The 57671-nt window shown below is 71.6% G+C and carries 42 protein-coding genes and 1 tRNA gene (2 of these 43 only partly in view); 14 read left to right on the top strand and 29 right to left on the bottom strand.

Annotated features, from left to right (window positions below):
* Together ACWY4P_RS33895 and ACWY4P_RS33900 are read right to left on the bottom strand one after the other, a co-directional pair.
* A protein-coding gene (locus ACWY4P_RS33895; RefSeq protein ID WP_456204353.1) for a hypothetical protein crosses the window boundary here: on the bottom strand, positions 1–157 show its 5' end (the start). 401 nt of this gene lie to the left of the window's left edge; 157 of the gene's 558 nt are visible here — the first part of the coding sequence; the start codon lies at positions 155–157; its stop codon lies off the left edge, out of view.
* A 36-nt stretch (positions 158–193) separates the two neighbouring features.
* Positions 194–2227, bottom strand: a complete 2034-nt coding sequence (locus tag ACWY4P_RS33900; protein ID WP_456204354.1) for a WD40 repeat domain-containing serine/threonine protein kinase — start codon at positions 2225–2227, stop codon at positions 194–196.
* Positions 2228–2532: 305 nt separating this feature from the next.
* On the opposite strand from ACWY4P_RS33900, the gene ACWY4P_RS33905 reads away from it, so the two are divergent.
* A complete protein-coding gene (locus ACWY4P_RS33905; RefSeq protein WP_456204355.1) occupies positions 2533–3279 on the top strand; it encodes an SAM-dependent methyltransferase in 747 nt (248 codons plus the stop codon).
* 48 nt (positions 3280–3327) lie between these two features.
* Here the strand turns inward: ACWY4P_RS33905 and metK are convergent, their stop codons facing one another.
* The 12 genes from metK to ACWY4P_RS33965 form a co-directional block, all read right to left on the bottom strand.
* Positions 3328–4539, bottom strand: a complete 1212-nt coding sequence (gene metK / locus ACWY4P_RS33910) for a methionine adenosyltransferase (RefSeq protein WP_456204356.1) — start codon at positions 4537–4539, stop codon at positions 3328–3330.
* A 106-nt stretch (positions 4540–4645) separates the two neighbouring features.
* Entirely contained in the window at positions 4646–5758 is a 1113-nt protein-coding gene (locus ACWY4P_RS33915) for a methyltransferase (RefSeq protein ID WP_456204357.1), read from the bottom strand.
* 100 nt (positions 5759–5858) lie between these two features.
* Positions 5859–6596 carry a 3-oxoacyl-[acyl-carrier-protein] reductase gene (gene fabG / locus ACWY4P_RS33920; RefSeq protein ID WP_456204358.1) on the bottom strand — a complete coding sequence of 246 codons (738 nt, stop codon included), beginning with the start codon at positions 6594–6596 and terminating at the stop codon, positions 5859–5861.
* An 86-nt stretch (positions 6597–6682) separates the two neighbouring features.
* The gene (locus ACWY4P_RS33925) at positions 6683–7837 is read right to left on the bottom strand and encodes a beta-ketoacyl synthase N-terminal-like domain-containing protein (protein WP_456204359.1); all 1155 of its coding nucleotides are present in this window, start codon (positions 7835–7837) and stop codon (positions 6683–6685) included.
* Positions 7834–9057 (bottom strand): beta-ketoacyl-[acyl-carrier-protein] synthase family protein, encoded by a 1224-nt coding sequence (locus tag ACWY4P_RS33930; RefSeq protein WP_456204360.1) that lies wholly within the window; start codon positions 9055–9057, stop codon positions 7834–7836. Before ACWY4P_RS33930 ends, ACWY4P_RS33925 begins: the two co-directional genes overlap by 4 nt.
* Complete coding sequence (locus tag ACWY4P_RS33935) at positions 9054–9311, bottom strand: acyl carrier protein (protein WP_456204361.1); 258 nt, start codon at positions 9309–9311, stop codon at positions 9054–9056. The genes ACWY4P_RS33930 and ACWY4P_RS33935 overlap by 4 nt, the downstream gene beginning before the upstream one ends.
* Before the next feature lie 118 nt (positions 9312–9429).
* On the bottom strand, positions 9430–9633 hold the full coding sequence (locus ACWY4P_RS33940; RefSeq protein WP_319700433.1) for an MbtH family protein: 204 nt from the start codon (positions 9631–9633) through the stop codon (positions 9430–9432).
* Positions 9634–9723: 90 nt separating this feature from the next.
* Positions 9724–16902 (bottom strand): amino acid adenylation domain-containing protein, encoded by a 7179-nt coding sequence (locus tag ACWY4P_RS33945; protein ID WP_456204362.1) that lies wholly within the window; start codon positions 16900–16902, stop codon positions 9724–9726.
* Positions 16899–24791, bottom strand: coding sequence for an amino acid adenylation domain-containing protein (locus ACWY4P_RS33950; protein WP_456204363.1), 7893 nt, complete (start codon positions 24789–24791; stop codon positions 16899–16901). The genes ACWY4P_RS33945 and ACWY4P_RS33950 overlap by 4 nt, the downstream gene beginning before the upstream one ends.
* Positions 24792–24793: 2 nt before the next feature.
* Positions 24794–25792, bottom strand: a complete 999-nt coding sequence (gene sbnA / locus ACWY4P_RS33955) for a 2,3-diaminopropionate biosynthesis protein SbnA (RefSeq protein WP_456204364.1) — start codon at positions 25790–25792, stop codon at positions 24794–24796.
* A 37-nt stretch (positions 25793–25829) separates the two neighbouring features.
* A complete protein-coding gene (locus tag ACWY4P_RS33960; protein ID WP_456204365.1) occupies positions 25830–26150 on the bottom strand; it encodes a hypothetical protein in 321 nt (106 codons plus the stop codon).
* A 178-nt stretch (positions 26151–26328) separates the two neighbouring features.
* A complete protein-coding gene (locus ACWY4P_RS33965; RefSeq protein ID WP_456204366.1) occupies positions 26329–26598 on the bottom strand; it encodes a hypothetical protein in 270 nt (89 codons plus the stop codon).
* 165 nt (positions 26599–26763) lie between these two features.
* On the opposite strand from ACWY4P_RS33965, the gene ACWY4P_RS33970 reads away from it, so the two are divergent.
* The gene (locus tag ACWY4P_RS33970; RefSeq protein WP_456204367.1) at positions 26764–27783 is read left to right on the top strand and encodes a LuxR C-terminal-related transcriptional regulator; all 1020 of its coding nucleotides are present in this window, start codon (positions 26764–26766) and stop codon (positions 27781–27783) included.
* A 20-nt stretch (positions 27784–27803) separates the two neighbouring features.
* Here the strand turns inward: ACWY4P_RS33970 and ACWY4P_RS33975 are convergent, their stop codons facing one another.
* A complete protein-coding gene (locus ACWY4P_RS33975) occupies positions 27804–28655 on the bottom strand; it encodes an ABC transporter permease (RefSeq protein ID WP_456204368.1) in 852 nt (283 codons plus the stop codon).
* On the bottom strand, positions 28652–29644 hold the full coding sequence (locus ACWY4P_RS33980; RefSeq protein ID WP_456204369.1) for an ATP-binding cassette domain-containing protein: 993 nt from the start codon (positions 29642–29644) through the stop codon (positions 28652–28654). Before ACWY4P_RS33980 ends, ACWY4P_RS33975 begins: the two co-directional genes overlap by 4 nt.
* A 268-nt stretch (positions 29645–29912) precedes the next feature.
* Between ACWY4P_RS33980 and ACWY4P_RS33985 the strand changes: the two genes are divergently transcribed.
* Both ACWY4P_RS33985 and sbnB read left to right on the top strand, forming a co-directional pair.
* Complete coding sequence (locus ACWY4P_RS33985) at positions 29913–32144, top strand: MMPL family transporter (protein ID WP_456204370.1); 2232 nt, start codon at positions 29913–29915, stop codon at positions 32142–32144.
* A 153-nt stretch (positions 32145–32297) separates the two neighbouring features.
* Positions 32298–33305 carry a 2,3-diaminopropionate biosynthesis protein SbnB gene (gene sbnB / locus ACWY4P_RS33990; protein ID WP_456204371.1) on the top strand — a complete coding sequence of 336 codons (1008 nt, stop codon included), beginning with the start codon at positions 32298–32300 and terminating at the stop codon, positions 33303–33305.
* Positions 33306–33345: 40 nt separating this feature from the next.
* Here the strand turns inward: sbnB and ACWY4P_RS33995 are convergent, their stop codons facing one another.
* Together ACWY4P_RS33995 and ACWY4P_RS34000 are read right to left on the bottom strand one after the other, a co-directional pair.
* Positions 33346–34041: a response regulator gene (locus ACWY4P_RS33995; RefSeq protein ID WP_456204372.1), complete on the bottom strand. Its 696-nt coding sequence runs from the start codon at positions 34039–34041 to the stop codon at positions 33346–33348.
* Positions 34038–35780, bottom strand: a complete 1743-nt coding sequence (locus tag ACWY4P_RS34000) for a sensor histidine kinase (protein ID WP_456213152.1) — start codon at positions 35778–35780, stop codon at positions 34038–34040. The genes ACWY4P_RS33995 and ACWY4P_RS34000 overlap by 4 nt, the downstream gene beginning before the upstream one ends.
* A gap of 226 nt (positions 35781–36006) precedes the next feature.
* On the opposite strand from ACWY4P_RS34000, the gene ACWY4P_RS34005 reads away from it, so the two are divergent.
* The 3 genes from ACWY4P_RS34005 to ACWY4P_RS34015 are packed head-to-tail and all read left to right on the top strand — an operon-like array spanning position 36007 to position 38761.
* Positions 36007–36819: an ABC transporter ATP-binding protein gene (locus ACWY4P_RS34005; RefSeq protein WP_456204373.1), complete on the top strand. Its 813-nt coding sequence runs from the start codon at positions 36007–36009 to the stop codon at positions 36817–36819.
* Positions 36812–37684, top strand: coding sequence for an ABC transporter permease (locus tag ACWY4P_RS34010; RefSeq protein ID WP_456204374.1), 873 nt, complete (start codon positions 36812–36814; stop codon positions 37682–37684). Before ACWY4P_RS34005 ends, ACWY4P_RS34010 begins: the two co-directional genes overlap by 8 nt.
* A gap of 48 nt (positions 37685–37732) precedes the next feature.
* Positions 37733–38761, top strand: a complete 1029-nt coding sequence (locus tag ACWY4P_RS34015) for an ABC transporter substrate-binding protein (protein ID WP_456204375.1) — start codon at positions 37733–37735, stop codon at positions 38759–38761.
* Between the two features lie 570 nt (positions 38762–39331).
* On the opposite strand, the gene ACWY4P_RS34020 is transcribed toward ACWY4P_RS34015, so the two are convergent.
* From ACWY4P_RS34020 to ehuB, 6 genes are all read right to left on the bottom strand, one after another.
* Positions 39332–39405, bottom strand: a tRNA-Lys gene (locus ACWY4P_RS34020).
* A 93-nt stretch (positions 39406–39498) separates the two neighbouring features.
* Positions 39499–40260 (bottom strand): IclR family transcriptional regulator domain-containing protein, encoded by a 762-nt coding sequence (locus ACWY4P_RS34025; RefSeq protein WP_456204376.1) that lies wholly within the window; start codon positions 40258–40260, stop codon positions 39499–39501.
* A gap of 275 nt (positions 40261–40535) precedes the next feature.
* Positions 40536–41306, bottom strand: coding sequence for an ectoine/hydroxyectoine ABC transporter ATP-binding protein EhuA (gene ehuA / locus ACWY4P_RS34030; RefSeq protein WP_456213153.1), 771 nt, complete (start codon positions 41304–41306; stop codon positions 40536–40538).
* A gap of 22 nt (positions 41307–41328) precedes the next feature.
* Positions 41329–41979: an ectoine/hydroxyectoine ABC transporter permease subunit EhuD gene (gene ehuD / locus ACWY4P_RS34035; protein WP_456204377.1), complete on the bottom strand. Its 651-nt coding sequence runs from the start codon at positions 41977–41979 to the stop codon at positions 41329–41331.
* Complete coding sequence (gene ehuC, locus ACWY4P_RS34040) at positions 41976–42728, bottom strand: ectoine/hydroxyectoine ABC transporter permease subunit EhuC (RefSeq protein WP_456204378.1); 753 nt, start codon at positions 42726–42728, stop codon at positions 41976–41978. The genes ehuD and ehuC overlap by 4 nt, the downstream gene beginning before the upstream one ends.
* The gene (gene ehuB, locus ACWY4P_RS34045) at positions 42725–43639 is read right to left on the bottom strand and encodes an ectoine/hydroxyectoine ABC transporter substrate-binding protein EhuB (protein ID WP_456204379.1); all 915 of its coding nucleotides are present in this window, start codon (positions 43637–43639) and stop codon (positions 42725–42727) included. The genes ehuC and ehuB overlap by 4 nt, the downstream gene beginning before the upstream one ends.
* Positions 43640–43756: 117 nt before the next feature.
* On the opposite strand from ehuB, the gene ACWY4P_RS34050 reads away from it, so the two are divergent.
* Entirely contained in the window at positions 43757–44257 is a 501-nt protein-coding gene (locus ACWY4P_RS34050; RefSeq protein ID WP_456204380.1) for a DUF3830 family protein, read from the top strand.
* A 100-nt stretch (positions 44258–44357) separates the two neighbouring features.
* On the opposite strand, the gene ACWY4P_RS34055 is transcribed toward ACWY4P_RS34050, so the two are convergent.
* On the bottom strand, positions 44358–45788 hold the full coding sequence (locus ACWY4P_RS34055; protein ID WP_456204381.1) for an amidase: 1431 nt from the start codon (positions 45786–45788) through the stop codon (positions 44358–44360).
* 13 nt (positions 45789–45801) lie between these two features.
* Positions 45802–46749: a D-2-hydroxyacid dehydrogenase gene (locus tag ACWY4P_RS34060; RefSeq protein ID WP_456204382.1), complete on the bottom strand. Its 948-nt coding sequence runs from the start codon at positions 46747–46749 to the stop codon at positions 45802–45804.
* Between the two features lie 211 nt (positions 46750–46960).
* Here ACWY4P_RS34060 and ACWY4P_RS34065 point away from each other — a divergent pair, with 211 nt between their 5' ends.
* The 3 genes from ACWY4P_RS34065 (at position 46961) to ACWY4P_RS34075 (ending at position 50256) form a co-directional block, all read left to right on the top strand.
* Entirely contained in the window at positions 46961–48022 is a 1062-nt protein-coding gene (locus tag ACWY4P_RS34065) for an aspartate racemase/maleate isomerase family protein (protein WP_456204383.1), read from the top strand.
* 84 nt (positions 48023–48106) lie between these two features.
* On the top strand, positions 48107–48865 hold the full coding sequence (locus tag ACWY4P_RS34070; RefSeq protein ID WP_456204384.1) for a maleate cis-trans isomerase family protein: 759 nt from the start codon (positions 48107–48109) through the stop codon (positions 48863–48865).
* Between the two features lie 341 nt (positions 48866–49206).
* Positions 49207–50256 carry an LLM class flavin-dependent oxidoreductase gene (locus tag ACWY4P_RS34075; protein WP_456213154.1) on the top strand — a complete coding sequence of 350 codons (1050 nt, stop codon included), beginning with the start codon at positions 49207–49209 and terminating at the stop codon, positions 50254–50256.
* A 30-nt stretch (positions 50257–50286) separates the two neighbouring features.
* Here ACWY4P_RS34075 and ACWY4P_RS34080 read toward each other — a convergent pair whose 3' ends face one another.
* Complete coding sequence (locus ACWY4P_RS34080) at positions 50287–52146, bottom strand: putative bifunctional diguanylate cyclase/phosphodiesterase (protein WP_456204385.1); 1860 nt, start codon at positions 52144–52146, stop codon at positions 50287–50289.
* Positions 52147–52458: 312 nt separating this feature from the next.
* Here ACWY4P_RS34080 and ACWY4P_RS34085 point away from each other — a divergent pair, with 312 nt between their 5' ends.
* A complete protein-coding gene (locus ACWY4P_RS34085; protein WP_456204386.1) occupies positions 52459–53751 on the top strand; it encodes a M6 family metalloprotease domain-containing protein in 1293 nt (430 codons plus the stop codon).
* Between the two features lie 12 nt (positions 53752–53763).
* Here the strand turns inward: ACWY4P_RS34085 and ACWY4P_RS34090 are convergent, their stop codons facing one another.
* Positions 53764–54489 (bottom strand): ABC transporter permease, encoded by a 726-nt coding sequence (locus ACWY4P_RS34090; protein ID WP_456204387.1) that lies wholly within the window; start codon positions 54487–54489, stop codon positions 53764–53766.
* Positions 54489–55505 carry an ATP-binding cassette domain-containing protein gene (locus ACWY4P_RS34095; RefSeq protein ID WP_456204388.1) on the bottom strand — a complete coding sequence of 339 codons (1017 nt, stop codon included), beginning with the start codon at positions 55503–55505 and terminating at the stop codon, positions 54489–54491. The genes ACWY4P_RS34090 and ACWY4P_RS34095 overlap by 1 nt, the downstream gene beginning before the upstream one ends.
* A 263-nt stretch (positions 55506–55768) precedes the next feature.
* Between ACWY4P_RS34095 and ACWY4P_RS34100 the strand changes: the two genes are divergently transcribed.
* Positions 55769–57412, top strand: coding sequence for an AMP-binding protein (locus tag ACWY4P_RS34100; protein ID WP_456204389.1), 1644 nt, complete (start codon positions 55769–55771; stop codon positions 57410–57412).
* Positions 57413–57585: 173 nt separating this feature from the next.
* Positions 57586–57671 carry the start of a 4'-phosphopantetheinyl transferase family protein gene (locus ACWY4P_RS34105; protein ID WP_456204390.1) on the top strand. It continues 619 nt past the right edge of the window, so the window shows 86 of its 705 coding nt (coding positions 1–86); the start codon lies at positions 57586–57588; its stop codon lies beyond the right edge, outside the window.

A 57671-nucleotide genomic window follows, 5' to 3' on the forward strand; every position in this document is an offset into this window, starting at 1 on the left:
TCACCGGCTCATCGCTGAGCTCTTCGTCCTCACCTTCGATACGGCCGAGCAAGGGAGCGATCAGGCCGTAAAGAGCGGTGACTCGCTCACGCGGGTCCAGGCTCTCGGCGAACTCGTCGAGAGCCGCCAACAGTTCGGGGTACTCCGTATCCGTCATACAGGCATGGCTAGCACACGGCGCGGACATCGCTGCTCAGGTGGTGGACTCCTGTGGCAGCTGCCACAGTGCCACCGTGTCGCCGTCGCTTGCGGTGGCCAGCGTGGTGCCGTCCGGGCTGAACACGACGTGCGTGACGTCGCCGTCGTGGTGGAGGGGGTCACCGATCTGCTGACCGGTCTTCGGGTTCCACAGCCGCACCGTGTCATCCGCGCTCGCGGTGGCCAGCGTTTTGCCGTCCGGACTGAAGGCCAGGCCGGAAACGGTCTCGCTGTCGGCGGTGAGGGGGTCACCGATCTGCTTTCTTGTCTTCACATTCCAGAGCCGCGCGGTGCCATCCGCGCTTGCGGTGGCCAGCGTGGTGCCGTCCCCGCTGAACTCCACGTCCCTGACGTCATCGTCGTGAGCTTGGAGGGGGTCACCGATCTGCTCACCGGTCTTCGGGTCCCACAGCCGCACGATGCCTTTGCCGTCCCCGCCGGCCAGCATGGTGCCGTCCGGACTGAACGCCAGGGACGAAACGTCGTCGCCTTCGCTGATGCCGTCGTTGTCGCCTTCGCTGACGACTCTGATCTGGTTTCCGGTCTTCGGATCCCACAGGCTCACCGTTTCAACGTCCTGGTTCGCGGTGGCCAGCATGGTGCTGTCCGGACTGAACGCCACCGCGATGACTTCGGGGTCGTTGCACTCGCTGATCAGCTCACCGGTCTTCGGGTTCCACAGCCGTACCGTGCCGTCGTATTGCAGTGTCGAGGCCGCCAGCATGGTGCCGTCGAGGCTGAACGCCACGTTGTACACGTTGCCGACCTGGCGGAGGGGTTTGCCGATGCGTTCGCCGGTCTCTGGGTCCCACCGGAGGATCGGAGCCATGTTGCCACCGGCGGCCAGCATGCTGCCGTCGGGGCTGAACTCCACCTCCAAGGCGCCGTCGGTGTGAAGAGTCCGGTCAGGGGATCGCGGGTCGGCGTCGTCGTCGCGTAGGACTGCGATGCCCAGGGCCAGGAGGGCAGTCGCGCAGAGTACGGAGGTTCCGACCAGGAACGTGCGGGTGCGCGTCCAGCGGGCGGGCAGTAGCCGGGTGCTGTTCCGCCGGGGCGCCTGGTCGCCGCCGCCGTCGGTTGGCGGAGGCAGTACGGCGGTCCGCTGGGGTTCCCGCTCCTCGGATTCCCCCGAACCCGAACCCCAACCCGAACCCGAACCCCAACCCGAACCCGAACCCCAACCCGAACCCGAACGTGTCGTGGAGTCGGCCGTGAGCCCGGCCAGGGTACGGGCCAGGGCGGTGGCGTCGGGCCGGTCGTCGGGGGCCTTGGCCAACATGTGCGCCACCAGATCGGCCAGTTCCTGGGGGATGTCCGGCCGTATCGTGCCCAGGCGGGGAGGGGAGTCCTCGACATGCTGGCGCATGAGGGCGTAGGGCGGCTGGTCGGCGGGGAACGGGGTATGTCCGGTGAGGAGTTCGAAGAGGACGGTGCCGAGGGCGTAGATGTCGGCGGGCGCTTCCACGGGCCGTCCCTCGCACTGCTCGGGCGACATGTAAGGCAGGGTGCCCAGGACCACGCCGTTGGTGGTCAGGGCGTCCGAGGCGTCGGTGCTGCGGGCGATACCGAAGTCGCAGATCTTGATCCTGTCGCCCGGTTGCACAAACAGGTTGGCCGGCTTCAGATCGCGGTGCACAACACCATCGCGGTGAGCCGTGGCGAGGGCGTCGGTGATCTGGAGGAAGAAGTCCAGCACACGCTCGACAGGCAGGCCATGGGGATGGTCGGCCATGACCCGGGCCAGGTCTTGGCCTTGGAGGAGTTCCATGACGATGTAGAGGTAACCGTCGTGGCGGCCGGCGTCGTGCACCACGGTGATCCCCGGATGCCGGAGCCTGGCAAGCATCGCCGCTTCCCTGTCGAAGCGCCGTACCGACATGGTGCCGGAGATGGCGGGCAGGACCTTGATCGCGACCTCGCGTTGCAGAACGGATGTGTCCTGGCCGTGCCAGACCTCTCCCATACCGCCGCGGCCGATCAGCCGCCGCAACTCGTACCGGTCAGCGAGCACCACTCCGGCCAGATCCATCCCGCCCGCACCCCGTATCTCCGCGTATGACCGCTGCTCAGTAGCCCGATGCCGCTCGGCAGTCTGCCAGTCGGCCACGGGTGACGCGACAAACTCAGTGAGCGGGCGGGCCCCGATTCGCCTCCCACCGCCGCGTAAGGAAAACCTGTGGACACGACGATCCGGTGCGTTCTAGCGTCCCTCGACGTCGGAAGTCCAACTGCCTGATGAGGTGCGTTTGATGACGGTCCAGGCCATCGCGGTCGGCCACGGTCGGCTGCCCTGCGACACCGCCCTTACCTCATCAGACATAAGGAAACCCACGAGTGGATATTCCACGTAGCATCGTCATCGGTGAAAGCAGCCACCGCATCCACAACCCGTTCACCAGCGAGAAGCTGGCCACCCTGGGGCAGGCGTTGCACCTGGCGCCGGGGACGCGGGCGCTCGATCTGGCCAGCGGATCGGGCGAGATGCTGTGCACCTGGGCACGTGACCACCGGATCACCGGGACCGGGGTGGACATCAGCACGGCGGGCATCGGCAAGGCGCGGGCCCGTGCCGCCGAGCTGGGCGTGGCCGAGCAGGTCGTGTTCGTCCACGGTGACGCGTCCGGGTATGTGGCCGAGGAGCCGGTGGACCTGGTCTCGTGCATCGGCGCCACCTGGATCGGCCATGGTGTGCCCGGCACGGTCGAACTGCTGCGGCGCAGCCTGCGGCCCGGCGGGATGATGCTGATCGGCGAGCCGTACTGGCGTATGGATCCCCCCGATCAGCAGACTGTCGAAGCCTGCCACGCTCGCAGCAAGGAAGAGTTCCTGCCGCTTGCCGGGCTGATCGAGCGGTTCGGCGCGCTCGGTTACGACGTGGTGGAGATGGTGCTCGCCGACCAGGACAGCTGGGACCGGTACCGGGCGGCGCAGTGGTTCAACATCCGCCGCTGGCTGGACGGCAACCCCGACGACGAACTGGCCGACGAGCTGCGGGCCGAGCTCGCCACCGCACCCGTCCGCTATGCCCGGTACGAGCGCGAGTACCTCGGCTGGGGCGTCTTCGCGCTCATGCGGCGTTGATGTCACGCCCAGGGCCCGGCAGCGTGTTGCCGGGCCCCGGGCGGTTCTTCACAGGCCCGCCGCGGCGCGCAGCTTCGCCGCCCGGTCGGTGCGCTCCCAGGTGAACTCGGGGCGGCCGAAGTGGCCGTAGGCGGCGGTCCTGACGTAGCCGGGGCGCAGCAGGTCCAGGTCGCGGATGATGGCCGCGGGCCTGAGGTCGAACACCTCGCTGATGGCGTCGGTGACCCGCCGCACGGCCACCCGGGCGGTGCCGAAGGTCTCGACGAACAGGCTGACCGGCTCGGCCTTGCCGATGGCGTACGCGACCTGTACCTCGCAGCGGTCCGCGAGCCCCGCGGCCACCACGTTCTTGGCGACCCAGCGCATGGCGTACGCGGCGCTGCGGTCGACCTTGGACGGGTCCTTGCCGGAGAACGCGCCGCCGCCGTGCCGGGCGACGCCCCCGTACGTGTCCACGATGATCTTGCGGCCGGTCAGTCCCGCGTCGCCCATCGGGCCGCCGATCTCGAACCGCCCGGTGGGGTTGACCAGCAGCCGTACCTCGTCGGTGGCCAGCCGGATGCCGTCGGCGCGCAGCGCCTCCAGCTCCGGCTCGACGACATGGGCGCGGATGTCGGGGGTGAGCAGCCCGGCGAGGTCCACATCGGCGGCGTGCTGGCTGGAGACCACCACGGTGTCGAGCCGCACCGGCTTGCTGCCCCGGTACTCGACGGTCACCTGCGTCTTGCCGTCGGGGCGCAGATACGGCACGGTGCCGTCCTTGCGTACGGCCGTGAGCCGGCGGGCCAGCCGGTGGGCCAGCATGATCGGAAGGGGCATCAGCTCGGGCGTCTCGTCGCACGCGTAGCCGAACATCAGCCCCTGGTCGCCCGCGCCCTGGCGGTCGAGCTCGTCGACCACCGTGCCGGAGCCGTCGCGGACCTCGTACGCCTCGTCGACCCCCTGGGCGATGTCCGGCGACTGGGTGCCGAGGGAGACCGAGATGCCGCAGGTGGCGCCGTCGAAGCCTTTGGTGGAGCGGTCGTAGCCGATGTCGAGGATGCGTTGGCGCACCAGGGCCGGGACGTCGACGTTCCGGGCGGTGGTCGAGATCTCGCCCGCGATGTGGACCTGGCCGGTGGTGAGGAGCGTCTCCACGGCGACCCGGGCGCGCGGGTCCTGCTCGAGCAGGGCGTCCACGATGGTGTCGCTGATCTGGTCGGCGATCTTGTCGGGATGGCCTTCGGTCACCGATTCGGAGGTGAAAAGGCGTACGGGCATGGCTGGTTCTCCCTTACGTGGGATGAGAGAGGTGCTCCCCGGCGCGCGGGGTCACGCCGGGGAGCGGGGAGATGGCCTCATCAACTGCGGTGGCTCGGTGGTGCGATCAGGAACGGCGGGCGAGCAGCACCCGGTGCATCGGGGTGTCGAGCAGACCGATCCGGCGCAGCCCCGCGTCGGCCAGCCACTGGTCGTAGTCGTGGACGGTGAAGGCGTCGCCGCCGCCGGTGGCCAGCATCGAGGCGGCGAACAGCCGGAAGAACTTGTTCTGGACCGAGCCCTCGCCGCCGTCCTCGTCCACGATGTGGTCGGCGATCGCGATCACCCCGTCCTCGGTGAGCCCCTTGGTGGCCTTCAGCAGCAGCTCGCGGGCCGATTCGGGGGTCTGGAGGTGGAAGATGTTGACGAACAGCGCGAGGTCGGTGCCGCTGCCCCAGTCCTCGCTCCAGAAGTCCACGACCTCGCCCTGGAACCGCTCGGCGACCCCCAGCTGCGCGGCCTGCCGGGCGGCGATCGGGATGATCCGCTCGGCGTCCAGGCCGCGGGCGGTCAGCTCGGGGAACTCGCGCAGCAGCAGGTGGCTGTAGATGCCGGTGCCGCAGCCGACGTCCAGGAGGGTCGCGGAGCGGCCGGTGGTCCAGCCGAGTTCGCGCAGGGCGGCGGCGAGCGAGCGGGTGATCGGCGGCGCCCAGAAGTTGATGCCGCGGACCAGCGAGGTGTAGTCCTCTTCCGATATCTGGTTGAGCTGCTGGGCGCCGTCGGCGGCGCGGGCGCCGGAGCGGACGTTGTCGGCGAGGTGACGCCAGGCGTTCCAGGCGACGTTGCGGTCGTGGCCGATCTTCCCGGCGAGGCTGAAGAGCCCGTCGGGGGCGAAAACACTGTGCAGTTCGGCCGGGAGGGTGTAGACGGCCTGGCCGTCATCTCCTCTGGTGCGCTCGACGACGTCGTACGCGAACAGGCCGTCCAGCAGGACACGGGTGGCCCGCAGGTCGGTGTCGAGGACCTCGGCGAGCTGCGCGGCGGTGGCCGGGCCGACGGTGAGGGCGGCGAAGGCGCCGAGGTCCTGGGCTGCCTCGATGACGCCTGGAGCCCACATGCCGATCAGGTGCTCATACAGCCGGTGGGCGGCCCGGACCTCGCCGTCCACGGTCGAGGGGAAGGCGGCGGTGTCGACGAGCGGGGTGAGGTTGGCGGACGCGGTGGTGGCGGGGATGGTCATGAGGCCAGCTCCTTGGAGAGTCGAGTGGGGACAGGAGAGCGGTGGGCGGCAGCGCTGAAGTCGGCGGAGGTGCGGTGGGACCTGGGCGGGGGCGGGGGCGTCACAGGACGATTCCGCCGTCGATCTGCAGCACGGATCCCGTGATGTACGCGGACTTGTCGGAGGCCAGGAAGGACACGGCCTCCGCGACCTCCTCCGCGGTGCCGAACCGGCCCAGCGGGATGGCCGCCACGGCTCGGTCCCGCTGGCTGCCGCTGAGGGCGTCGGTCATATCGGTGTCGATCATTCCGGGGGCCACGGCGTTGGCGCGGATGCCGTACCGGCCGACCTCCTTGGCGAGCGCCCGGGTCATGGCGACCATCCCGGCCTTGGAGGCCGAGTAGTTGCCCTGCCCCGGGTTGCCGTAGACCCCGGACACCGACGAGAGGGTGATGATCGAGCCCGCCTTGCGCTTGACCATCGGGAACAGCACGGCCCGGCAGACGTGGGCCGCCCCGTCCAGGTTGGTGGCGAGAACCGCCCGCCAGTCCTGGTCGGACATCATCAGCATCGGCCTGTCGCGGGTGATGCCCGCGCTGGCCACGGCGACGCTGACGGGCCCCAGTTCGCGCTCGGTGCGCGCGACCCACTCGCGTACGGCCTCGCCGTCGCTGATGTCCAGGCGCTGGGCGAGCGAGCCGACCCCCAGCTCGGCCAGTTCCTTGCCGAGCTGTTGGGCCGCCTCCTCGTCCGAGCGGTAGCAGAAGCTGATCGCGTAGCCGTCCTGGGCCAGCCGCAGCGCGGCCGCCCGGCCGATGCCCCGCGAGCCGCCGCTGACCAGCGCGACCGGCGGGGCCACGGCGACAACGGGGTCCGCCGGGGCCGCACCAGGCGTCGGGGCCGCACCAGGTGTCGGGCCCGCACCAGGCGTCGGGAGCGCGGGGCTCATCGGGCACCGCCCAGCAGCCGCAGCACCCCGCAGGCCACCAGGCCCTCGCGGTCCACCGAGGTGATCACGGCGGCCCGCCCGGCCGAGGCCGGGTCGGCGGCCGCCGTGACCAGGACCGCGGCGAGTTGGAAGGCGGCCTGGGCCGAGGCGGTGTCGCCGATGAGCTCGTGGCACACCGCCCGCGTGGCGATCTCCGGCCCGAACAGCTCGGTGAGCAGCGCCCGTTCCCGGTCGCCCGCGTCGCCGCTCAGCCCGCCCCCGGACGCCACCCACACCTCGCCCGGGTCGACCCCGGACTCGGCGAGGGCGTGGCGCACGCTCTCCCGCAGGGTGCCGGGCAGATCGCCGCCGACGTCCACCCGTACGTCGATCGCCAGGAGTTCGGCGAGCGCCGGCCGGTCCTCGGGGAGGGTGTCGGCGGGTTCGACCAGCAGCACCGCGCAGCCCTCCCCTAGCGGCGCGGCCTGCTCCTCGTCCGCGCCACGGCTGCGGCGCTCCAGCCAGGAACGGACCCCGGAGTACTCCTCCACCGCCCCCACCACCGCCCGCTCGGCCCGGCCCGCGGCCAGCAGCCGGCGGGCGTAGGCGAGGGCGAGCAGCGCGGTCGGACGGCCGCCGGCCAGGGTGGTGTTGGGGCCCTTGAGGCCGAAGCGGATGGCGCTGGCCCCGGCCGGGCTGTTCATCAGGGTGTTGGGCATCAGCTGGGCCGGCACGTCGTACGGCTTCTCCCCGACGAACGAGGCCCGGATGAAGTTCTCCTGGCTGGCCGCGCTGCCCAGGGTGGTGCCGAGGACGAGCGCGGTCCCGGTCCCGCGGGTCACCGGGCGCTCGTCGGCCTCGGCCTCCTCGAACAGCTCGCGTACGGCGGTGACCGCGAGCCCCATGGCCCGGTCCATGGTGCGGGTGCCCGCCCGGCCGAGGATCTGGCGGATGTCGAAGCCGGGCACCAGGCAGGCGGCGGCGTCGGGCGTCTGCCAGGCCGCCGGGTCCGGCACGGCCTCGGTGGGCCGCCGCGCGGCGATCCCCTCCGCGTACGCCGCACGGCCCATGCCGTACGGGGAGACCGCCGACCAGGCGGTGATGACGGCGCGGTCGGTACGGGCGGGGCCCCGGGCCTCGGTGGTGACCTCCTTGAGATGTGCGGGGGTCATCGCTGGTCCTCCTCATAGCGGCCGAGGACGACGGAGGCGTTGTTGCCGCCGAAGGCCAGGCCGTTGTTGACCACGATCCGCAGCGGCGCCGTAACGGCGTGGTTGGGCACGCAGTCGATGCCGCACTCGGGATCGGTGGAGCGGTGGTTGACGGTGGGCGGGATGAAGCCGTGGGCCAGGGCGACGGCCGAGGCCGCGGCGCCCAGGGCGCTGGCCGCGCCCATGGAGTGGCCGAGCATGGACTTCAGGGCCACGGTGCGCGGCGGCCGGTCGCCGAACAGCTCGCGGATCGCGCGCGTCTCGGTGATGTCGTTGGTCTTGGTGCCCGTGCCGTGCGCGGACACCAGATCGACCTCCTCCGGCTTGATCCCGGCGTCGGCGAGCGCGAGGCCCATGCAGCGGGCGACGCTCTCCTGGTCGGGCGCGGTCGGGTGGTGGGCGTCGCAGTTGAGGCCGTAGCCCAGCAGCTCGGCGTAGATCCGGGCGCCGCGCGCCTGCGCCGACTCCAGGGTCTCCAGCAGCAGGACCCCGGCGCCCTCGGCGGTCAGCAGCCCCTCCCGCTCGGCGTCGAACGGCCGGCACCGGTCGGAGGAGACCAGGCCGAGCCGGGAGAAGCCGGCGAAGGTGCGGCGGGCCAGCGCGTCCGACCCGCCGACCAGCGCGTAGTCGGCCTCGCCGAACCGTACGGCGTCGAAGCCGTCGCCGATGGCGTAGTTGCCCGCCGCGCAGGCGGTGCCGAGTACGGACGGCACCGCCTGCGGAAGCCGCAGTTCACGGACGACGGCGAGGGCCAGCCGGTGGGCCGGCAGCCGCCGTACCGCGGTCGGGTCCAGGCCCTCGAAGCCGACCTCCAGCTCGGACTCGACGAGCAGGTCCAGCTCCCTGGCCTCGCCGTCGGTGGTGCCGATGGTGACCAGGCCGCGCCGGCCGCGCAGCTCTTCCAGGTTGAGCCCCGCGTCCTGGACCGCCAGCCGGGTGGCGGCCACGGAGAACTGGCTGGCCCGGCCGAGCTCTTCGAGCGGGGTGTGGCAGATCCACTCGGCCGGTTCGAAGTCCTTGACCTCGTGGGCGAGTTGGCGGCGGAAGCCGGTGGCGTCGAAGAGAGTGATCTCCCCGGCGCCGCACCGGCCTTCGCGCAGCCCCTTGGTGAACTCGGTGACGCCATTGCCGATGCTGGACAGGACGCCGAGTCCGGTCAGCACCACTCGATGGGCGGTCATCGCGATTCGGCCCGGGAGAGCACCTCGAGGACGGCCTCGAAGTGGATCATGTTTTCCAGCTCGTCCTGCTCGATGGTGACGCCGAAGGCCACCTCGAGGGCGGACAGCATCTCGATCGCGCACAGCGAGTCGGCCCCGTACTCGTCCACGAAGAGCCCGGTGCGGGTCAGCTCCTCGCCGTCCAGGTCGAGGGAGTTGGCGAGGATGTCACGGACCTTGGACTCGGCGGTGGCGTCGATGGTGATGGTGCTCATTGCGAATTCCTCCGTCGGGAAAGTGAGAGGTGCGTTGCGGTGGGGGGTTGGGTGGTGCGCTCGGGCGGACCGGCCCGGAACGGTCCGGTCCGCGTCGGGCAGATATCGGGCCGCCTTGCTAGGCCGCGTCGATCAGGCTCTTCGGGCGCAGATCGGTCCAGGTGCGCTCCACATAGGCCAGGGCCTCCTCACGGCTGGTCTCGGCGAGTACCGTCGTCCAGCCGGCCGGGACCTCGGCGAACGCGGGCCACAGGGAGTGCTGGCCCTCGTGGTTGACCAGGACCAGAAAGGTTCCGGTCTCGTCGTCGAAGGGGTTTGTCATATCCGGATGCTTTCCTCTCTCGCTGTCTTGTTTCTGGCATGGGCATCCCTCGGAAGAAATTCACCATTCTCTTCGGGAAGTCTTCTCGGCTCAGTTGCCGAGCGCTTCGGAAATGACTTTGGCGATATGGGAAGCGGGCTGCGGGGCCAGCATTCCGTCGTGATCGGCGTCGACCTCGTGGCGGACGATGGCGCCCTCGACATGCGCCGACCAGCGGTCCTCGGTCGGTGCGGACGCGGCGAGTCCCCGGGTGGCCGCGAAGAAGAGCAGCTCTCCGCGGTAGCGGCCGGGCCGGTGGGCCGAGCCCAGGCCGCTGAAGTGACGGATCACCCCGAGGAGGTTGCCGAGCTGCGCCTCGTCGAGCTCGGCGAGGGGATTGCCGTCCCGGGCGAGCAGCGCCAGCACCCCGGCGGCGTCCAGCTTTCCGCCGCCCTCGGCGCCGCCCTGCGGATCGAGGCCGCAGCGCAGCAGGATCTGGGCCAGCAGGGCCTGATCGCTCAGGTCCTCCTCGGACTCGGGCTCCGTCGCCGGGAAGCCGTCCAGGTTGGCCAGCAGCGCCACGTCGCGCCCCTGCTCCTGCAATTGGACGGCCATTTCATGGGCGACCAGCGCCCCGAAAGACCACCCAATAATATGGTACGGGCCATCGGGTTGGATTTCCACCAGACTCCGGATGTAATCCGCAGCCATTTCCCTCACGGAGGCGGGCTGTTGGGTCGGCGACAGAATTCCGCCCGCCTGGAATCCGTACACGGGAAATTCGGTGAGCGTGCCGGCCAACTCGAGGAACGGCCAGGAGAGCCCGACCCCGCCGTGCACGCAGAACAGCGGCGGACGCGTCCCCTGGGCGCGGATCGGCAGCACCCGGGCGAAGGCGTCGGCCACATCCGGCGCCGAGCCCGCCGCGGTGGCCGCCGTGGCCAGGGCCGCCACCGTCCGGTGCAGGAACACATCGGCGGGGGTGAGCCCGACGCCCAGCTCACGGGCGCGGCCGACCAGCCGGATGGAGCGGATGGAGTCGCCGCCCAGCTCGAAGAAGCTGTCCTCGGCGCCGACCCGCTCCAGGCCCAGCACGTCGGCGAAGGCCTGGCACAGCGTCTGTTCCAGCGGGGTGCGCGGCCCGCGGCCGGTGGCCGCGCGGGGCAGCCCCGGGGCCGGCAGGGCCTTGCGGTCCACCTTCGCGTTGGGCGTCAGCGGCATCCGCTCCAGCTCGGTGAAGGACGCCGGGACCATGTAGTCGGGCACCGCGCCCGCCAAGTGGGCCCGCAGCTCGGCCAGGTCGAGGCCGGGCTCGCCGCGCGGCACCACGTACGCCGCCAGCCGTGGCTGGCCGGGTGAGCCGGGTGAGCCGGGTGAGTCCTGGCGTACCACCACCGCCGCCTGCGCCACCCGCGGATGGGCCAGCAGCGTGGCCTCGATCTCGCCCAGCTCGATGCGGAAGCCGCGCACCTTGACCTGGTGGTCCGCCCGGCCCAGATAGTCGAGCGTGCCGTCCGGCCGTCGGCGCACCAGGTCGCCGGTGCGGTACATCCGGGCGCCGGGCACCGGGGAGTACGGGTCGGCGACGAACCGCTGCGCGGTCAGCCCCGGCCGGTCGTGGTAGCCGCGGGCCGGGGAGGCCCCGCCGAGATACAGCTCGCCCCGCACTCCGGCCGGCACCGGCCGCAGCGCCGCGTCCAGGACATACGCCCGGTTGCCGGCCAGCGGGCGGCCGATGGGCGGGGTGCCCGTGCCGTCCAGCTCGGCGGCGGTGGACCAGATGGTGGTCTCCGTCGGCCCGTACAGATTGGTCACCTTGCGCGCCGCGCTGTGCAGGGCGGTGGCCAGGTCCTGGCTGATCGCCTCGCCGCCGGTCAGCGCGTGCACCTCGCGCAGCGCCCCCGGGTGTCCGCTGACCAGGGCGTGCCACAGCGTCGGGGTGGCCTGCACGACGGTCGCGCGGGCCTCGACCAGCAGCGCGGCCAGCGCCTGCGGGTCCCGTACGGTCGCGGGCGGGGCCAGCACCAGCGTGGCGCCGGACAGCAGCGGGACGAAGATCTCCAGGTTGGCGATGTCGAAGCCGAAGGTGGTCACCGACACCAGCCGGTCGTCCGCGCCCAGGTCCAGCAGGCGTGAGGTCTCGGCCAGGAAGTTGGCGAAGGCGCCGAGCGGCACGACGACGCCCTTGGGGCGGCCGGTGGAGCCGGAGGTGTAGATGGCGTACGCGGTGTGGCCCGCGGCCGGCGGGGCCGGGCGCTCGTGCGGCCGCAGGTCGTCCGCCGGGAGGGCGGCGACCTCCGCCACCGCCTCCGGGGCGTCCAGCAGCAGCTGTGGCACGGCGGTGAGACCCGGCACCGCCCGCGCCACTTCGCGGTCGGTCAGGGCGAGCACCGGCCGGGCGTCCTCGATCATGTAGCCGATCCGGTCGGCCGGGTACGCCGGGTCGACGGGCAGATACGCGGCGCCCGACTTGAGCACCGCCAGCACCGCCACGACCATCTCGGGGGAGCGCGGCAGGGCGATGGCGACCAGCCGGTCGGGGCCCGCGCCGCGCGCTACCAGGGCCCGCGCCAGCCGGTTGGCCCGCTCGTTCAGCTCGCGATAGCCGACCTGACGCCCCTCGAAGAGCAGCGCGGGATGGTCGGGTGCCGCGGCCGCCCGCGCCTCGAACCGCTCGTACAGCGGCGGTTCGGCGTCGTGCGCGGGCGCGCCGTTCCAGTCCACCAGCAGCCGCTCCCGCTCGCCCGGCAGCAGCGCGTCCGCCTCGCCCAGCCGGCCGTCGGGGGCGGCGGTGAGCCGGTCCAGCAGATGGGCCAGCCGGGCGGCCAGGGTGCGCGCGGTCTCCTCGGTGAACAGGTCGGCGCTGTACTCCAGGCGCCCGGCGATCCCGCCCGGCGCCCCGGACCCGGTGTGCTCCTCGGCCAGGTCGAAGGCCAGGTCGAACCGGGCGCTGCCGGTGCGCGCCACCCCGACCGTCCCTTCGAGACCGGGCAGTTCCAGCTTCGCCGCCGCGTTGTTCTGGAACGCCAGCATCGTCTGGAACAGCGCGTGCCGGGCCATCGACCGGGCCGGGGACAGGGCGTCCACCAGCCGCTCGAACGGCAGGTCCTGGTGGGCGAAGGCGGCCAGCGACGCCGAGCGCACCCGGCCCACCAGCTCCCGGAAGGTCGGATCGCCCGACAGGTCGCTGCGCAGCACCAGGGTGTTGACGAAGAAGCCGACCAGGTCGTCCAGCGCGTCGTCGGTGCGCCCGGCCACCGGGGTGCCGACCGGGATGTCCTCCCCGGCGCCCAGCTTGGACAGCATCGTGGCCAGCGCCGCCTGCACCACCATGAACAGGCTCGCCCCGCACTCCCTGGCCAGCGCGGCGGCGCGGGCGTGGGTGGCGGCCGGGACGGTGAACTCCACCGTGCCGCCCCGGTAGGAGGGCAGCGCGGGGCGCGGGAAGTCGGTGGGCAGCTCCAGCTCGTCCGGCAGCCCGTCCAGCGTCTCGCGCCAGAACTCCAGCTGCCGGGCGGCCAGGGACTCGGGGTCGCCCTCGTCACCCAGCAGTTCGCGCTGCCACAGCGCGTAGTCCGCGTACTGCACCGGCAGCGGGCTCCACTTCGGCTCCTCGCCGCGCAGCCGGGCCGCGTAGGCGCGGCTCAGGTCCCGGGCCAGCGGGGCGTTGGACCAGCCGTCGCCCGCGATGTGGTGGATGACCGTCACCAGCACGTGGTCGTTCTTGCCGAGCGCGAAAAGCGCCGCGCGGAACGGCAGTTCGCGGGACAGGTCGAAGCCGCGCGCGGCGAACTCGCCGACCGCGTCCGCCAGCTCGGACTCGGTGACGTGGTGCACCGGCAGGGTGATCCGCGCCCGGCGGCGGACACGCTGGTACGGGCCGTCGGCCGCCTCGGGGAAGACCGTGCGCAGCGCCTCGTGCCGCATCACCACATCGCCGAGGGCGGCGCGCAGCGCCGGCCGGTCCAGCTTTCCGGCCAGCCGCAGCGTCCACGGCAGGTTGTAGGTGCCTGACGGGCCCTCGAGCCGCCCCAGGAACCACATGCGCCGCTGGGCGAACGACAGCGGCAGCCGCCCACGGCGCGTCGCCGCGGTCAGCGCAGGCCGCGCGGCGTCGGCGCCGGTCAGCCGGGCGGCGAGCGCGGCCGGGGTCGGCGCCTCGAAGACCGTACGGAGCGGAACCTCCGCGTCCAGCAGCGACCGCACCCGGCTGATCAGCCGGGTCGCGAGCAGCGAGTGGCCGCCGAGGTCGAAGAAGTCCTCGTCGATGGAGACCCGGTCCAGGCCGAGCACCTCGGCGAAGGCCTGGCACAGCAGCTCCTCGCGCGGGGTGCGCGGGCCGCGCCCGGCCGAGGTGGCGATCTCGGGGGCGGGCAGCGCCTTGCGGTCCACCTTGCCGTTGGCGGTCAGCGGCAACACGTCCAGCAGGACGAACGCGGACGGCACCATGTACTCCGGCAGCCGGTCGGCGATCGACTTCCGGGCCGCCGCCGGGTCCGCCGCGCCGGCCAGATAGCCGACCAGCCGGCCCTCGCCCCGGGTGTCCTTCGCGACGTTCACCACCGCGTCGGTGACCCCGGGCACGGTGCGCAGCACGGCCTCGATCTCGCCGAGCTCGATGCGATGGCCCCGGATCTTGACCTGGTGGTCGCGCCGCTCCAGGAACTCCAGACGCCCGTCGGCCCGCCGCACCACCCGGTCCCCGGTGCGGTACATCCGGGCGCCGGGCACCGGGGAGTACGGGTCGGCGACGAACACGGCGGCGGTGCGGCGCGGGTCGCCGAGATAGCCGCGGCCCACCCCGATCCCGCCCACGTACAGCTCGCCGGGCACCCCGGCGGGCACCGGGCGCAGCCCGTCGTCCAGCACATACAGGCCGGTGTTGCGCACCGCCGACCCGATCGGCGCCCGCACCCCGGGCACCTCGTCGGCGTCCCGGATCACCGCGTGGGTCACATCGTCCGAGCACTCGGTGGGCCCGTACGCGTTGACCAGCGGAATGCCGGGGAAGTACGCGAACCAGCGGCGGCACAGCTCGGCGGGCAGCGCCTCGCCGGTGACCACCAGCCGGCGCAGCCGCGTCAGATCCGGCACCGGCGCGCCCGCGTCCCAGCTGTCCAGGGCCGCCCGCAGCAGCGAGGGCACGACCTCCAGGATGGTGATCCGCTCCGGGCCGACCATCCCGAACAGCTCGGCCGGGTCGGCCGCCGTCCGCTTGGGCACCACCCGCAGCAGACCGCCCACGACCAGCGGGGACAGCATCTGCCACACCGAGATGTCGAAGGTGACGGGCGCGTTGTGCACGACCGTGTCGCACGCGGTCAGATCCAGGTCCTCGACCTTGGCCAGCAGGTGGTTGACCATGCCCCGGCGGTGGACCATCGCGCCCTTGGGGCGGCCCGTGGAGCCCGAGGTGAAGATGACGTACGCCAGGTCGTCGCCCGCCCCGGCCACGGGCGCGAGGTCGCCGGGCGGGTCGCAGTGGCCGTTCACCGTCAGGACGGGGAGCGCGCCGCCCACCTCCGAGGCCAACTCCGTGTGTTCGGCGTCGGTCAGCAGCAGCGCCACCCCCGCGTCCGCGACCAGCGCGGCCGTACGGGCCATCGGCGCCGCGATGTCCAGCGGCACCCACGCCGCGCCCGCGCCCAGCGTGCCGAGCACCGCCGTCACAAAGCGCGCCCCGGGGGCGGCGAGCACGCCCACCAGCGAGCCCGGGCCGATGCCACGCCCGGTCAGCTCCCGGGACAGGGCGCTGCCCCGGCCCACCAGCTCCCGGTAGTTCAGGGTCTCCCGGCCGTCGGTGACGGCCGGTGCCTCCGCCTGCTCCCGGGCCAGCGCCCGCACCCGCTCGACCACGTCCGCGAACGGATCGCTCGGCGCCGGGTCGGCGGGCAGGTCGAGGACCCGCTCGCGCTCGCCGGGCAGCAGCGCGTCGAGCTGCCCGAAGGGCCGGTCGGGGTGGTCGAGCAGGGTCCGCAGCAGCCCCGTGAGGCGGTCCATCACCGCGGCCGCCTCAGCGGCGGTGTACAGGTCCGGGGCGTATCCGACGTCCAGCCGCAGCCGCTCGCCGGGCAGCGCCATCAGGCTCAGCGGATAGTGCGTGGCGTCCTTCGCCTCCAGCCCGGCGATGCGCAGCCCGGGCGCGGGCTCCGCCATCTGCGAGGGGTCGAGCGGATAGTTCTCGAAGACCAATACCGTGTCGAAGAGCTCCCCGGCGCCGACGGCCTGCTGGATCCGGGTGAGGCTCAGATGCTGGTGCGGCAGCAGGCCGGTCTGCCGGTCCTGGAGGTCGGTGAGGATCTCGGCGAACGAGCGGGCCGGGTCCAGGTCGACCCGGACCGGCAGGGTGTTGATGAACAGCCCGACCATCGTCTCGACCCCGGGCAGCCCCGGCGGCCGGCCGGAGACCGTGCCGCCGAAGACCACGTCGCGCAGCCCGGTGAGCGTGGAGAGGGTGGCCGCCCAGGCGCCCTGCACCACGGTGTTCAGAGTCAGCCCCCGGGCGCGCGCCCAGGCGGTGAGCTCGGCGGTGAACGCCGCGGGCAGCTCCACCGCGTGGTGCCCGGGCAGCGCCGCCGCCCGCCCGGCCGCGGCAGGGGCGACCAGGGTCGGCTCGTCGAGCCCGGCCAGCGCCCCGCGCCACGCCTCCTCGGCGGCGGCCCGGTCCTGCCCGGCCAGATGCGAGAGATAGGACTTGTACGGGGTGGCGGGGGCGAGAGCTGCGGTGTCCCCGCCGTACAGCGTGAACAGCTCGCGCACGATCAGCGGCATGGACCAGCCGTCGAACAGCATCTGATGTGCCGTCAGTACGACGCGATGCGCGCCCCCGCCCAGGTTCATCACGATGAACCGCAGCAGCGGCGGGCGGTGTACGTCGAACCGCCGCACCCGGTCCTCGTCGGTGATGCGCTGTACCTCGGCGGCCCGCTCCCCGGGGGCGAGCGAGCGCAAATCCGTCTCGGTCCACGGCACCTCGACGGCGCGCGGGATCAGCTGCACCGGGTCGCCGTTCTTGCGGTAGCGGAAAGCCGCCCGCAAGTTGGGGTGGCGCTGTAGCAGGGCGGCGGCCGCGGCCTTGAGGCGGCCCGCGTCCAGCGGGCCCTCGAGGTCCAGCACCAGCTGGATGGCGTACACGTCCAGCTCGGCCTGCTGCTCGTACACCGCGTGGAAGAGCAGCCCTTCCTGCAGCGGGGTCAGCGGCAGGACATCACTGAAATTGGACCGCTTGGCGGTGCGCGTCGGCGCTCGGAGCGCGCCTCCGCTCGCCGGGTGACTCAGAGTTCCGCTCACAGGGACCACTCATCCATCTCGTCTTCGAACTCGTCGATCTCGTCCTGGCTCAGCTCCACCAGGTCGACATCGGAAGGGGTGTGCCCGCCCGAATCCGGGCTCTGGGCGTGCAGGGCCAGGGCCTTCAGCGCGCGGAACCAGCCCTCGGCGACGGCTCGCGCGTCGTCCTCGGCCAGGAGCTCGGCGGCCCACGTCCAGGCGGCCACCAGCCGCGGCCCGTCCGGGCCGTCCTCGGTGAGGGCGTTGAGCCCGAGCACATGCGGCAGCGGCAGGTCCGGGTCCGCGCCGGCCGCGACCAGCGCCGCCTCGGGTGCGACGGACCAGTCCTCGGCCACGGGGGCGGGCAGCCGCCCCAGGTAGTTGAAGCCCAGCTGCGGCGGGTCCGCCGCGACCAGCTCGGGCGCGGTGTCCGGGGCGAGCCGCCGCAGCAGGCCGTGGCCAAGACCGTGGTCGGGCAGGGCGCGCAGCTGCTCCTTGACCGCCTTGAGGACGAGACCGGCGGCGGGCCCGCCCGACCAGGCCTCGGCCCAGTCGGAGTCGTGCACGTGGTGCGAGCCCAGCTCCAGCCGCACCGGGCAGGTGGTGGTGAACCAGCCGACGGTCCGGCTCAGGTCCACCCCCTCCGCGAACTCCTCCCGACCGTGGCCCTCGAGCTCCACCAGCACGGCCGAGCTCTCCTCGCCCCGGCGCCGCCGCCAGTCGGCCACGGCCAGCGCGAGACCGGCCAGCAGCACGTCGTTGGCCTCGGTGTGGAAGGCGGCCGGGACCTCGGTCAGCAGCGCCGCCGTGGTGTCGGTGTCCAGGGACAGCCGCAGGGTGCGGGCGGTGGCCGTGGTGTCCCGGGCGCGGTCGAGCGGGCGGCTGCCCAGCGGCGGGTCGCAGGTGGCCACCACCTCGCGCCAGTAGGGCAGTTCGGCGCCGCGGCGCACCGTGCGCGCCTCGGCCGCCAGCAGCCCGGACCAGTGGCGTAGCGAGGTGCCCACCGGTTGCAGCGCCACCGGCGTGCGATGCGTGACCGCCTCGTACGCCTGGGCCAGGTCGGGCAGCAGGATCCGCCAGGACACCCCGTCGACGACCAGGTGGTGCATCGTCAGCAGCAGCCGCCCGGGGCGCCCGGTGCCCGCGTCGAACCACACCGCCTGGACCATGGCGCCCGTGCGCGGGTCGAGCCGGGCCTGCGCCGCGGCGGCCGAGCCGGTCACCGCCTCGGCCCAGGACTCCTCGGGCAGCGAGGCGACGCCCACGCGGCTCAGCAGCTCCTTGGCGCGCACCGCGCCCGGCTCGGCGATCCGCAGCGTCCAGGACCCGTTCGTGCTGTCGGATTCCAGGCGCATCCGCAGCGCGTCATGGTGGTCGAGCAGGGCCTGCAGCGCCGCGGCCAGGGTGGCCTGGGTGGCGCCGGCCGGGGTGTGCACCACGACCGCCTGGTGGAACCCGGCGAACTCCGCGCCCCGGGACAGGTCCTGGAGCCAGTGCGCGATCGGGGTGGGCGCCAGGGTGCCGACGCCGTCGTCCGTGCCCAGCACCACCAGTTCGGTGGCGGGCTTGGCGGCGGCCGCGAGCGCGGCGGGGGTGCGGTGGGTGAACACGTCCTGGGCGGTGATCAGCAGCCCGGCCTTGCGGGCCCGGCCGACCAGCTGGATCGAGACGATCGAGTCGCCGCCCAGGTCGAAGAAGCTGTCGTCGGCGCCGACCCGCTCCAGGCCCAGTACGTCGGCGAAGACCTGGCAGAGCGTCTCCTCCTGCGCGGTGACCGGCGCTCGGCCCGTGGCACGGGCGGTGAAGTCGGGCGCGGGCAGCGCCTTGCGGTCCAGCTTCCCGTTGCCGGTCAGCGGCAGGGCGTCCAGCGTGACGAAGGCGGCGGGGACCATGTAGTCGGGCAGCCGCTCGGCCAGCCCCTCCCGCAACCGCGCCGCGTCCGGCGCCTCTTCCCCGGCCGGGACGACGTATCCGACCAGGCGCTTCTCCCCGGGGCGGTCCGAGCGCACGATCACCGCGGCCTGGGCGATGCCGGGGTCCGCGAGCAGGGCGCTCTCGATCTCCCCGGGCTCGATTCGGAAGCCGCGCAGCTTGACCTGGTCGTCCGAGCGGCCGACGTAGTCCAGCGTTCCGTCGGGCAGCCAGCGCACCAGGTCCCCGGTGCGGTACATCCGCGAGCCGGGCTCCCCGTACGGGTCGGCGACGAACCGCTCGGCGGTCAGCCGCGCCCGCCCCAGATAGCCGCGGGCCAGCCCGGCCCCCGTCACGTACAGCTCCCCGGTGACCCCGACCGGCACCGGCCGCAGCGCCGCGTCCAGCACCCGCACCCGGGTGCCGGGCAGCGGGCGGCCGACGGGCGGCTTGACGGCCCCGGAGAGCGGTTCGCTGAGGGTGGCGCAGACGGTGGTCTCGGTGGGCCCGTACGCGTTGATCATCCGGCGTCCGGCCGACCACCGCTCCACCAGCTCGGGCGGGCAGGCCTCGCCCGCCGTGATGACCGTGATTCCCTCGGGCATGGGCAGGTCCTCGGGCCAGGCGGAGAGCACGGTCGGCGGCAGGCAGACCACGTCGATCCGGGCCTCGGCGATGAGCGCGGCGAGCGGTTCGCCGGGCGCCCGGTCCTCCTCGCCGGCCAGCACCAGCACCGCGCCGGTCAGCAGCGAGGTGCAGACCTCCCAGGCGGCGGCGTCGAAGCTGAACGAGGCGAACTGCAGCACCCGCGCGCCCTCCCGCACCCCGAACGGCTCGCCCTGCGCGGCCAGCACCGCCACATTGGCGTGCGGTACGACCACGCCCTTGGGGCGGCCGGTGGAGCCCGAGGTGTAGATGACGTACGCGGGGTGCTGGGGCGTCAGCCGCCCCAGCCGGTCGGCGTCCGTCGGGTCGTGCGCGGGGGCCGCGGCCAGCGCGGCGGCGGTCTCCGGCGCGTCCAGCGCGAGGATCCCCTCCGTCTGCTGGAACGCCCCCGCCCGCTCCGCCGTGGTGAGCACCGCGGCCGGCCGGGCGTCGGCGATCACGTAGTCGACGCGGTCCTGCGGATACGCCGGGTCGACCGGCAGATACGCCGCACCCGCCTTGAGCACCGCGAGCACCGCCGCCACCGCCTCGACCGTGCGGGGCAGGACCAGCGCGACGGTGTCCTCGGGACCCACGCCGCGGGAGATCAGATGGTGGGCGAGCCGGTTGGCCCGCTCGTCCAGCTCCCCGTACGTGACCGGGCCCACGCCCGTGGCCAGCAGCGCCGTACGCCCCGGGTCCAGCGCCACCCGGGCGGCGAACAGCTCGGGGAGCGTGGCCGCTTCGGGGGCTTCGGCACCGCTGCCGGCCCAGGCGCCGAGGACGCGCGCGGCCTCCTCGGGCAGCAGGGCGTCCAGCCGGCTCAGCGGCCGGTCCGGCTCGGCGGTGGCCTTGCGCAACAGCTCCACCAGCCGCTCGGCGATCACCGCCGCGCTCGCCTCGGTGAACAGGTCCGCGCTGTACTCCAGCTGTCCGCTGATGCCGCCGGGCACCCCAGAAGCCTCGTCGGGCGATCGTTCCTCGGTGAGCTCGAAGGCCAGGTCGAAGCGGGCGGTGCCGGTGGGCACCGGGGTCATGGTGGTGGCCAGGCCCGGCAGCCCGAAGTCGGCGGGCGCGTTGTTCTGGAACGCCAGCATCACCTGGAACAGCGGCTGCCGCGACAGCGAGCGGGCCGGGCTGACCGCGTCGACCAACCACTCGAACGGGACGTCCTGATGGTCGAAGGCCGCCAGATCGGCGCCGCGTGCCCGCCCCACCAGCTCCCGGAAGGTCGGGTCGCCGGACACGTCGGTGCGCAGCACCAGGGTGTTCACGAGAAAGCCGACAAGACCCTCGAGCGCGGCCTCGCCGCGCCCCGCGACGGGCGTGCCCAGCGGGATGTCCTCCCCGGCGCCCAGCTTGGTCAGCAGCGCCGCCAGCGCGGCCTGGAGCACCATGAACACACTGGCCCCGGACGAGCGCGCCAGCGCCGTCACGGCCGCGTGCAGCTCGGGCTCCAGGCGGAAGTCCACCGTGCCGCCCCGGTAGGAGGGCAGCGCGGGGCGCGGGAAGTCGGTGGGCAGCTCCAGCTCGTCCGGCAGCCCGTCCAGCGTTTCGCGCCAGAAGGCGAGCTGCCGCGCCGCCAGGGACTCCGGGTCCTGCCCGTCGCCCAGCAGCTCGCGCTGCCACAGCGTGTAGTCGGCGTACTGGACGGGCAGCGGCCGGAACGAGGGCGCCCGGCCGCGCACCCGCGCCGCGTACGCCTCGCGCAGGTCCTGGGCCAGCGGCAGCACCGACCAGCCGTCGCCCGCGATGTGGTGCAGCACGACCAGCAGTACGTGCTCCTCCTCGGCGACCCTGAACAGCTCGGCGCGCAGCGGCAGTTCCGCCGCCAGGTCGAACGGGCGCGCCGCCCGCTCGGCCAGCAGCGACCCCAGCTCGTCCTCGGCCGCCTCGGTCACCGGCAGGCCCGGCCGGGCCACCTCGGCGGCCAGCACGACCTGGGTGGCGCGCCCGTCCGTCTCGGGGAAGACCGTGCGCAGGCTCTCGTGCCGGGCGACCACATCGGCCAGCGCCTCGGCCAGCGCGGCCGGATCCAGCTCGCCGGACAGCCGCAGCGCCCGGGGCAGGTGGTAGGTGGCGCTGCGGTTGTCCAGGTGGCCGAGGAACCACAGCCGCTGCTGGGCGAAGGACAGCGGCAGCTCGGCGGGGCGGTCCGCCGCGACGAGCGCGGGCCGAGCCTGGCCGGCGCCGTCCAGCGCGGCGGCGAGCCGCTCGACGGTGGGCGCGTCGAACAGGGCCTTGATGGGCAGTTCGATGCCGAGCAGCACGCGCAGCCGGCTGATCACCTTGGTGGCGAGCAGCGAGTGGCCGCCGAGCCCGAAGAAGTCGTCGTCGATCGACACCCGCTCCAGGTTCAGCACGTCCGCGAACAGCTGGCACAGCACCTCCTCGCGCGGACCCCGCGGGGCGCGGCCCGAACCCGCCGCGGCGCCGGCGAAGTCCGGCTCCGGCAGCGCCTTGCGGTCCACCTTGCCGTTGACGGTCAGCGGCAGGTTGTCCAGCACGACGAAGGCCGCGGGCACCATGTAGTCGGGCAGCGCGCCCGCCACCCGGTCCCGCGCGGCGACCACGTCGGCGGTGCCGGACAGGAAGGCCGCGAGCCGGGAGTTGCCCTCGCGGTCCACGGCCACGGTCACCACGGCGTCGATGACGCCGGGCACATCGCGCAGCACGGCCTCGATCTCGCCGAGCTCGATGCGATGGCCGCGGATCTTGACCTGGTGGTCGACGCGTTCCAGGAACTCCAGCTGCCCGTCCGGCCGGTGCACCACCCGGTCGCCGCTGCGGTACATCCGGGCGCCGGGCACCGGGGAGTACGGATCGGCGACGAACACGGAGGCGGTGCGGCGCGAGTCGTCCAGATAGCCGCGGCCGACCCCGAACCCGCCGACGTACAGCTCGCCGGGCACCCCGGCGGGCACCGGGCGCAGCCCGTCGCCGAGGACGTACAGGCTGGTGTTGCGCACCGCCGAGCCGATCGGCGCCCGCACCGGGCCCAGGTCGTCCTCGGAGCGGATGAACGCGTGCGTGACGTCGTCCGAGCACTCGGTGGGCCCGTACGCGTTGACCAGCGGGACGCCGGGGTAGTACCCGAGCCAGCGGCGGCACAGGTCGACCGGCAGGGTCTCCCCGGTGACCACCAGGTGGCGCAGCGCGGCGAGTTCCGGCCGGGCCGCCCCGGTGTCCCACTCGTCCAGGGCCACCCGCAGCAGCGAGGGGACCACTTCGAGCACGGTGATCCGCTCGGCGTCGGCCAGCGCGAACAGCGTCTGCGGATCGCCGGCCACCTCGCGGGACACCACCCGGGTGCGGCCGCCCACGACGAGCGCGGACAGCATCTGCCAGATGGAGATGTCGAAGGTCACGGGCGCGTTGTGGACCACCGAGTCGGTGGCGGTCAGGTCCAGGTCCTCGACCTTGGCGAGGAGGTGGTTGACCATGCCGTGGCGGTGGACCATCGCGCCCTTGGGGCGGCCGGTGGAGCCCGAGGTGAAGATCACGTAAGCCAGGTCGTCGCCCTTGCCCGCAACCGGTAGAAGATCCGCCGCAGCATTCCCGGAGCCCTCCGCGCCCTTCGGTATTGCACCGTCGAGCTCGATCACCTCGGGCCAGCCGCCGCAGGCGGCCAGCACCTGATGGGCGAACTCCTCCTGGTCCCGGCCGAACAGCAGCGCCCGCGCCCCGCTGTCGGCCAGCAGGGAGGCCCCGCGGGCGACAGGGGCCCGTACGTCCAGCGGCACCCACGCGGCCCCCGCGCCCAGCACGCCGAGCACCGCGGTCACAAAGGCCGCGCTGGGCCCCGCGGCCAGCGCGACCAGTGAGCCGGTGGAGAGCCCGGCGCCGGTCAGCGTGCGGGAGAGGGCGTCGGCGCGGGTGACCAGCTCGGCGTAGCTCAGCCGGGTCGCGCCGTCGTCGACGGCCACCGCGTGCGGAGCCAGTCCGGCCAGCTCCCGTACCCGCTCCACCACGTCCGTGAAGCCGCCGGTGCGTTCGGTGGCGTTCCAGTCGACCAGCAGCCGCTGCCGCTCGGCGGGCAGGGTGACATCGACACGGCCCAGCGGAAGGTCGTCGGCGCCGTGCGCGAAGGACTCGATGGCGGCCAGCAGCCGGTCCTGGTGGGCGGTCAGCTCGGCGTCGGTGTAGAGGCTGGGGTTGGCGTCCAGGCGGAGGATCCAGCCGTCGCCCGGCGTGTCCAGATAGATGATCTGGAGGTCGGGCACCGGCCCGGTGGACAGGTTGTGCAGCCGGCCGGTGCACGCGGCGCCGAAGGCGAAGTCCACCCCGGACTCCAGCACATTGACCGTGGGCCCGTACGTGGTGTCGGCGTCGCCGGTGAAGCCCAGCTCGCGCCGTAGCTCATCGCCGCGGTACCGCTGGTGGCGCACGGTGGCCCGCACCTCGGCGGCCGTGTGCCGGAGCAGCTCGGCGCGGGTCATCGAGGGGCGTACCGACAGGGCCAGCGGCAGGAAGTTGGCGCGCATCCCGGGCACGGCCCGGGCGGTCGCCCCCGTCCTGGCGGGCACCGGAAGGGTCAGCAGCACCTCCCCGTCGCCACTGGCCCGGGCGGCCCACGCGGCGGTGGCCGCGATCAGCGTGGTGGGCCAGGTGACCCGCGCCTCCCAGGCCAGTTCGCCCAGCCGGGCCACGGTGGACTCGGGCAGCGGGGTGGTGCGGCGCAGGGTGTGGCGGGCGTGCTCCGGGCGCCGCCGGGACAGCCGGGTGGGCTCCGGGGCGGTGTCGAACCGCCCGGCCCAGAACCGCGCGTCGCGGGCGTGGGCCGGGGAGGCGAGGTACGCCTCCTCGTCGGCGAGCAGCTCGGCCAGCGGCGGCAGCGCGCCGTCGGCTGCCTCGCCTTCGCTCGGGGCTGCCCCATCCTGATACAACTCGGCCAGTCGCTGGTAGAACACCGAGCGGCTGAAGCCGTCCATCTGGATGTGGTTGGCCCGGGCGTAGAGCCGGGTGCGCCGCGGGCCGAGCAGATGCAGCTCGCTGTGGAACGCCTCGGCGCCCAGGGAGGAGGGGAGCCGCAGGTCCTCGGCGGTCCGGTGGCGGGAGGCCGCGTCGGGGTCGGTGGCGGCGCGGAAGTCGCGTACGGCCAGTGAGCGCTCGCCGAGCGGATGCACCGTCTGCACGGGCTCGCCGTCGCGCTCGGTGAACCGGGCCCGCACACACTCCGTTTCGCGGATCAGCTGCCACCAGGCGCGCTCGAACCGCGCCAGGTCCAGCGGCCCGTCCAGGTCGAGATGGTCGGCCATGGTGTAGACGGGGTTTCCGGGGTCGAGCGCTTGCGCGTACCACATCTCCCGTTGCGCACCGGAGAGCGGTAGTTCGAAAAGGGCGGTCTCTCTCATCGTCAGTGCACTCCTGATGTGACGGCGCCCGGACGGGGAGCCGGCTCCAGCGCGTCCAGGCCGTAGACGTCCTGGACCCAGGTGGGCCGGTAGATGGTGTCCAGGTAGCGGTCGCCGAGATCGGGCGAGATGGCCACGGCGGTGACGTTCTGGCCGGGGCGGTGCTCGGCCAGCCACTTCACGGCGCCGTTGACGACGGTGCCGGTGGAGCCGCCGAACAGGAAGCCGCCGCGGGCCAGGGTGTGACAGGTGCGGATGGTCTCGATCTCGGGGACCAGCACCATGTCGTCGATGTACCGCTGATCGAACAGGGCGGGCCGCACTCCGGCGCCCAGGCCGGGGATCATGCGGGGGCCGGCCGGGGCGCCGAAGGTGACCGAGCCGACGCTGTCGATGCCGACGACCGTGACGGGGGAGTTCGGCTGCTCCTTGAAGTAGCGCGCGCAGCCCATCAACGTGCCCGTGGTACCCGCCCCGACGAACAGCACTTCCAGGTTGGGAAACTGCTTTTCAATGGCGGGCGCGGTAGTGCGGTAGTGCGCCTTCCAGTTGTTCTGGTTGGCGTGCTGGTTCAGCCAGACGTAACGCGGATCCGTGGTGCACAGCCCGCGCACGAAATCGAGGCGTGCCCCGAGAAAACCGCCGGTGACGGACGGCTCGGTGATGACATGCACCTCGCTGCCGAGCGATTCGATGACCTGCCGGGTGGACAGGTTGGTCCGTGAGTCCACCACGCAGATGAACCGGTAGCCCTTGGCGGCGGCGATCACGCTGAGCGCCATGCCGAGGTTTCCCGAAGAGGACTCGACCAGGATCGATTCGGGGCCCAGGAGCCCGCCGCGTTCGGCTGCTTCGATCATGGACGCGGCGGCCTTGAGCTTCACTGAGCCGGCGAAGTTGAACCCCTCGCACTTCAGATAGAGCGGATAGCCGAACATCTCCCGCAGGTCCACGAAGAGGTCCTCTTCGTTGAACTCCTGCGGCGTCGTGATGATGGGCACGAGACCTTCCCCCTGATCGCCGTATCCGTCCCGCTGCTCAGTCCCAGCCCACGTCCTGGGTGCGGGGCTTGCTGTCCCAGCCGACTCCGGGCCCGTCGGCCCCCGCGCGGTCCCAGCCGACGTCCGGCTCGCCGGCCGCCACGTTGTCCCGGCCCGCGCCGGGGTCGTGGGCCGGGGCCAGGTCCCAGCCGACCTCGGGGGAGGCCATGACTTTGTCCCAGCCGACCTCCGGAGCGAACGCGGCCGCTCTGTCCCAGCCGACGCCCGGCGCGGCCGGGGAAGTGGCGAGAATAACGGCTCCGAATGCGAGCGAGATGAAGGCATTCATGCGGGCGGAGGAGGGGTTGGTGACAGACATGAGTATTCCCTTTTCTCTGGGGATTGGTTACTCTCGAGTTTCGGAAGCGGGAATTCCAGAATGGGTTGAATTCCTGTCCGGTGTTATGAGTCTGACCCGCCGTAGACCCGGTGTCATGTGTTTACGCTGTCAGGGTCCTGCGATGGCCGGAGAATGCCAGGGATTATTTGGGATCTCCCTAGACTTCGCCTCGACGGCCTTCCCACTCCCAGCCGCGGAGTTCATCCTGGGCAAGCAGACGGTCCACGATACGGACGGCGGTGGCCTCAGCGCGTTCCGCGGAAGTGGCACACAGAAAGAGGACGGTACCGGCGCCCTCAAGATCGGTCTCGGCATAGACGTGCTCGAGGCCGTCGCCGGGTTCGGCGGCGGCGTACACCAGAGCTCGTAGCTGCCCTGCGTCCACGATCGTACGGCCGCGCAGCATGCGTCCCATGACGATGTACATGGCCACCTCTCACGGTTCGATGCCGGGCTGCCGAAGGACAGGTGAATTAATCAACTACCGTGCGGTCGCACCCCGTTCGTGCCGTAACATGCAGGAAAATGATCGGGACGTAGGGGTGGGTTTCGATCACGCGCGGGGGCGCGCGGGGGACGAGGGAGTACACACGTGCTGGAGATCCTCGGTGTCAGTTCCGCGGCCGAGAGCGTCTACCGAGCGATGCTGGGCCGGCCCGAACTCGGCGTGTCGGAACTGGTCGCGCATCTCGGCTGGGGTGAAGAGCAGATCAGGAGTGCCCTGGACGAACTGGCCAGGCTCTCCTTGGTGCGCCAGTCCGACCAGCGGCCGGGCGGGCTCTTATTAATCAATCCCGAGATCAGCCTGGTGTCTCTGCTGGCGCGCCAGGAGGTCGAACTGACCCAGCGGCAACAGGAGATCACCTCCGGCCGGCTCGCGATCAGCAAGATCGTCGCTGAATACGTCGACTCCGTCCAGAACCAGCGCCGGGTGGACGTCGAGGAGCTGAACGGCATCGACATGGTCCGGGTCCGGCTCGAGGAGCTGGCCCATGACTGCACCTCCGAGATCATGGAATTCACCACCGGCGGGGGGCAGTCGGCCGAGTCCCGGCAGGCCAGCAAGCCGATCGACCAGGCGCTCCTGGAGCGCGGCGTGCGGATGCGCTGCGTCTACCTGGAAAGCGTGATCAACCACCCGCAGACCGTGTCCTATCTGGACTGGCTGACCGGCCTTGGCTGCCGGGTCCGGGTGGTCGCCTCGCTGCCGCTGCGCATGGTCATCTTCGACCGGCAGGCGGCCGTCGTGCCCAGCAACCCCGAGGACACCGCTGTCGGGGCGCTGCTGCTGCGCGGCTCCGGGCTGGTCTCCGCCCTCTGTGCGCTGTTCGAACACATCTGGGAAGAGGCTCCGCCGTTCGGCGCCACGCGGCGGCGCGACGAGGACACCGGGCTCAGCAGCCAGGCCCGCGCCGTACTGAGCCTGCTGGCCCAGGGCCACACCGACGAGGTGGTGGCCCGCAAGATGGGCATCTCCGTACGGACCGCCCGCCGGATCACCGCGGAACTGATGACCCAGCTCGGCGCCCGCAGCCGCTTCCAGGCCGGTGTGATCGCCGGCGAGCGGGGCTGGCTGCAGGGCAGCGCGGACGGGTCCTCGGAACCGGAGTGACCGGCGGGCGGCCGCCATGGTCAGCGCACGGCAGCCGTGCGGAAGGTCCGCAGGGCCACCGGGATCAGTGCGGCGATCATCGCACCCACCGTGATGGCCGCGACCAGCACCGGATGCTCCATCGGCAGACTCCCGCCGGATGAGGCGGGCGCGTTGCCCCACAGCACCCGGCAGGCCTCGGACACCGAGCTGACCGGGTTCCACTCCACCGCCGTGCGCAGCCAGCCGGGCAGCCCGGACAGCGGCATGAAGGAGTTGGACATGAACGACAGGATGACCAGGGCCAGAGCCGAGATGCCGTTGATGGCCTCCATGTTGCGCAGCACCATCCCCAGCAGCGCGCCCAGCCACAGCATCGCGTACGCGAACGCCAGCAGCAGCGCGAAGCCGCCCGCGACGGACAGCGGGCCGGCGTCGGTGCGCCAGCCGACCAGCAGCCCGATCCCCCCCACCGCGACCATGCTGATCGCCACCGGGACGAGATCGGCCGCGGTGTGGCTGACCAGCACCGAGGACCGGGCCATCGGCAGCGAACGGAACCGGTCGATCAGACCCTTGCTCATGTCCGAGGCGACCCCCAGCGCGGTGATGCCGATGCAGGTGAGCCCGATCTGGGCGAACACCCCGGCCATCACGTAGTCGTGGTATTCGACCCCGCCGTTGTCCTTGATCGTGATAACGCTGGCGAACAGATAGCCCAGGATCACCACCATGGCCACCGGCGTCAGGGCCACGGCGATGAGCTTCTCGGGTGTTCTGCGCAGATGCCGCAGATGCCGCCCGGTCAGGGCCAGCACATCTCCGACAGCCGCCAGGCGGCCCGTCCCGACTGTCCCGGCACCGAGCTCGGCCGGTCCCGTCACGCCGCTCATGACCCGTCCTCCGCTGCGGTTGTGGGGTTTTCACCAGGCGTGTCCTGGCCCGGCTTGCTCTCTCCGGTGAGGTGAAAGAACACGTCGTCGAGCGAGGGGCGGCGCAGCGCGAAGTCGACGACATCGGCCCCGCAGGACTCCAGCGCGGCCGCGGCGGCCGCGATGGAGCCCATCCTGTCCGCCAGTTGGACGGAAATCCGGTGGTCCGTCTTGTCCACCGTGGGGCTGGCGACGGCCACCGGACCCAGCGCGGACAGCGCCGCGGGCAGGTCCTCGGCGGTGGCCACGGCCACCTCCAGCCACTCCTCGCCCACCTTCTGCTTGAGCTCGTCCGGAGTACCCTCGGCCAGCGTGCGGCCGGCGGCGAAGACCATGATCCGGTCGGCCAGGAAGTCCGCCTCCTCCAGGTACTGCGTGGTCAGCAGCACGGTCACCCCCTGGGTGACCTGCTCCCGCACCATCTGCCACAGCACCATCCGGCTGGCCGGGTCGAGCCCGGTCGTCGGCTCGTCGAGGAACAGCACGGTCGGCGAGGCGATCAGACAGGCCGCCAGGTCCAGCCGGCGCCGCATCCCGCCCGAGTAGGTGCGCACCGGACGCTCGGCGGCGCCGGTGAGCTCGAACGCCGTCAGCAACTCCTCCGCCCGCTGCCGGGCCCGCCTGCGGCCCAGCCGCAGCAGGGTGCCCAGCAGGACCAGGTTCTCCCGGCCGGTGAGCAGCTCGTCGACCGCGGCGTACTGGCCCGCCAGGCCGATCCTCCGGCGTACCTCGCGCTGTTCGCGTACGACGTCGAAGCCCGCGACCCGGGCGCTGCCGGAGTCCGGTTCCAGCAGTGTGGCCAGCATCCGGATGGTGGTGGTCTTGCCCGCACCGTTGTGCCCGAGCAGTCCGAGCACGGTTCCGGACCGTACTTCGAGATCCACTCCGGCGAGCGCCTGATGATTTCCATAGCGCTTTCCAAGATTCTCTGCCGCGATGGCGATATCCACGAATCCCCCTCTCCCAGCTTTCCCTTTCGATGGAAATCCGAATTCCCTTCGAAACATGGGAGTTCGGGTATCAAGCTGCTGGGAAATGTAGCAGCGGAATCGCATACCTGGTGCCCGATATGTCCGGATCGTGGTGGCAGTACTCTGCAGGCGCAGCTTGCTGCAAGCTCCACGGGCTCCATGGCCCCTGCGCAGCGCCTAGCGTTTTGGGTAATCCCCCACGGCCTCCGCGGCTACGGGGCAAACGCCGCTGACCGCAGGAGAGGTAATGGCACGTCATCGAAATTTCGCCGCCGCGCTCGGTGACTGGAGCGCCCGCCATCGGAAGACGGCCGTCTTCGGCTGGCTGATCCTGGTCGTCCTGGTCACCGTCGTGGGCGGCGCCGCAGGACAGAAGACCCTGACCAACGCCGACTACGGGACGGGGGACTCCGGCCGGGCCGAGCGTATCCTGCAGGACGCCGACCTGGCACCGCCCGCCGCGGAACTGGTTCTGGTCCACAGCGACAAACTCACCGCCGACAAGGCCGAGTTCCAGGCCGCCGTGACCGCCACGGTGAACGCGATCAAGAAAACCGGTCTGGTCAAGAACCTGCATGACCCGAACACCACGCAGGTGGTCTCGCAGGACAAGCACTCGGCCCTCATCCAGTACGACGTCAAGGGCGACCCGGACACCGCGGCCGACCGCATCCAGCCCGTCATCGACGCCGTCAAGAAGACCGACACGGCCCACGACGCGGTGACACTCGGCCAGTACGGCGCCGCCACCGGCCTCAAGGAGATCAACGACAGCCTCGGCGAGGACTTCGCCCGGGCCGAGATGACGGCGCTCCCGGTCGCCCTCGGCATCCTGCTGGTCGTCTTCGGCGCCTTCGTGGCCGCCGTGCTGCCGGTGCTGCTCGCCGCCACCGCCTGTGTCGGCGCCATGGGCCTGCTGGCCCTGACCAGCCAGGTGGTGCCGGTGGACGGCATGACCAGCTCCGTGATGTTCCTCATGGGCCTGGCCGTCGGCGTTGACTACTGCCTGTTCTACCTGCGCCGGGAGCGCGAGGAGCGGGCCGCCGGGCGGGACAAGGACACCGCCCTGCACATCGCCGCCGCCACCTCCGGGCACTCGGTGCTGATCTCCGGCATCACCGTGGTGGTCGCCATGGCCGGCATGTTCCTGTCCGGGCTGACCGTGTTCAAGGGCTTCGCCTTCGCCACCATCGAGGTCGTCCTGATCGCGGTCATCGGCTCCATGACCGTACTGCCCGCCATGATGGCCATGCTCGGCGACCGGGTCGAGAAGGGCCGTATCCCCTTCATCGCCCGCCGCCGCCAGGCCCGCGCCGCGGCCGGCGCCGGCCGCCGCAACAACGCCCTGCTGCGCGGGGTGCTCGCCCGGCCCGGAGTGTTCGCCGTCCTGGGCGCCGCCCTGCTGCTCGCCCTGGCCGCGCCGGCCGTGGGCATGAAGACCGAGAAGCTGGGCACCGACAAGCTGCTGCCCGCCGACAACCCGATGGTGTCCGTCTCCGAACGGATCGGAAAGGAGTTCCCCGGAGCGCCCGCCCCGGCCGGAGTGGTGGTCAAGTCCAACGACATCGACTCCCCGCAGGTCACCCAGGCCATCGCCGACTTCAGGAAGGCGGCGCTCGGCTCCGGGCAGACCGGCAAGCAGATCGACGTCACGGTGCACGCCAAGGAGAACATCGCCGAGATCAGCGTCCCGCTGGTCGGCAACGGCACCGACGCCACCTCCAAGAAGGCCCTCAAGGAACTGCGCGACACGCTGATCCCGGACACCCTCGGCAAGGTCTCGGACACCACCACGCTCGTCCGCGGTGACCTGGCCTTCTCCGAGGACTACAACGACCAGCTCAAGAGCAGCATCGTCCCGGTCTTCGCCTTCGTGATGGGCGTGACCTTCCTCCTGATGCTGGTGTCCTTCCGGTCCCCGGTCATCGCGCTGACCTCGATCGTCCTCAACCTGCTGTCGGTGGGCGCCGCCTACGGCGTGATGACCGCCGTCTTCCAGCACGGCTGGGGCGCCTCCCTGGTCGGCACCGAGGCCCCGGGCGCCCTGGAGTCCTGGATGCCGCTGTTCGTCTTCGTGGTGCTCTTCGGCCTCTCGATGGACTACCACGTGTTCGTGGTCTCCCGGATCCGTGAGGCCTACGACCGCGGGGCCAGCACCCGGGACGCCATCGCCCACGGCATCCGCTCCACCGCCGGGGTGGTCACCAGCGCCGGCCTGATCATGGTCGCCGTGTTCGCGGTCTTCGGCACCCTGGCCATGCAGGACTTCAAGCAGCTGGGCGTGGGTCTGGCGGTGGCCGTCCTGCTCGACGCCACGGTCGTCCGGGCGATCCTGCTGCCCTCCGTGATGGCCCTGCTGGGCCGGGCGAACTGGGCCGCACCCGGCTTCCTCCGCAAGTCCCGCCCCGCCGAGGCGCCCCACACGGGCCCGGGCCATGTGGCGGCGCGGGAGACTCAGGGCGTGCCCGTCACGTACTGAGGAACACCCCGAACGAAAGTGACAGCGACACATTCCGCACGACGAAACGTACTGAGGTAAGAACAGCGGGCGGTGGCCGAGAACGCTTCGGCCCCGCCCGCCCCCCACGGAGAAACGCAACGCCCAGCCCGCCCAACGACCGGAAGGACACCCGTGTTCGAGTTCAGCGTGATCGGCGGCAAAACGGCCCGCGACATCATCGGCCGCAGCCGCCGGGAGATCGTGCGGGAGGTGAGGGAAACCTATCTGACCCACGGTGACGGCGACTCCGTCAACCCGGACAGCTACTTCCTGCGCTTCCCCGAGAAGCCGGACAGCCGGATCATCGCGCTCCCGGCCTACCTGGGCGGCAACCACGACGTCGCCGGGATCAAGTGGATCGGCAGCTTCCCCGGCAACATCAAGAACGGCATCCCGCGCGCCTCCGCCGCCCTGCTGCTCAACGACTACGCCACCGGCTACCCCTTCGCCCTCCTGGAGGCCTCGCAGATCAGCGCGGCCCGCACCGCGGCCTCCGCCGTCCTCGCCGCCGAGCAACTGACCGGCGGGCGCACCGCCCGCCGGCTGGCCGTGGTCGGCGCGGGCATCATCGCCCGCAACATCCTGGAGTTCTTCGCCGCCCAGGAGTGGGACATCGAGACCGTGGTCGTCCACGACCAGCACCCCGAGTACGGACAGGCCCTCGCCGGATACGCCACCGACTCCCTCGGCTACCGCGCCGAGACCACCGACGACCTGCACACCGCACTGGACGTGGCCGAAGTGATCGTCTTCGCCACCACCGCGGGCGAGCCCTACGTCCTCGACCCGCGGGCCTTCGCCCCCGGCCAGGTGGTCCTCAACATCTCGCTGCGCGACATCGGCCCCGAGATCATCCACGACGCGTACAACATCGTCGACGACATCGACCACTGCCTCAAGGCCAACACCTCCCCGCACCTGGCCGAGCAGAAGTACGGCAACCGCGACTTCATCACCGGCACCCTCGCCCAGCACATCCGCGGCGAGATCACCACGGACCGCGACAGGCCCGTGATCTTCTCACCCTTCGGACTCGGCGTACTCGACCTCGCGGTCGGGGCACACGTCTACCGCGTCGCCACCGAGGCCGGAGAGGCCGTCGCGATCGACGACTTCTTCGGCGAGACCACCCGCTGGTAACCCCCGTCGCCATGCGCTCACGCGGCCACCGGCCGCCCCGTCAGCTCACCGCCACCCAGGAGTAGCGGTGCTCGGGGCGGCCGGTGTCGCCGTATTTGAGGGTGAGACTGATCCGGCCCGCGTGTTCCAGATACTTGAGATAGCGCTGGGCGGTGGAGCGGCTGATGCCGGTGCGCTCGGCGACCTCATGCGCGGACAGCGGATGGTCGGCCTGGTCCAGGGCGCGGCGGATGAGGTCGACGGTCGGTGCGGAGTGGCCCTTGGGGAGTACGGAGCGGGCGGTCGCGTCGGGGGTCCGGAACGCGCCGAAGATGCGGTCCACCCGCTCCTGGCCCGTCTCACCGCGCCCGCCGACCCCCTCCAGCGTATGGCGCAGCGTCATATAGCCGTCGAGCTTGGCCCGTAGCCCCGCGAAGTTGAACGGCTTGACCAGGTACTGCAGCGCGCCGTACCGCATGGCGGCCTGGACGGTGGCGACGTCGCAGGCCGCCGTCACCATGATCACATCCGCGTGGTGGCCGAGCTGCCGCATCCGGCGTACGAGGGTCAGCCCGGTCTCGTCGGGCAGGTAGTGGTCGAGCAGGACGAGGTCGACGTGGGTGCGCTCCAACGTGGCCAGGGCCTGGGCGGCGGTATGGGCGCGGGCGGCGACCCGGAAGCCGGGCATCTGGGCCACATACGCGGAGTTGATCTCGGCGACGTGGAAGTCGTCGTCCACGACGAGGACGTCGATCATCGTGACTCTCCCGCTGCGGTGAGCTGCTGGATGGGCGTGTTGTCTGTGCGGCCGCCGTCGGCCGGGGCCTGTTCCCGGCCGCACGAGACGGAGGCCGGGCCCGGGTCCGGATCCGGGCCCGGGGTAGCGGCTCCGTCCAGGTCGAGCGCTTCGGGCAGGATGACGGTGAACACCGCGCCCCCGCCCGCCCGGGCGGTGACCCGGGCCATCCCGCCGTACCGCTCGGCGAGCCGCCGCACCAGGGCCAGACCGATGCCCCGGCCGCGCGGGGACGGCGCCGGGGAGGGGGCGGCCCGCTTGGTGGACCAGCCCTCGGCGAAGATCTGTTCGCGCATCTCGGGTGGCACGCCCGGGCCGTTGTCGCTGACGCGCAGTACGGCGGTGGCGCCCTCGGCACGCAGCTCGACCTCGATGAACGGGTCGGGGCTGGACCGCGCGGCCACGGCGTCCAGCGCATTGTCGATCAGGTTGCCGAGCACGGTCACCAGGTCGCGCGGGTCGACCACCCGCTCGGACAGCAGCGTCTGGGGCGAGACGCGCAGGGAAACCCCGCGCTCGGCCACGATGGCGGCCTTCCCGACGAGCAGCGCCGAGAGCAGCGGGTCGCGCACCCGCTCGGAAACCTGCTCGGCGGAGGCCCGATGGGTGGCGGTGAGGCCGGCGATGAATTCCGCCGCCCGCTGGTACAGCCCGAGTTCGAGCAGCCCGAGCAGGGTGTGCAGCCGATTGGCGTGTTCGTGGCCCTGGGCGCGCAGCGCGTCCAGCAGCCCGCGGGTGGAGTCCAGCTCCCGGCCCAGCAGCTCCAGTTCGGTGCGGTCGCGCAGCGTCGCCACCGCACCGCCGTCCTTGGTCGGCATACGGTTGGCCACCAGGACCCGGCCACCGCTGACCGTCAGCAGATCGGCCCCGTCCGCCCGCCCCGCCAGCACCTCCGTGGTACGGCCCGGGGGCAGCGCCTCCTCCAGCGTGTGGCCGGTGGCGTCCGCGCCGACGCCGAGCAGCCGCCGTGCCTCGTCGTTGATCAGGCGTATCCGGCCCTCCCGGTCGAAGGCGACGACGCCCTCGCGGATGCCGTGCAGCATCGCCTCGCGCTCGTCGAGCAGTGCCGAGATATCGGCGAACGCGACCCCGTGTGTACGGCGGTGCAGACTGCGCGAGACACCGATCGCGGCCAGCACACCGACGGCGAGCGCCAGACCCGCGTACAGCAGCAGCCGGGGCAGGGTGGCGAGCAGCTGGTCGTGGACGCTGCCGTAGCCGATGCCGACCGACACCGCGCCGACGATCTTCCCGTCGGCGGTGCGCAGCGGCACCTTGGCGCGGGCCGAGCGACCCAGGGTGCCGACGTCGATCTGCATGACCTGCTGCCCGGAGAGCGCCGCCTCCGGATCGGTCGAGACGTGTTCGCCGATGCGCTCGGCGTTGGTGTGCGACCAGCGCACACCGCGCCGGTCCAGCACCACGACGTACAGCGCCCCGGTGGCCCGGCGGATCCGCTCGGCCGTCTGCTGCACCGGCCCGCGCGCGCTCGGCCCGGTGGTCAGCAGATCGTGTGCGAGGCCGGGATCGGCGGCGGTGGTCTGGGCGATGGAGAGCGCCTTGTGCATCGCCTGGTCGTCGATCTCGGAGCTGAGCGGGGCGAGGAAGAGCCCGGTGGCGAGCACCATCACCCCGGCGGTGAGGGTCAGCTGCACGGCCAGTACCTGGGCGGAGACGCGTCTGGGCCAGCGGATCCGCATCTCGGTCACCCCCGTCTCCAGGTCCTCCGCACAGGCGGTAGGAGCTATTCCGTTTACGTCGCTGCAATCGCACGGTAAGGGCGCTCTGTGCTGGTTGCCCAGGGTCCGTAGCGGATTCGTTGCCGTAGCGCGAGCTAAACGAGCAGAACGGGGTTTGTGCGCACAAGAACGCGTTGTGCCCATAAGGCTGCCGGTGTGGCCCGCGCCACTCCTAGCCTCCTCGGCCATGAGCAGACAAACGAGCCCTGCCATCGAGTTGCGGGGCGCTAGCAAGGTGTTCCGGACTCCGTCCGGGGGCCTCCACACCGCCGTCAGGGATCTGGACCTGACCGTCGGGCGGGGCGAGTTCGTCGCCGTGGTCGGCCCTACCGGATGCGGCAAGTCCACGACGCTGACGCTGGTCAGCGGGTTGGAAGAGCCCACGGAAGGCGATGTGCTGGTGACCGGCGAGCCGGTCAGCGGCATCGGGTCCAAGGTCGGCTTCGTCTTCCAGCAGGACGCCGTCTTCCCCTGGCGCAGCGTGCTGTCCAACGTGATGGCCGGGCCCCGCTTCCGCGGCGTACCGAAGGCGGAGGCGAAGGAACGGGCGCGCGAATGGCTCGCCCGGGTCGGGCTCTCGTCCTTCGAGGACCGCTACCCGCACCAGCTGTCCGGCGGCCAGCGCAAGCGCGTCGCGCTCGCGGCCACCTTCGTCAACGACCCCGAGATCCTGCTCATGGACGAGCCGTTCTCGGCGCTCGATGTCCAGACCCGGGCGCTGATGTCCGACGAACTGCTCGAGCTGTGGTCCGGGACCGGCGCCTCCGTCGTCTTCGTCACCCACGACCTGGAGGAGTCGATCGCCCTCGCCGACAAGGTCGTGGTCATGACGGCCGGCCCGGCCACCGTCAAGGAAGTGTTCGAGATCGATCTGCCACGGCCCCGCAAGGTCGAGTCGGTGCGGCTGGAGCCCCGGTTCATCGAGATCTACCGCGAGATCTGGTCCTCGCTCGGCGAAGAGGTGCGGATCACCCGCGAGAGAGGAGCCTCGAATGCCTGAGACGACGACTGCCGTACGCAAGCACAACGCGGGTAAAGAGGGCACGAGCCGCACGACGGCCAGAACACGGGCCGCCCGCAAACGCGCGATCCTCGTCCAGAGCACCCGCGCGCTGCTGCTCATCGCGGTCATCGGACTGTGGGAGTGGCTCGCCCGGACCTCCGTCATCGACCCGTTCAACTTCTCGATGCCCTCGAAGATCTGGGACCAGCTACAGGACTGGATCCAGCACGGCACCGCGCAGGGCCCCCTGTGGGAACAGGTCTGGGCAACGCTTCAGGAGGCGCTCCTCGGGTGGGTCATCGGCGTGGCCGCGGGCGTCGTCCTGGGCATCGGACTGGGCCGCGCCCCCTTCCTCGCCGACGTACTCGGCCCCTACATCAAGGTGCTCAACGCACTGCCCCGGATCGTCCTCGCCCCGATCTTCCTCATCTGGTTCGGCCTCGGACCCGCCTCGAAGGTCGCCTCGGCGGTCGTGCTGGTCTTCTTCCCCGTCTTCTTCAACGCCTTCCAGGGCGCGCGGGAGGTCGACCGCAATCTGGTGGCCAACTCCCGGATCCTCGGCGCGAGCAACCGGCAAGTCACCCTCCAGGTCGTGATCCCCTCCGCCACCTCGTGGATCTTCACCAGCCTGCACGTCAGCTTCGGCTTCGCCCTGATCGGCGCGATCGTCGGCGAGTACATCGGCGCCACGAAGGGGATCGGGCTGCTGGTCGCGACCTCGCAGTCCACGTTCAACGCGGCCGGGGTGTACGCGGCGATGGTGATCCTCGCCGTGGTGGCCCTGCTGGCCGAGGGCCTGCTGACCTTCCTGGAGAGGCGGCTGTTCCGCTGGAAGCCGGCCCAGCCGGGCGCCGACCACTGACGCGACCCTCTCCCCCTGCTGAATTCCTCTCTCTCCCAAGGACGTGACATGCACAGCTATGCCAAGATCTCCGCGGCGGCGGTCGCCGCGGCGCTCGCCCTGACCACCCTCACCGGATGCGGCAGCGACTCCGGCGGGGACGGCAAGGACGGCAAGGTCAAGATCATGGTGGGTGGCCTGGACAAGGTCATCTACCTGCCCGCGATGCTCACCCAGCGGCTCGGCTACTTCAAGGACGAGGGCCTCGACGTCCAGCTCCTCACCGAGCCGGCCGGTGTCCAGGCCGAAACCTCCCTGGTGGCCGGCGAGGTGCAGGGCGCCGTCGGCTTCTACGACCACACGCTGGACCTCCAGGTCAAGGGCAAGCAGGTGGAGTCCGTCGTGCAGTTCTCCCACGCGCCCGGTGAGGTGGAGATCGTCTCCAACAAGGCGGCGGGGCAGATCGCCTCGCCCAAGGACTTCAACGGCAAGAAGCTCGGCGTCACCGGCCTCGGCTCCTCCACCGACTTCCTCACCAAGTACCTGGCCGTGAACAGCGGCGTGAAGACCAGCGAGTTCACCCCGGTCGCGGTCGGCGCGGGCCAGACCTTCATCGCGGCGCTGAAGCAGGGCTCGATCCAGGGCGGCATGACCACCGACCCCACCGTCGCCCAGATCATGGACCAGAAGCTCGGCAAGATCCTCATCGACATGCGCACCCCCGAGGGCTCCAAGGCCGCCCTCGGCGGCCCGTACCCCTCCTCCAGCCTCTACATGAACACGTCCTGGGTGAACAGCCACAAGGACACGGTCCAGAAGCTGGCCAACGCCTTCGTGAAGACCCTCAAGTGGATGTCCACCCACACCCCCGAGGAAATCGCCGCCAAGATGCCGGCCGACTACGCCCAGGGCGGCAAGGAGCTCTACGCCCAGGCGATCAAGTCCACCCTGCCGATGTTCACCAAGGACGGCGTCATGCCGGCGGACGGCCCGGCCACGGTCGAGCGCGTCCTGAAGTCCTTCAACCCGAACCTGAAGAACGCCACGGTGGACCTGAACAAGACCTACACCACGGAGTTCGTGAAGAAGGCGGGCTGATACCGGGCCGGAAATCGCGACTGGGGTTTCTCGGAGAACCGAGAAACCCCAGGTCAGTGACGTAATCCGAGGCACGCCACAGGAGACTCGCCCCGGACCCACTCGGACGCGTGCTCTCGGACGGCGGATCATCGAACGAATCCTGCAGAGGACGAGCCCCGCGTACGCGGGGAGCAGGAGACGGCGATCAGCTGGGAATGTGTGAGGTCGGGACCAACCCCGCGTGCGCGGGGAACAGAGGGCGTGACCTGCGGATTTAGGTGGTCACGTAGCGCTTTTTGCTTACTCTCAAAGATTCGGACACTGCTGTCTTTTCTGGCGTATGGGCTGATTATGGGTGACGTGAGCCACCTCTCCGATGGTATTGGTCATTCTGTGCCCTGCGTCCAGTGCCGGTCCGCTTGGGCGCCTGAAAAACGGGCGAACCCGAAGCGCCACGCCGTCGGCCGGTGTCGCCACCGACGCGATCTCGGTGCACGGACCCAGCCCAGCCCCATGACCCGCCCCAAACGAAACTGGGGTTTCTCGGAGAACCGAGAAACCCCAGGTCAGTGGCCGTAAAAACCAAGGTGCGCCGCCAGGGACTCGAACCCCGGACCCGCTGATTAAGAGTCAGCTGCTCTAACCAACTGAGCTAGCGGCGCCTGCTGACGCCATAAATAGTACCCGGTCGGAGGGGGTGCTCCTGACCTCCTCCTGGCCGCCCTGGCCCGCGGCCTCTCAGATCGTGAGGGACATCAGATCGTGAGGGAGAGCAGCACCGGGGCCGCCTCCCGGTTCAGGGTGTACGCGGCCTGGCGCAGGCGGTGGGCGTGCTCCAGGGGGAGGGAGAGGGCGAGGCAGCCGGCTGAGCGGCCGGCGGTTATGGGGACGGCGGCGCAGACCGTGCCGACGGCGTATTCCTGAAGGTCGAGGACGGGGACCGTGGCGGGCTGGCTTTCCAGCTTGCGGAAGAGGATCTTCTCGCTGGTCGTCGTGCGGGAGGTGAGCCGGACGGTCTTGTGGCGGGAGAAGTGGTCGCGGCGGCCGTCGTGGTCGAGCTGGGTCAGCAGGCACTTGCCGACGGCCATGGCGTGGGCCGCGGAGCGGAAGTCGACCCATTCGTTGACCTTGGGGGTGCGGGGGCTGTCGGCGTACTGGGTGATCCGGACCTCGCCGTCGATGTAGCGGCTGAGGTAGATCGCCGCGCCGACCGAGTCGCGCAGGGCGGCGAGCGACTTCTGGAGCTTGTGCTCGACGGCGGTCTGGTGGTCGGAGCCGGAGGAGCCCAGGAGGGACAGGGAGGTGCCGCCCACATAGGCCCCGTCCGCGACCTGCTCCACATAGCCCTCGCGGCGCAGCATCCGCAGCAGCTGGGCGAGGTGCGCCGGTGGCAGGCCGGTTTCGCGGGCGATGCCGGCGTCGGTCACGCCGTTGGTGTGGTGGGAGACGACTTCGAGGACCCGGAGGGCGTGCCGTACCGAGTGGAACGGCGCGGTCGACTCGGGCTTGAGCGCCACGGTTTCCCCCCTAGCAGGTTGTGACCGCTTGCGTCGGCGCCGTCGCCGCAGGTCATGGCCATAGGGTCACCTCAGGGTCACCCAGCGGCGGCTTTGTGCGGCGCGGCTTCGTACCACGATAGCCGCCAAGCGGGCGATTCGGTGCGGGTGTTGAACATATTGATGGCGTGCGGCGGGCCGCTCAGCAGCGCTGCGCCACTCTGGCATATGCCACAGGCATGCCCTGTGGGCGGCGGGCCGGCGGTAGGTCCGCCGGTCCGCCGCGCCATCACCCGCTACAGCACCGCGCTCAGAAACTCGCGGGTACGCTCGTGCTCCGGCTCGGTGAAGATCTTCTCCGGTGGCCCGGCCTCGATCACCCGGCCCGAGTCGAACATCAGCACCTCGTCGGAGATGTCCCGGGCGAAGTTCATCTCGTGCGTGACGCACAGCATCGTGATGTCCGTCGTGTGAGCGATATCACGCAGTACGTCCAGCACCCCGGCCACCAGCTCCGGGTCGAGCGCCGAGGTCACCTCGTCCAGCAGCATCACCCGCGGCCGCATCGCCAGCGCCCGGGCGATCGCCACCCGCTGCTGCTGCCCGCCCGACAGCTGTGTCGGGTACGCGTCGCACTTGTCGCCGAGCCCGACCAGGTCCAGCAGCTCGCGCGCCCGCGCCTCGGCCTCGTCCTTGCTCAGGCCCAGCACATGCACCGGGGCTTCGGTGATGTTCCGCAGCACCCGCATGTTCGGGAAGAGGTTGAACTGCTGGAAGACCATTCCGATCTTCTTGCGCACCTCGCGGGTGTGCTTCTCGCCCGCCTCGACCAGCTTTCCGCCGCGGTTCTCATGGGTGAGACATTCACCGTCGACCTGGATCTTGCCCTGGTCCGGCTTGATCAGCGTCATCAGCAGCCGCAGGATCGTGGTCTTGCCGGACCCGGAAGGGCCGATGAGCGTCACATGCTTCCCGGAGGACACCGAGAAGTCGAGGTCGTCGAGGACCGTGATGTCTCCGAAGCGCTTGGTCACCCGGTCGAAGCGGATCAGTTCGCTGCCGTCCACGGCAGGGTTGGTGTGTTCGGTTTCAGTGGCCAAGGCGTCGCTCCAGGGCTCGCATAAGTAGGGATGCCGGATAGGCGATGAGGATGAAGGCGATGCCGACCATCGTGTAGGGCTCGATGTACTCGAAGGACGTGGCGCCGTGCGCCCGTGCCTTCTGGAGCATGTCGACGACCCCGATGAGTGCGAGCATCGGCGAGTCCTTCAGCATCGCGATCACGTAGTTGCCGAGGGCCGGCACCACTCGGCGGATCGCCTGCGGCAGGATCACCGCGATCCAGGTGCGGCCGCGCGAGAGGCTGAGCGCGGTGCACGCCTCCCACTGGCCCTTGGGCACCCCGTCGATGCCGGCCCGGTACACCTCGGCGGTGTACGTCGAGTAGTGCAGGCCGAGCGCGATCACCCCGGTGGTCAGCGCGGAGAACTTGATGTCCCAGGTCGGCAGCACGTAGTAGAAGAAGAACAGCTGGACCAGCAGCGGGGTGTTGCGGATGAACTCCACCACCGCGGCCACCGGCCAGCGCACGAAGCGCGTCGGTGAGCGGAAGGCCAGCGCCCACACCAGCCCCAGGGCGAAGGACAGTACCGAGCCCAGGACGGTCGCCTCGAGAGTGATCAGCAGCCCGTCGCCCAGCTGGGGGAGGAAGTCCTTGGCGACGTCCCAGTTCCAGTTCACTGGGCACCTCCCGAAGTGATCAGGTTGGAGGACTGCTCGGTCTCCTGTTTGGCGGACAGCTTCCGGGTGACCAGCGTGCCCTTCCCGCGCCGGTCCGGCGCCTGCCCGATGCTCGCCTTGGCGCGCCGTTCCAGCAGCCGCATCAGCCGGGTGAGGACGAAGGCCAGCGCGAAGTAGAGGGCGAGGATGATCGAGTAGATCTCCAGGCTGTCACCGGTCGCCAGCCGCGAGAGCTGGGCGGCGAAGGTGATGTCCGCGACGCTCACCGCGGAGACCAGCGCCGTCGCCTTCAACAGCTCGATCAGGAGGTTGTTGAAGGGCGGGATCATCTCGGGGATCGCCTGCGGCAGGATCACCCGCCGCATCCGCTGCGCGGGCGTGAAGCTGAGCGCGATCGCCGCCTCACGCTGCGCGGGGGACACGGCGGCGACCGCGCCGCGCACGATCTCGGAGCCGTACGCGCCGTACGTCAGGCCCAGGGCGAGCACCGCCGCCCACATCGGCACCAGCTGGAACTGGAACCCCAGCGGCATCACGAAGAACAGCCAGAACATCAGCACCAGGGCCGAGGTACCGCGGAAGATCTCGACGTAGAAGCCCGTGAGGAAGCGGACGATCCACAGCCTGGAGGTACGGGCGATGCCGACCCCGAAGGCGACGACGGCGGCGAAGAGCGCGCTGTACAGGGTGAGCTGGATGGTGATCCAGATCCCCGGAAGGAGCCATTTCTCCCATAGTCCGGCTGTCATCGGCACAGCTCCTTGGCGGTCAGATCCGTCATCTCGGCCTTGGTGAAGCCGAACGGCCGCACGATGCGCAGGAGTTCGCCGCTCTTCTTCATCTTGTGCAGCTCGACGTTGAAGGCGTCCCGGAGCTTGGTCTCCTCCGGGCGGAAGGCGAAGCCGCCCGCGCCGATGTCCGGCTTGCCGTCGAGCAGCGCCTGGAATGGCTCGGTCGCCTCGACCCGGCGGCCCCCGCTCTGCCGGATCACGTTGCGCACCGTCACCGCCGTACCCGCGAAGGCGTCCGCGCGGCCTTGCTCGACCGCCAGCAGCCCGGCCAGTTGGTCCGGGAGCACCATGATGTCGCTCTCCTTCACCCCGGCGTTGACCGCGTAGCCGATCTGGGCGTACGCGGAGCCGCTGGCGAGCTTGGCCCCGGTCTTGACGATGTCCTCGTACTTGTGAAGGTTCTTGGGATTGCCCTTGCGCACGATGAACGAGTCACCGACGCGGTAGTCGGGATCCGAGAAGATCACCTGCTGGCAGCGATCCGGGTTGATGTACATGCCGGCGGAGACCACGTCGAATTGCTGTGCGCGCAGCCCAGGGATCAGCGAGGCGAACTCGGTCGGAACCGGCTGGACGCGTTCCACCCCCAGCCGTTTGAAGATCACCTTCGCGATTTCCGGCGCCTCGCCGGTGAACTCTCCGTCCTTGTCGATGTATCCGAACGGGATCTCACCCGCGATGCCCAGGCGTACCGTCCCCTGCGAGCGCAGGCGCTCCAGTAGATTTCCCCCGTCTTTGGAATCGGCGCTGGACACCCGGCTGCAGCCCGTGGCGCCCAGCAGACCCATGGCCGCCCCGCCCGCCAGAAGCGCGCGGCGGTCCAGCCGTCTTCCGCTGATGTCCTTGTGTATCCGTCGTGGTGGAGCCATGGGCGCGCGGCTACCCGACCTCGCGGAATATATGCAGATCGTTTTCGGCCCTTGACGCTTGGCCGGGCTGGGTAGGCGCTCCCGGCAACAGGTCCGGAAACGAGTGGGAGGAATGTCATGGCTGATCGGTTTATCGAGGTATCACTTGCCAAACGGGGCGTGACCTGCACGGCGAAACTCCTCGACGACCGCGCGCCCGTCACCTGCGAGGCGGTGTGGAACGCGCTGCCTCTGGGCGGCGACGTCTACCACGCCAAGTACGCGCGCAACGAGATCTACGCGCTGCTGCCCCCCTTCGCCCCCGAGGAGCCACCCCTGGAGAACCCGACCATCACCCCCATCCCCGGCGACCTGTGCTACTTCAGCTTCACCGACACTCAGCTGGGCACCGCCTCCTACGGCTATGAGCAGCAGGCCAAGCACCAGGGCGAGCGGCAGGTCGTCGACCTCGCGCTCTTCTACGAGCGCAACAACCTGCTGATCAACGGCGACGCCGGGTGGGTGCCGGGCATCGTCTGGGGCGCGGTCGTCGACGGCCTCGACCGGATGGCCGACGCCTGCCAGGACCTGTGGCGGGCCGGCGCCCTGGGGGAGACGCTGAGCTTCCGCCGGGCGTAGGCGGCGGGCGGCGGACGGCGGCCGGCCCCGCCCCATCCGGGCTGGATGGCCCGGATGGGGCGGGGCGGTGGGTGGCGGGGCGGCAGGGTGGCCGCCGCTGTCAGCCGGCCGCCGGTGCCGCCGTCGGCGGCCTGACGTCGTCCGCCAGCCCCGCCTCGTACAGCGCGTGCGCCGCCCGCAGCACCACCGCGTCCGCGTGGCGGGCGGCCACCAGCTGCACCCCGATCGGCAGCCCGTCGGCGGACAGCCCGCAGGGCAGGCTCGCCGCGGGCTGCTGGGTCATGTTGAAGGGGTAGGTGAAGGGCGTCCAGCCGGTCCACCGGGCGTGACCGGACCCCTTCGGCACCTCCACCCCCGCCTCGAAGGCGGTGATCGGCAGCGTCGGGGTGACCAGCAGGTCGTACGCGGAGTGGAACCGTCCCATGGCCTGCCCGAGCGCCATGCGCACATCCACGGCGGCCAGATAGTCCAGCGCGCTGTACGAGGCCCCCTGGGCGCAGATCTCGCGCAGTCCCGGATCCAGCAGCTCCCACCGGTCCTGCCCGAGCGGCTGCACCACTCGCGCCGCCCCGCTGAACCACAGCGTGTGGAACGCCTCGACCGGGTCCTCGATCCCCGGATCGATCTCTTCCACGGACGCGCCCAGGTCGGCCAGCAGGTCCACCGCCCGCCGCACCGCCGCTGCCACCTCCGGGTCGACCGCTGCCGACCCGCCGAGCGCCGGGCTGTAGGCGACGCGCAGCCCGTCCACGCCACCCCCGCCCGCCGTGATCGTCTCGTAGAAGCTGCCTTCCGGAGCCGTGAGCTGGGACCAGTCGCGCCAGTCCGGGCCGGAGATCACATCCATCAGGAGAGCCGCGTCGGCCGCGTCCCGTGTCATCGGCCCCACATGCGCGAGCGTTCCGAACGGGCTCGCCGGATACAGCGGAACCCTCCCATAGGTGGGTTTCAGCGCGAAGACGCCGCAGAAGGACGCCGGGATACGCACCGAACCGCCGCCGTCCGTCCCCAGGCTCAGCGGACCCGCGCCCAGCGCCACCGCGGCAGCACTGCCCCCGCTGGAGCCGCCCGCGGTGCGCCCCGGGTCGTACGGGTTGCCGGTCACCCCGTACAGCGGGCTGTCCGTGACGCCCTTCCAGCCGAACTCCGGCGTCGTCGTCTTCCCCAGGAACACCGCGCCGTGCTCACGCAGCCGGGCCACCGAGGGCGCGTCCTCGTCCCATGCCCGGCCCTCGGCCGGAACGGTCAGCGAGCCGCGCAGCGTGGGGCCGCCGCGCTGTAGCAGGATGTCCTTCACCGAGACCGGCACGCCGTCCACCAGACCGGCGGGTTCGCCGCGCCGCCACCGCTCGGCCGACTCCTCGGCCTGCCGCAGCGCCGCTTCCGCGTCCACCCGGCTGAACGCGTTGACCTCTGGCTGGATCTGTTCGATCCGCTCCAGGGCGGCGCGAGTCGCCTCGACGGGGGAGAGGTCGCCGGAGGCGTACCGCTTGAGGAGTTGAACCGCTGTCAGATCGTGGATATCGGTCATCCACCCTCTCCTTTTAGTCGACCGGTACGTATCCCAGGCGCTTGTCGACGACGTTGAGCAGCGGTTCGCCCGCGGCCCAGCGGTCGTAGTTGTCCTGGAACTGCTCGGCGAGCTGGTCCCGCCAGCCGACCGTGTCGCCGCTCATATGGGGCGAGACGAACAGCCCCGGCACGTCCCACAGGGGGTCGTCGGCGGCCAGCGGCTCGTGCTCGAACACGTCCAGCGCCGCGCCGCCGATACCCCGCGCGACCAGCGCCGCCACCAGGTCGTCCTGGACGACCAGCTGCCCGCGCCCCACGTTGATGAACAGGGCGCTCGACTTCATCCGGGCGAAGGCCTCGCGCCCGAACATGCCGCGCGTGCCGCCGGTCAGCGGCGCCGCGCAGATCACCCAGTCGGCCTCCGGCAGCAGCGCGTTCAGCTCGTCGGCGCCGCGCACGCCTTCACGCGCCGTACGCCCCACCAGGTCGACCACGATGCCGAGCGCGTCCAGCGTACGGCCGATGGCCCGGCCGATCGGGCCGGCGCCGACGACGACCGCCCGGCTCCCGGCCAGCCGTACCGTCTCGCGATGGCGCCAGCGGCGCTGCCGCTGAAGCTCCCAACTTCCGTAGAAGTCCTTGGCCATGGCGATGACGAGCCCCGCGACATACTCGGCGATCGGCTGCTCGAAGACGCCCCGGGCGTTGGTCAACACGGTTTCGGATTCGGTCAGCTCGGGGCACATCAGCCGGTCCACGCCCGCGCTCGCGGTGTGGACCCAGCGCGGTCGGGGGCCGCTGCCGGGCCAGGCGGCGCGTACCGCGTCGGAGGCGAAGTCCCAGACCAGCAGGGCGTCGGCGGTGGGCAGCAGTTCGGGTAGCGAGGACTCGTCGCACACAAGGATCCTGGCCCGGCCGGCAAGCCGGTCGAGACGGGCGGGAGGGTCGTCGCCGAAGACGACAACGGTGCTTTCGGTCATAGGCGGGAAACCGTTTCGAAACGTAGGTCCGCTTGGCTGTCGGGGGTGTTCGGGAAGTCGCCTCAGAGCGAGGATTGACCACGCTAGGCAGCGGAAACTACCGTCGTCAACAACGGCATCGCTCCGGCATCTGTCCCGACGTCCCGGCATTCAGGCCGGCTCTTTCCCTCTGGCCAATGGTCCAGCCCTCCGTTGTGTATTGGGGCTCGATATGGACGTCTCTTTTCTGGGTGGCCCGCAGCCGCAGCGCGGTGTGGGCGTCGTCGCACCATTCGATTTCGCGCTCGATCGTGAGCTGTGGCGCTGGGTGCCCGATGAGGTCTCCTTGCATCTGACCCGCACTCCGTTCGTCCCGGTCGAGGTGAGCCTCGATCTGGCGCGGCTCGTCAGCGAGCACGAGACTCTGCACGACGCGGTGCGCGCCCTGTGCGCGATCGCGCCCGAGGTGGTGGCGTACGCCTGTACGTCGGGCAGCTTCGTCGGCGGCGTCGCCGGTGAGCGCGCGATGTGCGCGGCGATGACGCAGGCGGGCGAGATGCCGTCGCTCACCACGTCGGGAGCGCTGCTCGACGCGCTGCGGGAGATCGGCGCCCGGCGCATCGCCGTGGTGACTCCCTATACGAAGTCGGTGACCGACTCCCTGGAGGAGTACCTGGGCGAGGCCGGGATCACCGTGACCGGGCGAGCGTACCTCGGGCTGACCAGGCACATCTGGAAGGTGCCCTACCGCGACGTGGTCGACATGGCGCGGCAGGCGGTGGTCGGCGCGGCCGACGCGCTCTTCATCAGCTGCACCAACCTCCCCACGTACGACGTGATCCCGCAGCTGGAGGCCGAGCTGAGGATGCCCGTCCTCTCGGCGAACCAGGTGACGATGTGGGCGGCGCTGCGGGCGATCGGCGAACGGGCGGTCGGGCCGTACCAGGCGCTGATGGACCTGGCGGCCCGGCGCGGCCCGGCGGGGATGGCGGGTCCGCCGGGACTGGCCGACTCGGCGGGGCCGGCGGGTCCGGGCGGCCCGGTGATCGACCCCACAAGACCCGTCGCGGGGGCGATGGATCACCTGGTCGGGCCGGTGGAGCCCGTGGTGATTCCCTCCGTGCCGCTGGCCGATCCCGCCCCGTCCCTGCCCATGCCGGAGCCCGAGGCGGCGCTGGCCGGGCCGCCGCTGGCGCCGGACGGGGAGCCGGTGGACGGGCTGGACTCGTTCGGCTCCGGGATGGGGGATGCCCCGTACCGGGACGAGCCGGGAGGTACTCCGCCGACGGCGTGAGGGAACGCGATGGGCGGCCGCGGTGTATGAGAAGTGTCAGGCGGACGGGGCGGCGCCCGAGGGGGCCGCTGAAGGGAGGCAGCCATGGTGGAAGCGGTGACGGACAGGGCCGAGGGTGAGCCGGTGGGCGACAGCGTGGGCTTCCTCTACCCGGGATACTCCGCCGAGGACGACTATCCGCGGCTCGAAGCCATCCTCGGCGCCGGGGTCCGGCTCCCCCTCGTCCATACCGACATCGGCGAGGACGCCCACCGTGTGGACGCCCTGCTGGAGATGGGCTCGGCCGCCCGTCTCGCCGCCGGGGTGGGGGAGCTGAAGGCGCGCGGCGCCCGGGCCGTGGTCTGGGCCTGCACCAGCGCCAGCTTCGTCTTCGGCTGGGACGGCGCGCATGAACAGGTGCGCGAGCTGTCGGAGACGGCGGGCCTGCCCGCCTCCAGTACGTCCTTCGCCTTCGCGCACGCCGTGCAAGCGCTCGGCGCCGAGCGGGTCGCCATCGCCGCGACCTATCCGGAGGATGTCGCGGATCACTTCAGGGCCTTCCTCAAGGCGGCAGGGGCGGAGGTCGTCGCGATGCGCGGCAGCGGGATCATCACCGCCGCCGAGGTCGGCACCTGGGGTCGGGAAGAGGTTCTGCACATGGCCCGCGCCGGCGACCATCCCGACGCCCAGGCGGTGCTCCTTCCGGACACCGCCCTGCACACCGCCGCCTGGATACCCGACCTGGAGGAGGCCCTCGGCAAGCCGGTGCTCACGGCGAACCAGGTCACGGTCTGGGAGGGGCTGCGGCTGCTCGGGAGGGAGGTGCCGTCCGACCGGCTCGGGGAGCTTTTCCGCCGTGCGTGAGCCCCACGGGAGCAACGGGAGCCCGGCGATGCAGGCGATGCAGGCGATGCAGGCGATGCAGGCGATGAAAGGGAGCCGGAGCCCCGCGGGAATAAAACGGAGCCATTCTCCGGTTGGCAGTCTGCGGTGCGGCGTGACGCACACAGAACAGCGCAGACAGGGCGACAGGGAGGCGGGCCACCGTGGCCGACCAGCAGGACGGGCAGGACCGGCAGGGCGAGCAGAACCGGCAGCAGGGCGGGGAGAGCCCGCCAAGCGCACAGGGTGGGCCTGGCCCCCAGCGTGAGCAGGGCGGGGCGCAGGACCACGGCCTCTCTGCCACGCCCCAGGGCAGCGCCCCCATTCCGCTCTCGGTGCTGGACCTGGCGACCGTCGGCAGCGGGCTGACCGCCGCGCAGGCGCTGCGGACCACCGTGGCGCTCGCCCAGCTCACCGAGCGGCGGGGCTTCCATCGGTTCTGGGTGGCCGAGCACCACTCCATGCCCGGCGTCGCCAGCTCCTCCCCGGCGGTGATCCTGGCCCACCTGGCCGCGCACACGGAGCGGATCCGGCTCGGTTCCGGCGGGGTCATGCTGCCCAACCACGCGCCGCTCGTCATCGCCGAGCAGTTCGGGACGCTGGAGGCGCTGGCACCCGGGCGGGTGGACCTGGGGCTGGGGCGGGCGCCGGGGACCGACGGGGCCACGGCCGCCGCGCTGCGCCGCACCGACCGGCTCGGCGAGGGCGCCGACGACTTCCCGCAGCAGCTCGCCGAGCTGCTCCGGTTCCTCGACGACGACTTCCCGGACGGTCACCGCTACGCGCGCATCCACGCCGTCCCCGGGCCGGTCCAGGGCACGGTGCCCGGCGGGGTGCAGTCCGCCGGCCGGCCCTCGGTGTGGCTGCTGGGGTCCAGCGGCTTCAGCGCCCGGCTCGCCGGAGCGCTCGGCCTGCCGTTCTCCTTCGCCCACCACTTCTCCGCGGCGAACACCCTCCCCGCGCTCGACCTCTACCGCCAGTCCTTCCGGCCGTCCGCGGTCCTCGACCGGCCGTACGCCTCGATCGGGGTCTCGGCGTTCGCGGCCGAGGACGAGAAGGAGGCGCGCCGCCAGGTGCTCACCGGCGCGCTGTCGATGGTGCGGCTGCGCACCGGGCGGCCCGGCCTCGTGCCGACCCCTGAGGAGGCGGAGGCGCATGAGTTCAACGTCGTCGAGGAGGACTTCGTCAACAGCTGGCTGACGAACGTCGTGTACGGGACCCCGGACGCGGTGCGCGAGGGACTCGACGGGCTGATCAAGCGGACCGGCGTGGACGAGATCAAGATAACGAGCACGGCGCATGGCCCCGAGGCCAGGCTGCGCTCGTACGAGCTGATCGCCGACGCCTACGACCTGCCGACGGCCGCAGCCTGACCTGCTCGGGGCTCGTCCCGGCCCGGCCCGCTACGGCGCGCCCGTGGCCGCCGGATGGCCGCCGATCATGGCGGAGATACGATCCGGCGGCACCGGGCGGGAGTAGAACCAGCCCTGTCCGGTGTCGCAGCCGATCCGCGCCAGCCGCTCCGCCTGCTCGGCGCTCTCCACGCACTCGGCGGTCACCGTGAGTCCGAGCCGGTGTGCGAGCTCGACGAGCGCTTGGACGATCGTTTCATCTGCCGGGTTCGGGTGTTCCTCCGCCCGGAACCCCTGGACGAACGACCCGTCGAGCTTCAGCGTGGAGACGGGGAGCCGGCTCAGATAGGCGAGGTTGGAGTAGCCGGTGCCGAAGTCGTCGATGGCGATGGCCACCCCCATCTCGCTGAGTTGCAGCAGTGCCTGTAGCGGCCGCCCCGCCGAGCCCATCACCGCGGACTCGGTCAGCTCCAACTGGAGCAGATGCGGCGGCAGCCCCGTCTCGGCGAGGATCGAGCCGACGTCCGCGACCAGATCCGAGTCCCAGACCTGGCGGACCGCCACATTGACGCTGACGATCAGCGGGTTGAGGGGGTGGGCCAACTGCCAGTCGCGGGCCTGCCGGCAGGCCGTCCGCAGCACCCACCGCCCCAGGGGAACGATCGCGCCGTTCTCCTCGGCCAGTGAGATGAACCGATTCGGCGACAGTCTGCCGAAGCGCGGATGCTCCCATCGCACCAGCGCCTCCACGCCCTTCACCACGCCGTCGACCAACCCGACCAGCGGCTGGTAGTCGAGCACGAACTCCTCCCGCTCGACCGCCGGACGCAGCGTGCTGGACAGCGCCTGTCTGGTCATCCGGTGGGCGTTGCGCTCCGGGTCGAAGAGCGTCCAGCGCGCCTTGCCGTCCTCCTTGGCCCAGTACAGCGTGGTGTCCGCGGCCTGCATCAGCCAGGTGGTGTGCGTCCCGGCGGCGGGCCGCTCCACCACGCCGATGCTGGCCGACACCGACAGCCGCTGCCCGGCCACGTCGAACGGCTGCTGTAGTGCCGCCAGTACGGACTTGGCCAGCTCGCACAGCTGCTCGGTACCGGTGGAGTCCCGGACCAGGAGGGCGAACTCATCGCCGCCGAGCCGCGCCACCAGATGACCGTCGGGCGCGGCGCACTCGGTGAGCCGCTGGGCGACCGCGCCGAGGAGCCGGTCTCCGACGCGGTGGCCGAGTGTGTCGTTGATCGCCTTGAAGCCGTCGAGGTCGAGATAGCAGAGCCCGATCCGCCCGGTGCCGCCCCGGTCGTACGCGGCGGACTCCAGCGCGGAGGCCAGCCGCTCGAAGAAGAGATTGCGGTTGGGCAGCCGGGTCACCGGGTCGTGCATCTGCAGATGGCGCAGCCGCCCCTGTAGATCGCGCCGCTCGCTGACGTCGGCCATCGACAGCAGCACACTGCAGCTGTCCGGCATCGGCTCGACGGTGATCTCGGCCCACAGGGCATGGCCGTCGGGGCGTTGCAGCCGACGGGTGCAGCACAGCCGACGGCGGCGGCCGTGCAGCACCTCGCGGTACTCGTTCCAGGTGCGCGGATCCTCGCGCAGATCGGCCAGGTCCGCGGCGCTGCGAGCGATCATCCGGGCCGGCTCGGCGCCCAGCAGCGCGCCGAGCGCGGGGTTGGCGTCGAGCACCGTGCCCTCGCGGTTGATGACGGCCATGGCGAGCCGCGCCGCGTTGAACGCGGCCCGGTAGTCCGCCGCGGGTGCGCCCCCGGGCGGCCCGGCGCTGGGCGCCGCGTTACGTTCCGTGATCGTCGGCAGAGTCGCGCCGGGCGCGCGGCCCAGGCCGTCGGTGGATCCGCTCACCGCTCGCTCCCGCGTGGCGCTCGTCTCGTACAGGTCTGTCGTACACGTCTTGTGCATGTCTCACACCGGGTGCCGGGCGGGCCGTGAATGCCCGCCCGAATAGGGAGTCCCCGCTGGAAATGTGCCGATCATAGAGGCTCGTGCTCCGGCCGTTCCAACAATGCGATCGCGACTATTGATGCGTTGTACATCTGTTTGGTCGTATCTGTTCGACTCTGCACGGACTCACTGCCCTCACGACCGACTGTGACCGTCTGTTACGTACCCGCATCCGGGCCGGTTCACTCGACTGGGCCAGCCGAACAGGGCGTACCGCGCGCATCCGCCTGAGGGTGGATGGGGTGGTCCGACTATGTCCGGGAGGTCGACATGGCGCGTCCTCAGCTACCCGAGGGGGTGGGCCGACTCCCCGAGGGGGTGGGGCGCCAGCCTCGGCTGCGCCGCACCGGGGCCGTGCTCACCTCCCTCAGTGCCATGATCGCGACCACTGTGGTGTCGGGCCCCGCCTTCGCGGCCGGCGCGGGCGGACCGTGCACACTCGAACGCACCGGCGCCCACCACTCCGAGGGCGTGGACACCTGGAACACGAGCTACCCCCACCCCGTCCGCACGCTCCACGCGGCCATGGTCTTCCTCTCCTTCCCGGACGCCACGCCCAAGGTGACTCCGCGACGGCTGGCCGCCGACCACATCCCCGCGACCACGGCATTCTTCCGACGTGCCTCATACGGGCAGTTCAGACTGCGGGTGCACGCCGCGAAGCGGTGGATCACCATGCCCGAGGCGTCCACCTCGTACGCCATAAAGCGTGACTGGAACGCCGGGCGGCGGGCCGCGTATCTACGCGACGCCATCGCCGCCGCCGACCCCTCGACCGACTTCGGCCGCTATGACGTCGTCTACCTGGTCGCCGACCCCGACGCCCCGGGCGTGGACGCCGACGCGACAAAAGTGGTCAACTTCGAGCAGCCGCTGCGCGCCGACGGCGTCGAGCTGCGCCGGCTCGTCACCGTATTCGAGAACCACCCGCCGGACCGGAATGTGCTGGCCCATGAGACCGGCCATGTCTTCGACCTCCCCGACCTCTACCACCGGCCGAAGAGCTCCGATGGCGAAGGCGACTGGGACACCTACGTCGGGGACTGGGACCTGATGGGCAGCCAGTTCGGACTGGCGCCCGACCCCTTCGGGTGGCACAAGTGGAAGCTTGGATGGCTGCGCCCGCGCCAGGTGCAATGTGTGCGCGCCCCCGGCGCGACCCTGCACACCCTCGAACCCCTCGGCGCGCCCATGGCGGGCGGCAGCCCGGCCGCCGACAGCCGCACCCGCCTGGTGGTGGTCCGCACCGGCCCCACCACCGCGCTGGCCATCGAGGCACGCGGCGCGTACGGCAACGACGCCGGCACCTGCACCGAGGGCGTGCTGGTCTACCGCGTGCGCAACGACACGGCCTCGGGCGACGGCCCGATCGAGGTGCTGGACGGCCACCCCGGCACCGGGGCGTGCTGGAACGAGTCGGTCTACCCCGAACTCGCCGACGCGACGCTGGGTGTCGGCGAGGCCCTGTCCGCGCGTGGGGACAACGTGCGTGTGACCGTCACCGGACGCACCACGGGCGGCGGCTGGACCGTGCAGGTCGACCGCAAGGCGCGGCCGACCTAAAGGGGCCTCGGTTCACCTTGAGTGGGTGCTCTTCCGGTACGAGGAGGCCGCATACGCGCCGAACACCGCGAACCACCCCGCCAGCACCACCACCGCCCCGACCGCCGGCAGCGTGCCCTCGGACACATCCCATCCCAACTGCGCGAAGCGATTCGTGGGCGTCCACTCGGCGATCGAGCCGAACCAGTGCGGGAAGGAGCTCAGCGGAATCCACAGCCCGCCGATGATGGACAGCCCCATGCTGGCCGCCGTGTTGACCATGCCCGTGCTCTGAGCCGACAGACGGTAGCCGTTGCCGAGGCCCAGCAGCGTGAACGGCAGGGTGCCCAGCCACAACACCGCCACCAGGGCGAGCACCCGCAGGACCGGCATCCGAACCCCGTTGACCAGGAACCCGGCTCCCAGCACCGCCACGATCGACGGCAGCACCACCAGCGAACCGGTCACCGCACGCGCCCCCACCACCTCCAGCGGCGTCAGTGGCGTGATCCGCAGCTGCCGCAGCCAGCCGCGCCCCCGGTCCTCCGCCACGCCCGTGCCGTTCGCCAGGGCCGCGCCGAGCGCGCCGTACGCCGCCATCCCGATCATCGCCGAGGTGTCATGGGCTCCCTGGTCGCCGTCCCCGCCGCCGACGTTGGTGAAGAGCAGATACATCACCACGGGCAGGGCGACCCCGAAGGCCAGGAAGGCGACGTCGCGGGTGATCCTGCGCAGCTCCAGCGCGATGGATGTCAGCATCAGACCACCGCCTCCTCTCGGTCCTCGTAGCCGTCGTTCTCGTACCCGTCGCCGGCCCCGTGAGCCCGCGAGCCGTCCTGGGCCTCCTGGCCCTCCTGGTCGTCCGGGCCGTCCCTGCCGGTGGTGAGCGCGACGAAGGCGTCCTCCAGCCGGGACACCCGCACCTCCAGATTCCGTACGTCCCCGCGCTCGGCGAGCGCCAGCACCGTCGCGTCCGATTCGGCGGTGCGCAGATACGCCCGGCCCCGCCGGATCTCGACGCTCGTCACCCCCGGGAGCAGTTCCAGCCCCTCGGAGGAGCGGTCCCCCAGGTCGAAGGCGACGACATTGCCGCCCACCGTCCGCTTGATCTCCTCACCCGTGCCGTCCGCCACCTTGCGGCCCTTGTCGATCACCACGATCCGGTCGGCGTTCTCATCGGCCTCCTCCAGATAGTGGGTGGAGAACAGGACCGTGTTGCCCCGCGCCGCGTAGGAATGCATCGCCGTCCAGAACTCGCGCCGGGCCCCCACATCCAGCGCGGCCGTCGGCTCGTCCAGCACCACCAGCTCCGGCCCGCCCGCCATGGCGAGCGCGAACCGCAGCCGCTGCGCCTGCCCGCCGGAGAGCCGGTCCGCCCGCCGTTCCGCGAGTTCGGTCAGCCCCGCCAGCTCCAGCGTCTCGGCGACCGGCAGCGGCCTCGGGTAGGTGCCTGCCACAAAGGCGACCAGCTCGCGGACCGTCACACGGGTGATCAGCGCACCCTCCTGGAGCATCGCGCCGATCCGCCCCGAGCGGACCGCCGCCTCCGGCGTGTCGCCGAAGAGCCGCACCCGGCCCGCGCTCGGCGGCAGCAGTCCGAGCAGTATGCCGATCGAGGTGGACTTGCCCGCGCCATTGCGGCCGAGCAGGGCGATCGACTCGCCGCGCCGGATGGTCAGGTCGATGCCCTTCACCGCGCGCACCGCGCCGTAGTGCTTCGCCACGTCGGCGAACTCCACCACGGGCGGCGGCGCTGTCATCGCTGTACTCGTCATGGAAGAGACGCTACGGACCGTGACGGGGTGGCGACAGTGCCGACAGTCCGCAGTACAGCAGGACAAATGTCATGGTGCGAGGCATGACCTGCCCAGGTTTGCTTCTTGTCCTATGACCTGCCCAAGTTCGAGCCGCCTTCGAGCCGCAGCCCCGACACTCCCTTCGAGCCGCCGCCTCGCTGTCTCGACACCTCGATGCCCCCTCTACCGAGGCAGCGGGGCGGTGTGGGGCCGGGGTCCCGTCAGGCGCTGGGGAGACGAGAATGCACCGACATGCGAATCTGGCCGAGGCCCTGATGGACCGGGCCATGCTGTGCGCCGCCGACGAGGCGCTGGTGTACCCGGCCGAAGGCGGCGGCGAACAGCGGATCGGCTACGCCGCCCTCGACGCCCACGCCCGCGCCGTATCCGCCTGGCTGCGCGCCCACGACGCGCCCGGCCGCCGGGTGCTGCTCGTCCTCGACCCCGGGCCGCACGCGGCGGCCGCGCTGCTCGGTTGCCTGTACGCGGGGGCGGTCGCGGTCCCCGTCCCCGCGCCGACCGCCTCCCGCACCGAGGCGGAGCGCACCGCCGCCATAGCCAAGGACGCGGCCGTGGACCTGGTCCTGACCGAGACCGCACACGCCACGGAGACCTCGCGCAGGCTTTCGCTCGTCGGCCGCACCGGCATCACCTGCCTGGCCGTGAACGGCCTCCGCCCGCACGCCCACACCGCCATACCCGACGCCGCACCCGACACCACACCCGTGCGCACCACGCCCGACAGCCTCGCCCTCCTCGCGTACGACGCCGGGCCGGCCACCGCGCCGCGCGGGGCGCTGATCACCCACGGCAACCTCCTCGCCGCGATGCCCGCCCTGCGCCAGGCGCTGGGCACCGGCCGCCGCTCCCGGATCGGCGGCTGGCTGCCGCGCCACCACACCCCCGGCCTCGTCGGCCAGTTGCTTCACCCGCTGTGGCTCGGCGCCACCGCCGTACCCCTGCCCGTACGCCCACACCTCGCCGACCCCGTCGCCTGGCTGCGGGCCCTCAGCCGCCACGGCATCACCCACACCGTCGCGCCCGACACCTGCTACGCCCGCTGCGCCGCCGAGGCCACCGACGAGCAGTTGGCCGGGCTCGACCTCTCCCACCTGCGTACGGCGCTCAATGCCGCCGAGCCGGTCTCGGCCGCGACCATGGCGGCCTTCCACCGCCGCTGCGCGGCCGCCGGGCTGCGCCCCGGCACTCTGATCGCCGGATACGCCCCGGCGCAGGCGGCGCCGTTCCTCACCGCCGAGGGCCGGGGCCCGGCGCCCGGCCTGGACCTCCGCGTCGTCGACCCGTCGACCCGCCGGCGGCAGCCCGACGGCGTGGCCGGTGAGATCTGGGTGCGCGGCCCCGCCGTGGCCGCCGGCCACTGGGGCCGCCCACCCGGCACCGAGGCCGCGGGCGGATTTCTGCGCACCGGCGACCTCGGCATCGCGCGGGGCGGTGAGATCCGGATGACGGGCCGCGCCCATGAAGGCGGCCTCGCCGACAGCCTCATGGTGGACGGGATGACCCTGCATCCACAGGATGTGGAGCGCGAACTGCTGCTCTGCGGAAGGCCGTTGGGGTCCGCCCGAGTGTTCTGTGCGGGGCCGGGCACCGGGCCCCTGGTGGTGGTCCAGGAGGTCGGTACGGCAGGCGGTTCGCACGCCGTGCTCGCCGGGCTGGCCGGGCGGGTACGCGACCGCGTGGCGGAGGAGTTCGGCGCCGCCACGGGTGGGGTGCTGCTGGTCCGCCCCGGTACGGTCCGCCGCGCCGGATCCCACAAGGTGCCCCGCGCCACGCTCCGCGAGCAGTTTCTGCGGGGAGAAGTCCGGCCGCTGTACCAGGATTTCACGCCCTTGCCGCACGAGCCCGCCGCCGGAGGCGTGGCATGACGGCGGACGGGCCACCCCCGCCCCCGGCCCCGTCCCCGCAATCATCCCCGCCACCCCTGCCGCTGACCGGGCCCGACGGCCCCTGGCGGCCGGTGCGGGAGACATACGCCGCGCATGGCCGGGCGGTCGTCCACGGCCGGTGGCGGGAGTGGCTGCCGGCCGGCCCCCAGGACGTGGCGCTGGACCCGGGCCTGCGCGGGATGCTCGACGACCGCGACCGGCGGCGCCTGCGCACACTTCCCCGCCCGGCGGCCCGCGG

It is taken from the genome of Streptomyces sp. LZ34, assembly GCF_053890475.1.

Excerpts from the sequence above, each read along its gene's own strand:
- ACWY4P_RS33900 (WP_456204354.1), bottom strand. The coding sequence starts at position 2,227 with ATGGATCTGGCCGGAGTGGTGCTCGCTGACCGGTACGAGTTGCGGCGG.
- metK (WP_456204356.1), bottom strand. The coding sequence starts at position 4,539 with ATGCCCGTACGCCTTTTCACCTCCGAATCGGTGACCGAAGGCCATCCC.
- ACWY4P_RS33915 (WP_456204357.1), bottom strand. The coding sequence starts at position 5,758 with ATGACCATCCCCGCCACCACCGCGTCCGCCAACCTCACCCCGCTCGTC.
- ACWY4P_RS33925 (WP_456204359.1), bottom strand. The coding sequence starts at position 7,837 with ATGACCCCCGCACATCTCAAGGAGGTCACCACCGAGGCCCGGGGCCCC.
- ACWY4P_RS33930 (WP_456204360.1), bottom strand. The coding sequence starts at position 9,057 with ATGACCGCCCATCGAGTGGTGCTGACCGGACTCGGCGTCCTGTCCAGC.
- ACWY4P_RS33935 (WP_456204361.1), bottom strand. The coding sequence starts at position 9,311 with ATGAGCACCATCACCATCGACGCCACCGCCGAGTCCAAGGTCCGTGAC.
- ACWY4P_RS33940 (WP_319700433.1), bottom strand. The coding sequence starts at position 9,633 with ATGACAAACCCCTTCGACGACGAGACCGGAACCTTTCTGGTCCTGGTC.
- ACWY4P_RS33950 (WP_456204363.1), bottom strand. The coding sequence starts at position 24,791 with ATGAGAGAGACCGCCCTTTTCGAACTACCGCTCTCCGGTGCGCAACGG.
- ACWY4P_RS33960 (WP_456204365.1), bottom strand. The coding sequence starts at position 26,150 with ATGTCTGTCACCAACCCCTCCTCCGCCCGCATGAATGCCTTCATCTCG.
- ACWY4P_RS33965 (WP_456204366.1), bottom strand. The coding sequence starts at position 26,598 with ATGTACATCGTCATGGGACGCATGCTGCGCGGCCGTACGATCGTGGAC.
- ACWY4P_RS33975 (WP_456204368.1), bottom strand. The coding sequence starts at position 28,655 with ATGAGCGGCGTGACGGGACCGGCCGAGCTCGGTGCCGGGACAGTCGGG.
- ACWY4P_RS33985 (WP_456204370.1), top strand. The coding sequence starts at position 29,913 with ATGGCACGTCATCGAAATTTCGCCGCCGCGCTCGGTGACTGGAGCGCC.
- ACWY4P_RS33995 (WP_456204372.1), bottom strand. The coding sequence starts at position 34,041 with ATGATCGACGTCCTCGTCGTGGACGACGACTTCCACGTCGCCGAGATC.
- ACWY4P_RS34000 (WP_456213152.1), bottom strand. The coding sequence starts at position 35,780 with ATGCGGATCCGCTGGCCCAGACGCGTCTCCGCCCAGGTACTGGCCGTG.
- ACWY4P_RS34005 (WP_456204373.1), top strand. The coding sequence starts at position 36,007 with ATGAGCAGACAAACGAGCCCTGCCATCGAGTTGCGGGGCGCTAGCAAG.
- ACWY4P_RS34010 (WP_456204374.1), top strand. The coding sequence starts at position 36,812 with ATGCCTGAGACGACGACTGCCGTACGCAAGCACAACGCGGGTAAAGAG.
- ACWY4P_RS34015 (WP_456204375.1), top strand. The coding sequence starts at position 37,733 with ATGCACAGCTATGCCAAGATCTCCGCGGCGGCGGTCGCCGCGGCGCTC.
- ehuC (WP_456204378.1), bottom strand. The coding sequence starts at position 42,728 with ATGACAGCCGGACTATGGGAGAAATGGCTCCTTCCGGGGATCTGGATC.
- ehuB (WP_456204379.1), bottom strand. The coding sequence starts at position 43,639 with ATGGCTCCACCACGACGGATACACAAGGACATCAGCGGAAGACGGCTG.
- ACWY4P_RS34050 (WP_456204380.1), top strand. The coding sequence starts at position 43,757 with ATGGCTGATCGGTTTATCGAGGTATCACTTGCCAAACGGGGCGTGACC.
- ACWY4P_RS34055 (WP_456204381.1), bottom strand. The coding sequence starts at position 45,788 with ATGACCGATATCCACGATCTGACAGCGGTTCAACTCCTCAAGCGGTAC.
- ACWY4P_RS34060 (WP_456204382.1), bottom strand. The coding sequence starts at position 46,749 with ATGACCGAAAGCACCGTTGTCGTCTTCGGCGACGACCCTCCCGCCCGT.
- ACWY4P_RS34065 (WP_456204383.1), top strand. The coding sequence starts at position 46,961 with ATGGACGTCTCTTTTCTGGGTGGCCCGCAGCCGCAGCGCGGTGTGGGC.
- ACWY4P_RS34070 (WP_456204384.1), top strand. The coding sequence starts at position 48,107 with ATGGTGGAAGCGGTGACGGACAGGGCCGAGGGTGAGCCGGTGGGCGAC.
- ACWY4P_RS34080 (WP_456204385.1), bottom strand. The coding sequence starts at position 52,146 with ATGCACAAGACGTGTACGACAGACCTGTACGAGACGAGCGCCACGCGG.
- ACWY4P_RS34085 (WP_456204386.1), top strand. The coding sequence starts at position 52,459 with ATGGCGCGTCCTCAGCTACCCGAGGGGGTGGGCCGACTCCCCGAGGGG.
- ACWY4P_RS34090 (WP_456204387.1), bottom strand. The coding sequence starts at position 54,489 with ATGCTGACATCCATCGCGCTGGAGCTGCGCAGGATCACCCGCGACGTC.
- ACWY4P_RS34095 (WP_456204388.1), bottom strand. The coding sequence starts at position 55,505 with ATGACGAGTACAGCGATGACAGCGCCGCCGCCCGTGGTGGAGTTCGCC.
- ACWY4P_RS34100 (WP_456204389.1), top strand. The coding sequence starts at position 55,769 with ATGCACCGACATGCGAATCTGGCCGAGGCCCTGATGGACCGGGCCATG.